This is a genomic window from Paludisphaera mucosa (assembly GCF_029589435.1).
In the GTDB taxonomy this organism is placed as follows: Bacteria; Planctomycetota; Planctomycetia; order Isosphaerales; family Isosphaeraceae; genus Paludisphaera; species Paludisphaera mucosa.
The window spans coordinates 1,665,031-1,722,701 of record NZ_JARRAG010000001.1 but is presented as its reverse complement, the minus strand read 5'-3'; the positions used below and the strand labels follow the sequence as shown (position 1 = coordinate 1,722,701).

The window sequence follows — 57,671 nt, the reverse complement described above, 5'->3', positions numbered from 1 at the left end:
GATTTTTCGCACCACGGCTGTAAAGCCCCCGCCGCTCGCTGGTTGTATTGGTTCCCGTCCTGGGCGCCCCGCCCCGCCGATCGGGCGCAGGCGAAACGACGAACGCTCCGGAGAGATCGAGAGATCCGCCGGATTCCATTTGGCAAAGAGCAGATTCAACGTTCGCGGGTGAAGACTGGACGAGTCGAAACGTCACGGCCGGACGATGAGGTGGGTTGAGAAAGCGGCTCGCAACCGTCGAGGCTTCGGGGCGCCGATCCCTGGGAAGAGCTTCTCAACAGCAAATTGTAGACCGCGGCCCCCATCCCGTTCAAGACGTGCCGCCGGTTGCGCGATTCGACCCCCCACGCGTGTGGCTTCAAGACATCACGCTGCCTAGATTTAGGGCTCCCGCTGCGTACTCCGCGAGCGATGTGGCCACTTCGCCGAGACCGCTCCGACCCGTTCGATGGGTCGGAGCGGGCGGGTGCTGGACGCTCAGTGGCCGCCGCGTTTGACGTCGCCCCTCGCGAAGATGCTGGCGACGTAGTTGAGGACGTCGGTCGCCGAATCGTCGTCGTAGCCGTAGCTCCGGATGAGTCGCGCCTTGACGATGTCGATCTTCTCCTGCGTGTCCTTGTCGACGACGCTGGAGATCATCGTCGTCAGCTTGATCGTGTCCTTCTGATCCTGGAACAGCTTCAATTCCAGGGCCTTCTGGAGCCGCTCGTTCGTCCGGTAGTCGAACTTCCGGCCGTCGAGGGCGAGGGCCCCGATGTAGTTCATGATCTCGCGCCGGAAGTCGTCCTTGCGGCTCTCCGGAATGTCAATCTTCTCCTCGATCGACCGCATCAGTCGCTCGTCGGGCTCCTCGGTCTGGCCGGTGTACTTGTTCTTGACCTTCTCGCGCTGGGTGTACGCCTTGACGTTGTCGATGTAGTTGCCGCACAGCCGGGTCAGGGCGTCCTCGTCGGCGGCGATGGCTCGCTGGACCTCGTTCTTGACGATGTCCTCATACTCTTCTTTGACCAACGAGAGTAGGTGACGATAGTGCTTTCGCGTCTCGTCGCTGTTGATCAACGAATGGTGTTTGAGGCCGGACTCCAGCTCGTTCAGAACCATGAACGGGTTGATGGACCGCTCGGTGGGGTGGGCGACCAGGGCGTTCGAGATCTTGTCCTGGACGTAGCGCGGGCTGATGCCCAGCATGCCCTCGCGCTCGGACTCTTCCCGAAGCTCCTTGATGTTATCCTCGGTGAAGCCGGGCAGGGTCTTGCCGTTGTAGAGCTTCATCTTCTGCATGAGGGTCAGGCCTGCGTTTTTGGGCTCCTCGAGCCTCGTCAGGACGGCCCACATCGCGGCGACTTCGAGCGTGTGCGGCGCCAGCCTTTTGCCGCGCACCTTGCGCTCGTTGTAGTCCTTCTCGTAAATGTGGATCTCGTCGGTGAGCCGCGTGACGTAAGGGACGTCGATCTTGACCGTACGGTCCCGAAGCGCCTCCATAAACTCGTTGGACTGCAGCTTCTTGTATTCGGGCTCATTGGTATGCCCGATGATCACCTCGTCGATGTCGGTCTGGGCGAATTTCTTGGGCTTGATCTTGTGCTCCTGGCTCGCGCCCAGGAGGTCGTACAGGAAGGCGACGTCGAGCTTGAGGACCTCGATGAATTCGATGATGCCGCGGTTGGATATGTTGAACTCGCCGTCGAAATTGAACGCCCGGGGGTCGCTCTCGGTGCCGTACTCGGCGATCTTGCGATAGTTGATGTCGCCGGTCAGCTCGGTGGCGTCCTGATTCTTCTCGTCCTTGGGCTGGAATGTGCCAATGCCCACCCGATCCTGCTCGGAGAGGATCAGGCGGCGCACCCGGACGTCCTGGACGACCTTGGCCCAGTCGCCGGCGTAACGCTCCATGCGGTCGTTGAACATCTGGCGGCAGAACGGGCACAGGTCGCCGACGACGTTGAGGTCGTATACGTGGCTGCGTCCGTCGGCGAGCTGAGAGAGCAACTCGGCGCGGTCGTTCTGGGGGATGAGGTGGAGCGGCTCCTCGTGCATCGGGCACTCGTGGAGCGTCTCCTCGCCTTCGGGGCCGACGTCCTTCCAACCGAAGCTGAAGAGTCGGCCGTCCTCGGTGTGGGAGTAGCGTTCGAGGCCCTTCTTCAGCAAACGCGCCAACGTGCTCTTGGAACTTCCGACGGGACCGTGGAGCAAGAGCACGCGACGTTCGGTGCCGTAGCCGTGCGCGGCGCTCTTGAGGACGTTCACGAGGCTGATCATCGTCCGTTCGAGGCCGAATATGGCGTCCTGGCCGCCGTCGTCGGGGTCGTCGAAGAATTTGTAGCGGACCAGCTTCTCCTTGTTGACGGCGATCTCCTCGGTCCCCTTGCTGATGATCATGTCATAAAGCCGCTGGTAGGCGGTTCGGGTGACGTTGGGATCCTGGCGGACGAGGTCGAGATATTCCGCGAAGCTGCCGGTCCAGTGCTTCTGCTTGTATTCGTCGGGGTTCTGGCGCCGGGCGATCAGCGAGATGAGTTCCGATCCTGCGGACATGACTGGGTTCCTCCTGAAGGTCGATGATTCAGGCTGTATGGCAACCGAGAGGGAGTCAGTTCTGCGAATCGGCCGCCCGCGAGCGGCCGGTCGCCCGGGCTCGGGGGCGCAGAGAGGCGCGACGACCCGCTCCGGCTCAAGGCGCGACCGTATTGCCAACGCGGGCGAGACGACGGGGGCGGGCTCGACCTGTCGGGAACTCCCTCGGAGGTCGACGTGCGAGCGAGAGGTCCGGAAGGCGGACGAAAGGGTCTCCCAGGGAAAGCCGCTCGGGACGAGTTCCTGCGCGCCTTCGGCGGTCGAGAGTCGTCGATCGTCATTACAACGCCGGCCTCGCGAATCTGTCAAGCGAACCAGCCGCCGGCCCGGTCCCGGTCATCGCTTCGGGAAGGCCGACCGTGATCAGCTTCGTCGCGCCACTCGGAAGTACGTCCGGTGGGCCTGTCGAGGACGGGGAATTTCTGGGTTCTCGACGACTAAATCGATTCGAGTAAACGGGCCGGCCGCCACCGATAGAGCGGTTTGCGATCGCGGTGGTTCACCGCGATCAGTCCAGCTTCGGGCTCGACGAGCCCTCGACTACGCTCGCGAAGTCACCATCGACGGCGGATGGCTCGACGTCCATCCGGTCGGGGGAGACGTCCCGACGTCTCGCCGTCGGCAAGGTCCTTTCGGCCAGGTGGATGAATGCCGAGAGCGTCCAGAGGCCTACGGGAAACGTCGCGTAATGCGCGTAGGCGTCGGCGGCGGGCAGCACCCAGCCCGCCGGCGGGAGCAATAGGAGCAAGCTGTACGCTCCCGCCGATAGGACGCCGCACCCGACCCCGGCCAGGACCGACACGACGGCGATCCGCCCCCCTTCTCGCTCGACGAGCCGACGATAGCCGAGCCATGCTTCGTCGATCGAGCCGCGGCTCCAGGCGATCGCTCCGGCGATTCCCATGGTCGCAAGGGATAGGGCCTGGAGCACTAGCAGGCCGGGCCCCAGGCTCCAACGGACGAGCCCGCCGAACCACGTCGCCATGACGGCGGCGGGGACGTGCTGAGACGCGAGCAGGACCGCTGTGGCCGCGTAGCGCGCCGGCAACGCGGCGAGACAGCCGAGGGCCGCCGCAGGCAGTAGTCGGAGCGCGCGAGACGGGTCGATCCGGCCGACCTGATCATCGCCGGGTTCGCCGTCGCGTAGCTCGGCGAGGATCCAGGCCATCAGGAATCCATCGCAGACGAGCATCAAGCCGGGGACGATCGCCACTTCCAGGACCAGGCAGTTTCCCACCGGCAGGGCCCCTCCGCCCGCGACGCGGGAGAAGAGGCGATAGAGGAGGTACAGGACCAGGCAAATCCCGACGACGCTGCGCCAAGACGATTCCCTATCGAACGAACCGGAGGCGGGCCGGAGATTGTGAGTCCTGACCAGCCCGGTGCCGGCCGGTCGCAACGATCCCACGGACAGCACGACTGCGACCGCCGCCGCCAGAAGCGGGAGGTTGTCGGCCAGGCCCGCGAGGTCGCGGAGCGGGGTCGCCGTGGACGTCGCGGCGTGCTCGAGGAGGAGTTCGATGGGACCCCGGCCCCGCTTGAGGACGAGCAGGTCGGTACGCCCTCGTTCGGCATCCTCGAAGAAGAACGCGAGGCACTGGCTGCCGGTCCACGACAGGACCGTAAACCCCAGCAAGGCCGTTACCAGCCTCCCTGCGCGCCAGACCCGCGCCGTCGCCTCGCGAAGAAGCCGAAGATGACCTGAGACGTCGAGGATCTGCTTCAGCGTCGAGGCTGGTCCCTGACCGATCATCGCGAGGAACACCAGCAAGGCCGGTGCGGCGGCCAGGACGCCCAGGACGCCCCAATCGGGTACGGGCCTCGACGGGGCCAGCGTCAGACCTCCGCACCAGCGTCGCAGCGCCGCATAAGCGGCCGCGGCCGGACTGCCGACCCCTGCCGCCTGCGCCCAGATCCATGTGGAATCCGTCCAGCCCATCGCACCTCCGCATAGCTTCGCATCGCGGCCGAAAAGGGGCTGGAGACGCCCGACCCGACCAAGTTCGCGGCCGTCGCCGTCCAGCCGGGGACAAGTGTAATCGGAGGTGACGTGCGGACGCCAGACGCCATCCAGTCAGGCTCTTAATTCGGCCGACTGCGACCGTGCAAGGATCGACTCGGCATCGAAATCGCTGGGCTTGAAACCCATGGGGATATGTGCTCAAAAAGATATTGAGTCCTTTTGGTCGCGACCGATCTAGGCGTCCGTCCGACGGCTGCGGGTTCTGCGTCTCGGGAGGAACGACCGTGCATCCGATCGAGGTCAATCCGGCGGCCCTGCCGGCCGTCCCGGGCTACGACCTCCTACGCCTTATCGGCGAGGGGGGCATGGGTCGCGTGTACCTCGCCCGCCAACGCACTCTGGGTCGCACGGTTTGCGTCAAACTCCTCGCCATGCCGCAAGGCGAAGGCTGCTCAGGGCGTCGCGAACGCTTCGAGCGCGAGGCCAAGATCCTGGCGATGGTCGCCCACCCCCACGTCTTGACGATACTCGACTTCGGGACGCTGCCCGACGACGGCCCCCCCTATCTCGTCACCGAATACATCGAAAACGGCGACCTCCGGAAGCTGCTGCAGAAGGATCGATCGATCACTCCTGCCAGGAGGCGGTCGATCCTCTCGCAGATCGGCCAGGCTTTGTCGTACCTCCACGAGAAGAAGATCCTGCATCGCGACCTAAAGCCCGAGAACATCCTGACCCCCACCGACTCCCTGGTTAAGGTCGCCGACTTCGGACTGGCTGTCCTGCAGGAGGATCGCGGCCGCCTTACCGAGACCCATCAGGGGATTGGAACCCTAGTCTATGCGTCTCCCGAACAGCAAAACGGGGGGCAGGTCGACGCGCGGTCCGACCAGTATTCACTGGCCGCGGTGTCCTATGAACTGCTGACGGGAAAGCGGCCCGTGGGCTCGTTCAAGAGCCCCTCCGAGATCGACTCGACCCTCGATCGACGCGTGGACGGCGTCGTCATGAAGGCGCTCTCGCGAGAACCCCAGGACCGCTACGCCGATCTCGACACATTCCTTGCAGAGCTCGACGGTGCGCTCGCCCCCCGGGCCTCGACTCTGGGTCGAGCATTGTTCGCCGGAGCCCTCCTCGCCATCGCGGCGGCGGCCACGGCCGCTTATCGTGGGGCCTGGTTTCAGAGACCGGATCCGCCGCCGCAGATCCTTCGCCTCCAGCCCAACCCGCCACCGGTCGATCCTTTCATGCCTGGGGCCGAGCCGGACCCGGACTTCGAATCGTCCGTTGAATTCCGCGAACTGACCACGATCCGCGCGCGCGAGATTTGGGTGTCCCAGGGGTCTCCGCGAGGCGAGGCCGGCCAGGCCGTCAGTCTCGCAAACTGGGTCAACGCGGAGCGACAGATCCGCGAAGAACTCAAGGCCCGGGCCTTCGACATCTGGAAGGCGCAGGGGGAACCGGCCGGCGCGGCGGGCGACGCCGTCAGGGGACGAAATATGCGTCAGGCGCTGTCCGAGCTCCTCAAGGCGGCTCGCGCCCTTCATCCCGAACTTCCCTGAGACGTACCCTCACTCGTGTTAGACCTGACGGATCGCCCTTCACGGTTCCGCAGCGTCGCGCCCCTGCCGTCGACCCCCGCCTCATTCCGATCGGACGAATCGTCTCCAGTCGTACCGATGCATCTCGGCGGCCCGGATTGAGTCCAGAGCGTTCCTGGGACTCGTCTCGGACCTATCGTGTTCCAATAAAAGCGATATTCGATTTAAAAATGCTATTTTATGGATTAGAATTAACATCGTTGAAAAAAATCGGATTTAAATTGAACTAAAACGATGCTTTGCCTAGTATCGTTAGAGAGTCGCATGATATCGCCCAGGCTGTAAGCGTTCACTGCCGCTTTTTCGGCAGCCCGATGGCGAATCTTCGACCACGCTCGTCTGCGGATCTTCACCTCCGGAGGCCCCGGCGGAGTGAGTCCGCGTCATTCACCTGTTCACAACGACCATATTGGAGCGCAAACCGTGAAGAAGCATCAGTTCACCCCCGAAGGCGTCTTGGTCATGGAGGAGAGGACCCTTCTGAGCGGGTTCAAGTTCCCTGCGTTCGTGGGCGGCTCCAACACCCTCGGTCTCAAGGGGGCGTTCGTCCTCACCAGCCGCACCTACGAAGGCGTCCAGCGGGATGTAAATACGGCGATCGTGAATTTCACGCGGAATACGCTGACCTTCTTCGACCGCCAGGGCGGATTCACCGACGCCTTCTACGCCAAGGTCGGCGTGGGGACCTATGGCGATGGCGGCCAGTCGTATCTGTACGCCCGGGGGACGGCGCTCGCGAACGTCGACGCTCGGATGAGCGCCGTGGAGGGCAAGCTTCCGTACGGCCGCGGCATGGGTGCGAATAATCCTACGGGCGGCGTAGGCCTATCCAACCGCACCGCGCTGACCAGCCTCAATCCGGGGCTGAGCGGGTCCGTCGGCAACCTGTCGGTCGCCGAGTTGCTCGAAAATGCGGTCGGCGTTTCTTCGACGCGACAGGAGCTGCAGAGCAATCTAGCCGTCGTCCGCACCCAGGTCCTGGGATGGGGCCAGAACGGCGAACTCGGAGTCCTGCCCTCCTACATCGCCGCGTTCGGACCCAACGGCGGGGTCTTCGGCACGCGCAACAGCTGATGCCGACCCTCCGGCGCGTTCCCGTCGTCGGGGCCGAAAAGGCCCCGGACGGGGGCGGTCGGGGTCGAACTGGATCTCGGTTCAGAATCCCTTGGGACGCATCTGTCCTCCGGGGGATCGGCGTCGTAAGATGTCGTCGATCAGGGCCGGCCGAGGCCCTGGTCGAGTCGACGACGTCGCGGTAACGGAGTTGGGCCAAGGGATGTCTTCACAATTACATGTTGCGCGCCCGGAGTTGCTGGCGACGCGCGAGGGGACCGCGGCCGAGCGGCTGAAGGCGGTCGTCGTGGGAGGCTCGGGGCAGATCGGGGGCTGGCTGCTCCGCCACCTGGCAGCTCGAGGGCATGAGTCCGTCGGGACGTATTCAACCCGCGCCTATCCCGGCCTGATCCCGCTCGACGCGGCCGACGGCGATGCCGCGGATCGTCTCATCCGCGAGAAGAAGCCGGACGTCGTCTTCTATCCGGCCGGATTCACCTGGGTCGACGGCTGCGAGCGCGACCGAGCCAAGGCGTACAGGGCGAACCTTGAGCAACCCATGGCGGTCGCGCGATCGGCCGCCGCCGGCGGCGCCCGATTCGTGTACTTCTCAACCGACTACGTCTTCGACGGCGTGAGCGGTCCATATGGCGAAGATGCCGCGACCAATCCGCTGTCCGTCTACGCCCAGGCCAAATTCGACGCCGAAGGCGCGCTCGCGGAGGCCCTCGGCGGACGACTGCTGACGGTCCGGACGTGTTGGGTCTTCGGGCCCGAACGGCAGGGCAAGAACTACGCTTATCAACTCATCCGCAATCTCAGTCACGGCAAGACGATGACCTGTCCGAGCGACCAGATCTCCAGTCCCAGCTACGGCCCGGACGTGGCGAAAGCCGTCCTGGCGTTGGTGGAGGCAGGCGCCTCGGGCCTGGTCAACGTGGTCGGCCCCGAGGTTATGAACCGGGTGGCCTTCTCGCGTTCGATCGCCTCGGCTTTCGGCCTCGACGAAGACTTGATCCTCGGCAAGCCGACCGCCGAGATCGGCCAGGGCGCGCCTCGGCCGTTGAATTCGGGGCTCTTGATCGACCGTCTGGAGTCGAAACTCCCGGGGATCATGCGTCCGCTCGACGAGACGCTGGCCGACTTCCGGGCGAAGCTCGACGATCCGGCGCTGCAGACCTGGGTCGAGCCCGCCATTGTCTGGCCCTGAGCCGGCCCGGTTGAAGCGCTTTTCGACGACGAGGAGCGAAATACTTGAACGCGACCCCTGCCGGACCGACCGACCCTCTCGCTGAACGGGTCGACGTTGCCGCAGACGCGCCGGCCGATGCGGCGGGACTACCGGAAGACGCTACCACCGCCGCGGGGCTGCTGGAGCGGGCTTCCGAGATGAGCGGAGTCCGTTCGCTCGCCTTCATCCTGATCATCGTGGCCACGAGTCTGTACCTCCTCGAACGACTGGAGCCGGTCCTCCGGCCGTTGCTGATCGCGGTGCTCCTATGCTACCTATTCCTGCCGTTCTACAACCGGCTGCGTCGCCGGGTCCGCCCGGTGGTCGCCTTCCTGATCATCAGCCTCGGGTTTACTACGGGGATCCTCGCCCTGGGCCGAATGGTCTATCACGACGTCGTCAGCATCGATCAGAAACGCCCCTATTATCAGGAGCGTGAAGCCCAACTCGAGCGGAAGTTCCGCAAGGCAGTCGAATCGTTGACTCCGGCGTTCGCACGCCATCGCGGTGCCGGCGAGGACGCCACGGTCGGCGACTCGCTGACCGACGAACTATCCCAGAGGCTTGTGCGGGGGACGGCCTCGGCTTTCGTATCGATTAGCCTGGAGTCAGTGGTGATCGCCTTTTACATGATCTTCCTGCTGCAGTCGGCGTCCGGGCTACCTGGGCGGATTCGCTCCAGCTTCTCCTCGCAACGCGCCGGGCGGATCATGGCGATCGTGGAATCGATCAACCGGGCGATATCGGAATATCTGCTGGTGAAGGTCAAGGCGAGCCTGCTGGTGGCCGTGCCGGTGTGGGCGCTGTGCATGGCGTTCGGCGTCACCGGCGCGGCGACTTGGGCCGTGCTCGCGTTCTTCGGCAACTTCCTACCTTACATCGGACCCCTGATCGCGATCGTCCCGCCGCTGGCCATCGCTCTGCTCGAATTCCCGACCTTATGGCCGCCGCTCGCCTTCGCAGTGATCTTGCTGACGATCAACGGGGTGACGTCGAACCTGATCGAGCCCGCGATGACGGGCAGGGCGTTAGGAGTGAATCCCCTGGTCGTGCTCATCGGTCTGGCCTTCTGGAGCCTACTCTGGGGGTTCGTCGGGATGGTTCTCGCGGTCCCCTTGACGGTCATCTTCAAGATCATCCTGGAGCATACTCCGGCAGCACGTCCCATCGCTCGCTTGATCTCGGACCAGGATTTGCAGTAATTTCAGATCGTCCCGCAGAAGCCGGAGTTACCGTCCGGATTTCCGCCGAATCCGCATTCCTCGCAGCCGCGCCGATCGTCGGCGGGGTGGGTTGGCGTGGTCGGGACGCTCTCAATCCGGGAAGCGAACGGCCGATGCCTGGGAACAAACGAGTCGTCGTCGTCGGGGCGGGGCCGGGAGGGTTGGCCGCCGCCATGCTGCTCTCGGCGGCCGGCTGCTCCGTCAAGGTCCTCGAGCGTCTGCCGCATGTCGGCGGCCGGACGTCCTCATTCGAGGCCGACGGCTTCCGCTTCGACCTCGGCCCGACGTTCTTTCTCTATCCCCGAGTGTTGGAGTCGATTTTCGCCGCGGTCGGCCGCGATCTTCACCGCGAGACGAAGATGGTCCGGCTCGATCCGCAATATCACCTGGTATTCGGCGCGGGCGGGGAAGTCCGTGCGACGCCCGATCTCGAGCGGATGGAGCGCGAGATCGGCCGCCTATCGCCGCATGACGCCAGCCAGCTGCGTCGCTTCCTTGCGGACAACCGCGTGAAGATGGACCAGTTCCGAGCGGTGCTGGAGTCGCCCTTCCTCCGCTTCCGCGACATGATGTCGCCGAAACTCGCCAGGATGCTCCCCCTGCTGCGGCCCTGGCTCTCGCTGGACGGGGAGCTGAAACGCTACTTCCGCGACCCCCGCATCCGGCTTGCGATGACATTCCAGTCGAAGTACTTGGGGATGTCCCCTTTCAATTGCCCGAGCCTCTTCTCGATCCTCTCGTTCCTCGAATACGAATACGGCGTCTTCCACCCCATCGGCGGCTGCGGGGCGGTTTCCGAAGCCATGGCGAGGGTCGCAGAGGATCAGGGGACGTCGATCTCTCTGGACGACGAGGTCGAGGAGATCCTCTTCGAGGGCAAGAAGGCGGTAGCCGTGCGTTCGCGGTCTGGCGTCCATGCCTGCGACGCGCTGGTCATCAACGCCGACTTCGCCCGAGCCATGACCAGGCTGGTGCCCGACGCCCTGCGGCCACGCTGGTCCGACCGCAAGATCGCCCGCAAGAAGTTCTCCTGCTCGACCTACATGCTCTACCTGGGGATCGAGGGCCGTTACGACGACCTGTCCCACCATACGATCTACCTGGCGAAGGACTATCTGGAGAACCTCTCCGACATAGAATCCCGCCACGTCCTCTCGCGCGACCCCTCGTTCTACGTCCAGAACGCCTGCATCACCGACCCGTCGCTGGCGCCCGAGGGCAAGAGCACACTGTACGTGCTGCTGCCTGTCACACACCAGCACGCCAATGTGGACTGGGAGAGCGAGTCCCCCCGATTTCGCGAGCTGGCGATCCACCAGCTCAGGAAGATCGGGCTCGAAGACGTCGAGTCGCGGATCGTTTTCGAGCGCCAGGTCACGCCTGCGAACTGGGACCAGGATTACGAGATCCACCTCGGCGCTACGTTCAACCTGGCCCACAGCCTGTCGCAGATGCTTTATCTGCGGCCCCGGAATCGCTTCGAAAACCTGAAATCAGTCTATCTGGTTGGCGGCGGCACGCACCCGGGGAGCGGACTGCCGGTGATCTTCGAGTCGGCGAAGATCACGGCTAAGCTCGTCGGCCAGGACTTGGGCGTCCCGGTCTCTCTCGGGAGCGACGACGGGCTGCTCTCCTCTTCGGTGAACCTGTTTCCCGCCCCTCACGCCGGCGTCGGAATTCCGGAGGAAGTGGATCGATGAGTAAAACGGAACGTGTCGGCATCGTCGGAGGTGGGCTGGCCGGGCTCGCCTCGGCGTGCGTCCTGGGCGCGCGGGGCTATGACGTCGTGCTCTTCGACAAGAATCCCTGGCTCGGTGGCAAGGCCGCCGTCCTGTCTGAGGCCGGATATCGGTTCGACATGGGACCGACGATCCTCCTGATGCCGTCCGTCCTCGCGAGGATCTTCGCCGAGGCGGGCCGCGACGTGAAGGACGGACTCGACCTCATCCCGCTCGACCCCCAATGGCGGTCTTTTTTCGACGACGGCTCCGTCCTCGACCTCCACGCCGACCGCCCGCGAATGGCCGAGGCGCTCGATGCTTTCTCAACCGGCGGGGCGGCTTCCGGGGAATATGGTCGATTCCTCGACTATTCGAAGCGGCTCGACGACATCTCGCGACGTTTCTACTTCTGGAAGTCGATCGGCTCGGTCCGGGACATGTTCGATCCGTCGTCGAGCTTCAGCGTGGCCCTTCTCGGCGACCTCATGAGCATGCGACCCTGGAGCACGGTAGGGAAGACGGTCCGGAGTTTCGTGAAGGATGCACGGGTCGCGCAGATGCTCGACCACTTCACCCAGTACGTCGGCTCTTCGCCCGACATGTCGCCGGCGATCCTATGCGGGATCGCCCACATGCAGACCGGTGAAGGCGTCTGGTATCCCCGCGGCGGAACTCGCGCAGTCGCCGAGGCCCTCGTCAAACTCGCCGGCGAATTGGGAGTCGAGTTGGTCGCAGACGCATCGGTGGAAGCGATCCACACCGACGATCAGGGCAAGGTCTCGGGCGTGATTCTGGGCGACGGGCGGACGGTCCCACTCTCGGCGGTCGTCTCAAACTCCGACGCCGTCCGCACCCATCGCGAGTTGCTGGCGGGTCGTCCCGCCGCCAAGCGATTCGAAGCTCGGCGGAAGTATGAACCCGCCTGCTCCGGCGTGGTCATGTACCTGGGCCTGGATCGCCGCTACGATCAGCTCAGGCACCATGACTTCGTCTTCTCTCGCGACCCGCACGAGGAGTTCGACTACATTTATAACAAGGGCGAGCCCGCGCCGGACCCGACGTGTTACTTGTGCGCGACGGCCGGCACCGAACCCGAGACCGCTCCACCGGGAGGCGAGGCGCTGTACGTCCTCGTCCATACGCCCTACCTGCGGCCGCACCACGACTGGAAGACGCTCTACCCGAAGTACCGTCGGACGATCCTCGAAAAGCTCGTGCGGACGGCCGGATTGACCGACCTGGAACGCCATATAAAGCTCGAACGCTGGTTGACGCCGCAGGATATCCACGACCGGTACCGCGTGCTGGACGGGGCGATTTACGGACTGGCAAGCCATGGCCGGCTCAACGGGGCCTTCAAGCCGTCGAATCGGAGCCCGGACGTCCCGGGGCTCTATCTCGCCGGCGGCGCGGCGCACCCCGGTCCAGGAATGCCGATGGTCTTGATGTCCGGCTGGATCGCCGCCGACGCCCTTGATTCCGACGGGCTCGTCGCGCCGGTCCGCGAAGCCCAGTCTAGGTCGGCCCCCTCCGCTCCTCCGGTAGGCGTCTCCTGATGGCCCGCCCCGCGCGAGTCGAACTGAAGGCGAACGCCCAGGAGGCACGCCCCCCCGGCTCCCTGCCCCGCCGCTCGGCCTGGTTCTTCCGGGGCTTTCGGAAATACGCCCGCCGGTATGTGGCCAAAAACTTCCACGCGCTCCGCGTCGATCGCGACGGCTTGCCGACCGACCCTCCGCCCGGTCCCGCGATCGTCGTAATGAGTCATGCCTCGTGGTGGGATCCGATGATCGGATTGATCCTGTCCGAGTCGTTCGGCCCCTCGCGAGCCCACTACGCCCCGATGGACGAGGAGGGCTTGAAGCAGTATCCGATCCTTGAGCGGGTCGGCATCTTCGGCGTCGAGTTGGAGACCGCTCGCGGCGGGATCGCCTTCCTGCGCCGCTCTTCGGCGGTCCTGACCCGTCCCGAGTCCATGCTCTGGGTCACGCCCCAGGGCCGCTTCGTCGACGTCCGCGAGCGCCCGATCCGATTCAAGCAAGGGATCGGCAGGCTCCTTCACCGAACTTCGCACGCCTCCGTCGTCCCGCTCGCCGTCGAATATCCGTTCTGGAACGATCGCCGGCCCGAAGTGCTCGCGCGTTTCGGCGCCTGGATCTCAATCGAGGAGAGAGTCTCCCTCTCGGCGAAAGCCTGGACGAAGCGGCTTGAGACCTCGCTGGGCGAGACCCAGGATCGTCTGGCGGAGTCGAGCCTGGGGCGCGATCCTGGACGCTTCCAGACAGTGGTGAGAGGCTCGTCGGGAGTCGGCGGTGTCTACGACCTGGGTCGGCGGCTGCGGTCGGCCTTCCGGGGCGAATCGTTCACGTCCGAACATCTCGTCGAACAACCCTCCCACGGTCCTCGAACATGACGTCGCTGCTCATCGCCTGCCTGGCCTTTGCACTCCCGCCGGCGATCCTCGTCGCGCTCAATCTGCGTATTTATTGCCCTCTACCGAGGGTAGGCGACGAGACCGCCTCGCCGGCCGTCTCGGTACTGATCCCCGCACGTAACGAGGAGCGCGCCATCGGCGCGGCGGTCGAGGCGGCGCTGGCGAATCGCGGTCCTCTCGAGGTGATCGTGCTCGACGACAATTCCGAAGACGCGACGGCCGACGTCGTTAAGGCGATCGCGGCTCGGGACGACCGAGTGCGGCTGGTCACCGCCGGCGAACTGCCTGCCGGCTGGTGCGGTAAGCAACGAGCCTGCTGGCTGATGGCGAAGGAGGCGAGCTACGACCTCTTCGTCTTCCTGGACGCCGACGTCCGCCTGGCACCTGACGCGGTCGGTCGCATCGCCCGTTTCATGGACGAGACTGGTGTCGACCTGGCCAGCGGCATCCCGCATCAGGAGACGGTGGGTCTGATGGAGCGGCTTCTGATCCCGTTGATCCACTTCGTCCTGCTCGGCTTCATGCCGATCGCCAGCATGCGTCGGACGCAGATCCCGTCGCTATCCGCGGGCTGCGGCCAGTTGTTCGTCGCACGTCGCGAGGGCTACTTCCAGGCGGGCGGCCATTCGGCGATCCGCTCGACGCTTCACGACGGCATCAAGCTCCCCCGCAGCTTCCGCGCGGCCGGCCTGCGTAACGACCTGTTCGACGCGACCGACGCGGCCGAATGTCGGATGTACCGCACGGCAGGCGGGGTCTGGTCGGGCCTGGCCAAGAACGCCGGCGAGGCGCTGGCGGCCCCGTCGCTGATCGGCCCCATGACGGTTATCCTCCTCGGCGGACAGGTCGCGCCATTTTTCCTGTCCGCGGGTGCCATCGCGGCTTGGCCCCGGCCCTGGTCTCGCGTCGAAATCGGGCTCGTCGCGGTCGCGGTGGCCGCCGCCTGGACGCCCCGATTCGTCGCGGCCTCGCGATTCCGACAGTCGTGGCTGGGCGCGACTTTCCATCCCGTGGGCGTCGCCCTCCTGGTCGCGGTCCAGTGGTACGCCTTCGCCCGCAACGCGCTGGGGAAGCCTAGCCTATGGAAGGGCCGCGGATACTCGAAGCCTCAACCCGAATCGTTGGTCGAGCACCCCTGAGGCCATCCAGGTCCGATCGTTCAGCCCTGGTGGCGAAAGATTGCGTAGAGTAGGCCCGCGACGACCGTGGAGAGAACCCACGACTTGATCTGGGTTTTCACCGCGGGCGGCAGGGCGGAAACCCCCGCGTCGGTGCGAATTCGATGGACGACCGCGGCGCAGGCGTGCCGCCTGGACCTGAGCGCAAAGTCGGTGTGGCCGCAATCCAGGCAGTGATACTGGATGAGCAACGGGCAGACGAGAGCGGCGAAAAGGGTCGCCAGGAAGAGGCCGAGGTTTCGAACCTCCAGCGCAAAGCGGAACAAGGCCCACACGCCCAGCAGGGCGACGGTCGTGAGCAACGGGTTGACGATCAACCGCTGATGGTCCGCGACGTCGAGGATCGGGTTCGTGGTCGGGTACGTCGCCGTATCCAGGTCGGGATCAAACACCGCCATCATACACCTTCAGCTTCCGTCCATCGACCTGGCTGGTTCAAGACCGCTTGACACTCGTGCGAACCCCCAAGGATAATTCGATCCCAATGCACTTGGCTCCTCGTCCGTCCCCGCCCCAGGGCTCGCCCTTCTGGAATCCCACCGACGTCGCCCGCGGGTTCCGAAGCTCCGCCGCCCTTCTTCGACTGGATCCATCATCGTGAACAAGGACATCCCCGCCGCGTCGTCACGCCTCGAGGAATTGCTTGCGGAACGGATCCTGGTCCTGGACGGGGCCATGGGCTCGGTCATCTACTCCTACCAGCCCACGGAGGAGGATTATCGCGGCAAGCGGTTCGCCAACCACCACATCCAGCTGAAGAACTGCACCGAGATCCTGGTCCTCTCGCAGCCGAAGATGATCGAGGAGATCCACCGCGCGTACCTCGAGGCCGGCGCTGATATTATCGAGACCGACACGTTCAACAACAACCCCCTCTCACTGGAGGAATTCGGGCTCCAGGAGCACGTCCGCGAGCTGAACGTCCGCGCCGTGGAGATCGCCCGCAAGGCGGCCGACGACTACACCCGTCGTGACCCGAGTCGGCCCAGGTTCGTCGCCGGGAGCATCGGACCGACGAAGAAGCAGCTCTCGATGGGCATCCACGTCGAGGACCCCGGCCGTCGCGACGTGACCTTCGACGAGATGGTCGCGAACTACAAGGTCCAGATCGCCGCCCTGGTCGAGGCCGGCGTCGACCTGCTCCTGCCCGAGACGTCGTTCGACACCCTCGTCATGAAGTCGTGCCTCTTCGCCATCGACTCGTACTTCGAAGAAACGGGCCGACGGCTGCCGGTCATGATCTCGGGGACGATTTTCGACAACCATCGGACTCTCTCGGCCCAACCGGTCGATTCCTTTTACTACTCCGTCTCGCACTATCCTGCGCTGAGCGTAGGGCTGAACTGCGCGGTTGGCGTCGACCAGATGCGCGACTCGATCGAGACGCTCTCGTCCATCTGCAAGACGCGCGTCAGCTGCTACCCCAACGCCGGAATGCCAGACGGCTTCGGCGGGTTCCAGGGGGACAAGGAGCACACCGCGAAGGTTCTCGGCGAGTTCGCGCGCAACGGCTGGCTCAACCTCGTGGGGGGGTGCTGCGGCACGACTCCCGAGTGGATCGCGGCCATCGCCAAGCAGGTCGAGGACGTCGCCCCGCGCAAAACCCCCGAGCTTCCGGGCTATTCGTGCTACAGCGGAATGGATCCGTTGGTGGTCCGCCCCGAGACCAACTTCATCATGGTCGGCGAGCGGACGAATATCACCGGTTCCAAGAAGTTCGCCCGGCTCATCAAGTCCGGCGACTACGAGGCTGCGCTGGCCGTGGCGCGCGACCAGGTGGAATCGGGCGCGAACATCGTCGACGTGAACATGGACGAGGGCCTGATCGACGGCGAGAAGGCCATGACCCGGTTCCTCAACCTGATCTCGGCCGACCCCGCGATCGCCAAGGTCCCGATCATGATCGACAGCTCCAAGTGGAGCGTCATCGAGGCGGGCCTCAAGTGCGTCCAGGGTAAGTCGGTGGTGAACTCGATCAGCCTCAAGGAAGGCGAAGAGAAGTTCCTGGAGCAGGCCCGGCTCGTCCGTCGCTATGGTGCGGCCACGGTCGTGATGGCGTTCGACGAGGTGGGCCAGGCCGTCGAGGCCGATAACAAGGTCGCGATCTGCAAGCGGGCCTACAAACTCCTGACCGAGGAGGCCGGCTTCCCGCCCGAGGACATCATCTTCGACGTCAACATCCTGACGGTCGGGACGGGCCTGGAGGAGCACAACAACTACGCCATCGAATTCATCGAGGCCGTCCGCGAGCTGAAGCGGCTGTTCCCCAAGTCCAAGACCTCCGGCGGCGTGAGCAACGTTTCTTTCTCCTACCGCGGTAACGACGTGGTGCGCGAGGCGATGAACGCCGCGTTCCTGTACCATGCGATCAAAGCCGGCCTCGACATGGGCATCGTCAACGCCGGTCAGCTCGAGGTTTACGAGGAGATTCCCAAGGATCTGCTGGAGAAAGTCGAGGACGTCCTCCTGAATCGCCGGCCCGACGCGGCCGACCGGCTCATCGAGTTCGCCGAGACGGTGAAGGCCGGCGGCAAGAAGGACAAAGGCAAGGACCTCGCCTGGCGCGATCAGTCGGTGGCCGAGCGGCTCAAACATGCCCTTGTAACCGGGACCGTGGATTACGTCGAGCAGGACGTCGACGACGCCCTGCGGGAGTATCCCAAGCCGCTCTCGATCATCGAGGGGCCGCTCATGGACGGGATGAACGTCGTCGGCGACCTCTTCGGCGCCGGCAAGATGTTCCTCCCGCAGGTGGTTAAGAGCGCTCGCGTGATGAAGAAGGCGGTCGCCCACCTGACCCCCATGATGGAGGCCGAGAAGGCGCGGGCCGCCGCCGCGGGCGAGGCCGCCTCCGAGCACAAGGCTCGGGGCAAGATCCTGATGGCGACCGTGAAGGGCGACGTCCACGATATCGGCAAGAACATCGTCGGGGTGGTCCTGGCCTGCAACGACTACGAGGTCATCGACCTGGGCGTCATGATCCCCTGCGAGGACATCCTCAGGAAAGCTAAGGAGCACGAGGTCGACGTCATCGGCCTCTCGGGGCTCATCACGCCGTCGCTCGACGAAATGGTCCACGTCGCCCGCGAGATGCAGCGCGAGGGCTTCGACACGCCGCTGCTGATCGGCGGCGCCACCACCAGCGTCAAGCACACGGCCGTCAAGATCGCCCCCCAGTACAGCGGGCCCGTACTCCACGTAAAGGACGCTTCCCGGAGCGTCGGCGTGGTCGACCGCCTCAATCGCGCCGAGTCGCGCGGGGAGATGGACGAGCAGAACCGTGCGTTGCAGGAGCGCGAGCGACTCTCCTTCGCCGGGCGCCGCGAGCGAAGCCTCGTCCCGCTGGACGTCGCCCGCAACCGAGGTTCGCGGATCGATTGGGAAGCCTCGCCCATCGCCAAGCCGACCTTCATCGGCCCTCGCCGGCTCGCCCACTATCCTCTGGAGAGGCTGGTCCCTTTCATCGACTGGTCTCCGTTCTTCTCCACATGGGAGCTGAAGGGGAAGTACCCGGCGATCCTCAATGACCCCGAGGTCGGCGAGGTCGCCCGCGAGCTGTTCGAGAAGGCGACCGCGCTGCTGGGCCAGGTCGTCCGCGACGGCCTGCTCTCGGCGCAGGGCGTCTACGGCTTCTTCCCCGCAAACTCGGTCGGCGACGACGTGGTCGTCTTCACGGACGAGACGCGGACCGAGGAACGAATGCGGTTCCACTTCCTCCGTCAGCAGTGGGAACGCCAGGGCCAGACGGAATTCCGGTCCCTCTCCGATTTTGTGGCCCCCCTCGATTCCGGCCGGGCCGACTACCTGGGCGCCTTCGCGGTCACGGCCGGAACCGGCTCGGACGTGCTGGTCAAGAAGTTCAAGGACGATCTTGACGACTACAACGCCATCATGGCCGAAGCCCTGGCCGACCGCCTCGCCGAGGCGTTCGCCGAGTCCCTACACCAGCAGGCCCGGCGTGATTGGGGCTACGGCGGCGACGAACAACTCTCCCCCGCCGACCTGATCGCCGAGAAATACCGGGGCATCCGGCCGGCGGCCGGCTATCCCGCCTGCCCCGACCACACCGAGAAGGCGGGCCTCTGGGACCTCCTCGACGTGGAAGCCGCGACCGGCATCCGCCTCACCGAGTCGTACGCCATGCACCCCGGGGCGTCCGTCAGCGGGCTCTACTTCGCCCATCCCCAGGCCCGCTACTTCGCCATCGACTTCATTCAGCGCGACCAGGCCGTCGACTACGCGGCCCGCAAGAAATTACCACTCTCGGTCGTGGAGCGTTGGTTGGCCCCGAATCTGTCCTACGACCCCGATTGATCCCGGGACGCCGCCAGAACCGAGGCGACCAATCTTCTCGGTGGATTGAGAATCTGCAAAATTCCGAACCGGACGGTGCGGCCGTCTCCTAGAATTCAGGAGAGTCGCGCGTCGCTGGCGTAAGCCCCGAGCTGCATTCACACAAGGAAAACGCCTTCCATGAGGTTATCACGCCTGCGCCTCGCCGGGCTGTCGTTCGCAGTCTTCACGACCTGCGCGGCGTTCTCGGAAGTGGTCCAATCCCGGGACGGGGCGCCGCCGACGCAGGCGGCCACCGCCGATGCGGGGAGCCCGACTGATCGGGGGTATCCCTCTCACATCCGGCCTCAGGCGCACTACCCCCAGCAGCGTCGGAGCATCGTGCAGCACTACCAGTACCCGTATCCGGAATACTACCACGGAGAGGAAACGGCCGGCTTCCGGAACCCCGGGGGCAGGGGAAGGTACGCCGAATACTATCCGCCCGGCGAGCACTTCCAGAACGCGCAGGATCCCGTCCGCGCCGCGAAGTTCGCGCAGGGGGGTGGCGCGCCCGATCGAAACGAGCAGATCGCCGCCTACAATGCCGGGACTCAACGTTACAACTCGATCCAGCAGAGCATCGACAACTACGCGCGACCGGCCTGGGGTGGCGGGTTCGGCGTGGGCGGCTTCGGCGGCTTTTATTGAGCGAACGCGTCGCGGCCCTGACGGAGTCAGGGCCGCCGTCCGTCAGGGCATCGTCTTCGGCTCACCGACGTCGTTCGAGAAGGCGTCGTCGTCGCTGCGACCTTTGCGGGCGGGAGGAGACGGCTTCCTCTCGGCGGCCGTTGAAGAGCCGGCCGAAGCAGCCTTCTTGACGTACTTGTCGGGCGACTCCAGGAACTCGTCGCGGCATCCCGAGCAGCAGATGGGGAAGTCGCGTCCCTGAAACGAGACGGTCTGTGTGGCCGCACCGCCCGTCACCACGCACTTGGGACGTTCGATCGCGGTCGAGCCCGCCGCGAACGTCTCGCCCTCCTTCGTCAGGCCGATCTCGGTCGAGCGGACGTACGCCCCCGTCTTGGAAGCCCGGCGCTCGACGAACATCGTGTAACGAACAAGATTGCCGTTGGGCCGGAGCGTGAGCCGTTCGGCGGGTCGGTCGGCCGAAACGTCGGTCCGATCCAGCGTCAAGAGCTTGCCCTTGCCGTCGATGGTCCCTTCATAGATGACCGGCTTTGACCGCTTCGACGTGGCGCCCGATGACTCGGACGCGACGGGTTCGGTCCTGAGCACATACTTCTTGCGACCGGCCTCGTAGGTCAGTGAACCTGACTTCAAGAGTTTCGAGCCGTCCATCTTGAAGGACATGCCAGTCGGCTTGCCTTCCAGGAAGGTCCATGCCCAGGAGTGGGTCTCAGTCCACCCCCGGATCCGTTGCGCCGGGTCCCCCAGGGGCATCGCCTGCCCCTTCCAGGATCCCACTAGATATTCGAGGGGGGCGAAAGGCGGCGGTATTTCGCGATCATCGGCCAGGGTCGCTGACGCCCCTGGTCCGACGAGCGTTGCAGACAGGCACGTGATCGCGAAAAGGCGGAGAGGTGGTCGCATCGTCGCACGGCTCCTCAGGGCAAGGGAGGTTTCTCCGCCGCCTTCTTCTGGGTCCCGCCGAAGCCCAGGAGCGACTGGACCGCCCGCAGGCCGGTCCGATTCCGGTTTCGCAGGGCCTGACGGTCGATGGGCTCGCCGACCGGGACGTCGACGTCGATGTATCCGATCATCATCTCTTCAAACGTCTGGTCGCCCCAGCGTACGGTTTTGGTCGGGTCGGGGTTCGCGGGGTTGGCGGCCGAATTATCGTAGTGGGCCAGGCAGTCGATCCTGGTTCCCTTGGGAAGCGTGAGCGGCTCCCTGAGGGTGTAGTAGCTTTGCCAGCCGAAATCGTAGGCCGGGACCGATAGGATCACTTCCGGAGGCCCGCCCGGCCTGGTGATCGTGTACTGGAAATCTTTGCCCCGCACGTGCATGTGGGGCATGAAGCTGAGCAGCCTCACCTCCTGGGGCAAGGTCATCGAGGCGGCGACCGGCACCTTGGGCTCGTTGGGAGGGATGATGAAGCCGCCCTCGGCGATCGGCAGCGTGAACGCCTCGCGCGTCACCGGCTTCGTGGCGAACACCAGGCCGAGCTTGGAACGATCCTCGAGAACGCGGCCGTTCGGGGTGTAGTGGATCTCGAACATCAGGTCGGATCCGGCGGGGATCTTCTTGGCCGTGCCGTCGGCGAATCTTGAAGGCATGTCCCCCGGCGCGTAGCCGCAAAAGTGCGAGCCGCCCAGACCGAGCCGACGCCCCTTCGTATGGTCGTCGACGTAGATGATGATGTGGTGGACGACGGAACGGTCGCCGGGCGTGGCCTCGGCGGCCTGGATCCACTTGTCCTCGGTAAATTTCGTCGGGACGCGCACCCGGACGTATTCGAGCACGCCCTGGGCCGGGACGACGTTGGCTTCGGGGATTTCGAAGATCACGTCCGGGCGACCGATGGACCAGCCTTCGGAGAAAGTCCGCGGAGCCGGGACGTGCTTGGGGTCGCCGAGCGGAGTTCCCTGATCGATCCACGCCAGGAGCTTGGCGCGATCCTCGCCAGTCAGGCTGCGATCGTTGGCGAACGAACCGTGGCGCGGATCGGCGTGCCAGGGGGGCATGCGGCGGTCGTCGACGACCTCGCGGATCATCGCCGAGTGCTTGCGGGCTTCGTCATAGGTCAGGAGCGGGAACGGGGCGACCTGGCCCGGGCGGTGGCACGTCTGACACTTCTCCTGGAGAATCGCCGCGGCCGCCGAGGCGTAAGTGACCGCGCCGACGTCCGCGGGTTTCGGCGCGAGCGCATCAAATGCCGCCCGAATGTCTGCCGAGGGTGCCCGGACGCGGACGACGTCGGTTTTCGGCGCGGCGACGGGCTCGGCCTTCTCGATCAGGCAGCCGGCGACGGCCGTGGCGTCGACCTCGACGGGACGCCGGGCCAGGACGGCGTCGAGGGCTTCGCGGAGGTGGTTGCGATCGGGCGCCGGTTTCCGTGAGCCGACGGCGTACTGGTCGTCGATCGCGCCTCGGTAACGAATCCTCGCGGCGCCGTCGAGCACCAGGACTTCGGGCGTACGCTCGGCCAGGACGCCGTCGGCGACGACGTTCCCGCGATCCTTGAGGATCGGGAAATCCACCTGAAAACTCTTCGCGTGTGCGGCAATCTCCTCTTCGCTGTCTCCCACGTTGGCGTTGATTCCGACGAACGCGATCCCCTTGGGACCATAGTCGCGGTTCAGCTCCACAAGGCGGGGCAGGTATAGGTCGCCGACCGGGCATTCGGTGCCCAGAAAGACGATCACCGCACCCGGCTTGCCTGCGAGGCCGTAAAGTCGGAAATCGCGGTTCGACAGGACATCCTTGAGGGTGAAATCGGCCATCCTCCGACCCACGAGGCGATCGACGGCCGGGGTCTTGGAGGCTCCCGGGGCGTCGAATACGCATGCCGGGGCCGTCGAGAGGGCGGTCGTGAACGCGAGGAAGGCCCCCGCTTGAATCCATGCAGATCGAAGCATCAAAGTCCCCCAAGAGACGTCAACACGGGGCCCCGGCAGGGGATACGTTCCAGGATAGCCGGAAACGCCCTTGTGCGAAATCGGAAATCCCCTATACCTGCATCGCGATCCACCGTTTCCGGAAGGAGCCCGGGAACACAGGCCTCGGACGAAACGAGCCGAACCGGATGGAACCGGAAACCACTTCTCAAACGCGCCGATCAGGGGAGCCGGCGTCCGTCGCCCCGTCCCGGTCGCGCCCGCGCCGGCGCATCATCGCGAGCCGAGGCGAGTCGACGTCGACTCAGGTGACGTTCGGCCCCGCCGACCCTCGGCTTCTGAACCGGGGCGTGTGGGCCTTCATCGCCCTGGGCGTCGTCGTCCGGATGCTGCGCTACGCCCAAAATCTACCCTTCTGGTCCGACGAATGTTTCCTGGCTGTGAATTTCATCAGACGCGGCTTCCTGGAACTCGCGGGGCCGCTGGACAATGGCCAGGTCTGTCCCTTGGCGTTCCTCTGGATCGAGCGAGCAGCCGTGCTGGCGATGGGTTTTTCGGAGTGGTCGCTGCGGTTGTTCCCGCTCCTGTGCGGAATGACGTCGGTGGTCCTTTTCGAGCGCGTCGCCCGTCGCTGCCTGAGCGGCTTATCCCTTCAGGCCGCCGTGGCGATCTTGGCGGTCAGTGTCCATCCGATTCGACATGCAGCCGAGGCCAAGCCTTACGCCTCCGATTTGCTCGTCGGGCTCGTGCTGCTGGCCCCGGCGGCGGCCTGGCTGGACCACCGAGAGGGCCCGCGACGGCTCTGGATTTTGTTCTGTCTGCTCCCGCCCGCCGTGGCGGTTTCGAACCCGGCGGTTTTCGTCGCCGGCGGAATCTTGGTCGCCCTGTTCTGGCCGGTCTGGCGGTCGGGACGCTGGAAGGATCGAGGTGCATTGACTTGCTGCGGATTGTTGTTGCTGGGCCTCTTCGCGATCTTCCACGTTGGATTCGGTGGAGTCCAGAGCGCTGCGGCTCTAGACGGCCTTCGACGGTATTGGGGGCCGGGCTTTCCACCCCTCGAGGACCCGTTGAACCTCCCGGACTGGATGCTCTCGGCCCTGACGGGCAGCGTATTCGCTTATCCCGGAGGTGGGGCCCGCGGGGCCAGTGCGGCGACCTTCATCGCCTGTATCGCGGGCTCGGTCACCCTGATCCGGCGAGGGCGGGGGGCGATGGTCGTGGCTCTGACGGCCCCTCTCGGACTGAACCTGATCGCGGCGGCGGTGCAGCGTTATCCCTTCGGACCCGAGGCGCGATTGGCGCAATACGCAGCCCCCGGGATCGTCTTGCTGGCTGGAGCCGGGGTCGGTTCTTTGTTGGAGACCGTCCGCCGATCGAGACTTCGCGAGGCCTTGATCTATGCCGGGGTGGTCGGCCTCGTCGCCTGCGCCCTGGCTCCCCAGATCATGAGTTGGCGAAGGCCATACCGAATGCTCCACGACCGGGAGGCTCGCGATTTCGCCCGGAGTTTCTGGCCCGAGGTGAGCCGAGGCTCCGTGGTCGCCTGCGCCCATCTGGACTTCGGCCTGGGTCGCCCGGGCGCCTGGGAGGGCCGGCGGGCCTGGTATCTCTGCAATCAAGCCGTAGCCTCGCCGCGACGTAGGGCCTCAGGAGGGCCTCGGCTCGATGAGGTCTCCAGCGATCGGCCGCTCCGTTGCGTGGTGTTCGACGAGGAACCCTCGGATCCAGAAGTGATCGCCTGGCTCGCCCGGATGCGACGGGATTTTCAACTGCGCTCGACCCGGTCGGTGCCGGTGCGATCGACCTACGGCGACGATTTGAGATCCATCGTCGAGACCTGGCGGATCTACGAATTCACGCCCGCTTCCCTCCGGGTCGCCGACCCGGTCGCGATTCAAGGAGATCTCGAACGATGAGCATGGACGCTCGAAGTCCGTCGATCGCCGCGCCTCTCTTGCCCTTAAGGATTGGCGAGGGCGGGGCCGCGGATGACCTCTGGTTCGAACGCGTGAGCTGGATGTTGGTCGCGCTCGGGATCGTCGTCAGACTCGTCCGTTATCTGGTCGACTACCCCATTTGGCACGACGAGGCCTTCCTCGCGGCCAGTCTCTGGGACCGGGGCTTCGGTGATCTGGCCGCCAGGCCGCTCGAGTACGGCCAGGTCGCCCCCTGGCTCTTCATGGCGATCGAACGGCTCTTCGTCCAGGCCCTGGGTTACTCCGAGCTAACCCTGCGGCTCTTCCCGACGATCTGCAGCGTGGCCAGCGTCGTCGTTTTTCGCCACCTGATCTCGCGGGTGGTCCGTGGCTGGGGACTCGTGCTGGCGACGGGCGTCCTGGCCTGCGCCTTCTACCCGATCCGCCATGGGAACGAGATCAAGCCGTATGCATCCGACTTGCTCGCGGCGATCCTGATCCTGACCTTCGCCGTGGAATATCTCCGGCGGCCGGATTCCCCTCGATGGTGGTGGATCGGCGCCGCGGCGCTGCCGGTACTCCTGGGCGTCTCATACCCGGCCGTATTCGTCTCCGGCGGCGTATGCGCCGCGACGGCCCCCGGAATCTTGCTACGGGGAAGTACTCGCGTCCGTGCGGCGTTCGTCGCGTATGGTTTGGTGATGGTCGCGTCGTTTCTCTCTATCTATCTGGCGGCGACCGTCGTCCAGCAGCGCGAGATGGGCTCGCACTACCGCTTCGGCTACTGGAAGGACTCCTTCCCGCCGCTCGACAGCCCCGCCTGGATTCCCGTCTGGCTGCTCGATCAGCACGCCGGCAACTTGATGGGGTATCCGGTGGGAGAGCGCCGCGGCGGCAGCACGGCCACCCTCATCTGCGCGATCGCGGGAATCACGGCCCTCTGGCGAGCAGGGCGCCGAACGCTGGCGGCGACCCTCACGGCCCCGTTCGCCCTGGGACTGACGGCCGCTTTTCTGGGTCGCTATCCCTACGGCGGCGAGGCGCGAATCGTCCAGTATCTCGCCCCGACGGCCTGCCTGGCGGCCGGGCTGGGAATGGCCGTGCTGGCGTCAAGGATCCGGCGTCCGCGGCTGGCGATCCGAATTCCGAGGATCCTGCTCTCGGCGCTCGTCCTTCTCGGACTCGGCCTGATCGTCAAGGATGTGGTCAGGCCGTACCGGGTCGCCAAAGACGTCCGCAGCCGGGATTTCGCGCGCCGTTTCTGGACGGAGCAGGCGCGCGACGCCGATCTCGCCTGCGCGAAGGCTGACTTCGGGCTGGAGATCGATCCCCACACTTGGGAGGCGGGAATGTCGGCCGTCTACCTTTTCCATCAGCGACTCTATTCACCGCGTCATCGCGCGAAAGCCCCATTCGCGCCGAACCCCTTGCACATCTTCGAGAAACGGCCCTTGCGGCTCGTCCTCTTCCGCGACTACGAGGCGGACCATCCGGCCGTCCAGGCCTGGCTGGCGGAGATGGGTCGCGATTACACCCTGATCTCGACGAAGTCTTTCGTGGTCGATCCGGCCTCGTCACGGGAATCGTGGCTCCGGGACGCCTACGGGGTCTTCGACTTCGTGTCCCGCGAGGGTTCGACGACGGCGCGAGGGGCCGATTCGCCGGCCAGCCCTCGACGATTCTGATTGCGGCCGGATCGCTCTGGCGAAGGATCATCCGCAAAGATAAGCTAGGTGGTGAAGTGAGCGTGAAGCCGCCTCAGAAGGGCGATTTTGCGACTCGAGGCCGACGATAAAACAATTCGACGTGACGGGGTTCACCATGCGTTTGGCGGCAGTAATCCTGCCCGACCTGGGAACCAATCCCGACATGCCGATCATCGTCAGCCACTGGTACGCCGGGCGAGGAGACGACGTCTGGGAGGGCGATCGGCTGGTCGAGATTTCGGCCGGCCCGCTGACCTTCGACGTCTCCGCGCCCGCGACCGGGCGCCTCGTGGAGATTCGCGGCCGAGAGGACGACCTGGTGCAGCCGGGTACGATTCTCGGCTACGTCGCTCCGTGTGAGGGGCAGGACGGTGGCGACGAAGAATCGGGCCGTAACGGGGGGACCGGCGGTCACGGCGATGTCACGCGCTAGTCAGGTCGCCGCCGGTCATGACCACGTTTCACGAACGATCCGCTGGCGTCATCCCCTTCCATCGCGGCGAAGGCCGGGCGTATACGTACCTGGTCCTCCACTCCGCGACGGTGCGGAACCCGCGCGCCAAGTGGGAATTTCCAAAGGGGGGGGTCGAGGCCGGCGAGACGCCGCGCCAGGCCGCCGGTCGCGAGTTTCAGGAGGAGACCGGGCTGCCCGATTGGGGCTTTCGCGACGGATTCGAACGCAGCCTCTCGTACACCTACATCCGCCGGGGGCGTAAGGTCGTCAAGACGGTGACGTATTACCTCGTCGCGGTCCAGCAGCCGATCCTCCCTGTCCGATCCGATGAGCACATGGAAGATCCTCACGGCCACTGGTTCCACTGGGGCACATTCGAAGAGATCAACCGGCTCTTGTATCACACGAAGATTCGCCAGGTGTTCGCCGAGGCGGTCGCCTGGATTCAGGCCGCCGATGAGTCCGGGACGTCCGAACCTCCCCTTCCGCCCGTCTGAGGCGGGTTCTCCCCACCTCGCCTCGCCGCCGATCGGCGGAGTCTCGCCACCGGCCCGCCGGCCCGTTACGATTCGGTCAGGAGGACACCGACGTGACGCCCCAAGAATTCTCGAACGCGACGTCCCCGCCTCGACCTCATCCCGGCTTTTTCCTCGTCTTCGAAGGGCCCGACGGCGGCGGCAAGTCGACTCAGGCGGCCCATGTGACGGCCTGGCTCCGAGAACAAGGGTTCGACGTCGTGGCCTGTCGCGACCCGGGCGGCACCTCGCTCGGAGAACGCCTGAGGTCGGTCGTCCTCGCCGACGAGAGCGTTCACCCCACCATGCGCGCCGAAATGCTCCTCTACATGGCCAGCCGCGCGCAGCTGGTCGACGAAGTCGTCCAACCTTCGCTCAAGGCGGGTCGCATCGTCATATGCGACCGATTTCTGCTGTCGAACATCGTTTATCAGGGAGTCGCGGGAGGCTTGTCCGTCGATGAGGTTGCGAAGGTGGGAATCGTCGCGACCGGGGGCCTGCTGCCCGACTTGACCCTCGTCCTCGATGTCCCCTCAGATGTAGCACGGGAGCGTACAGGCCCGGGTCGCGATCGGATCGAGAAGCGTCCGCCGGAATATCAAGCGCGCGTCCGCGAGGGCTTCCTCGCCGCCGCCCGCGCGAGACCGGAGAGCCTCAGGGCCTACGTCGGACGGATCGTGTTGATCGACGGGCGGGAGGGGGCAGAGGCGGTGTTCGACCGGATCCGGAAGGAGGTGGAGGATGCCCTGGCGCTCGGTCCGAGGCCATGACCGCGTCGTCGATACGTTGCGGTCGGGGGTCCGGTCGGGACGCTTTCCGCACGCCTTCCTGTTCGTGGGGCCCGAGGGGGTCGGCAAGCGGACCTTTGCGTTGACGCTCGCCCAGGCCTTGCTCTGCGAGACACGACCCGAAGCCGACCTCGAACCCTGCGGCGTCTGTCCCGGTTGCATTCAGGTCGAGGGGGGCACGCACCCGGATCTGATCGTCGCGGGCCGCCCGGAGGACAAGCAGGAATTGCCGATCAAGATCATCCGCGACCTGTGCGACGAATTCGGGCTCAAGCCGGCCCGGGGTCCGCGGAAAGTCGCCGTCGTCGACGACGTCGATTCGATGAACGACGAGGCGGCCAACGCCTTCCTGAAGACCCTTGAGGAGCCCCCGCCGGGTGCCGTCTTGATCCTGATCGGCACGTCCCCGGAGCAACAGTTGGAGACGGTCGTCTCGCGTTGCCAGGTCGTCCGCTTCGAACCTCTCGCCGCCGAGGAGCTGGCGTCGCTCCTGCTGGAGAAGGGCGTGGCCTCGGAACCCGCAGAGGCGCTCAAGCTGGCGATGCTGGCCGACGGAAGCGTCGGCCGCGCGGTCGGGCTGGCCGATCCGGACCTGGGGCGCTACCGCCGCGACCTCATCGACGGTCTGGCCGGCGAGCGCGGCTTCGACCCGGCCGAGCACGTCCGGCTCCTCGATGCCTTCGCCAAGCAGGCCGGCAAGGAGTCCGGCGCGCAGCGGCGGCGGGTGCGCCTGATGGTCTGGGAGATGGCTCGCCTCTTCCGCGGCGTCCTCTGGCAGACCGCCGGGCTCGAACCGCCGTCGCCCGACCCTGAGGACCGCCGCGCCATCGCCCGACTCGCCGAGCGGCTGGAACCGGAAGACGTCTTCGTCCTGGCCGACCGCGCCATGGAGGCCGACTTCCACCTCCAGCGCAATCTGTACATGTCTCTCGTGCTCGAATCGCTGTTCCACGACCTTGCAAAGGTCATCAACCCCAAGGCCCGGTCCTGACTCCCGGATCTTCGAGCCGCGCCGATCACCCGCCACGATGCCTGCGTACCAAGATCGAAAGTCCCTGGTCGGCCGCGAGTCCATCTTCCCGACATACACGCCTTCGGCAAGGAGACCTGCCATGGCAGAGACCATCCTCCCGACGCTCACCGTCGGGCGATACCTCATCGACCGGATCGCGGAGCTGGGCGTGAAGCACGTCTTCGGCATCCCCGGAGACTACGTCCTCGGTCTCTACAAGATGCTGGAAGAGAGCCCGATGACACTCGTCGGGACGACCCGCGAGGACAATGCCGGGTTCGCGGCCGACGCCTATGCTCGGATCAACGGGCTGGGCTGCGTTTGCCTGACCTATTGCGTCGGCGGGTTGTCGGCCGCCAACAGCATCGCCGGGGCCTTCGCCGAGAAGTCGCCGGTCATCGTGCTGAGCGGATCTCCGGGGGTCGGCGAGCGGGCCCACAACCCTCTTTTGCATCACAAGGTCAAGACCTTCGAGACCCAATTCGACGTCTTCCAGCACCTCACGGTCGCCTCCGCCGTGCTCGACCGCCCCGACACGGCCTTCGCCGAGATCGACCGTGTGCTCGACGCCGCGCTCCGCTACAAGCGGCCGGTCTACCTGGAACTTCCCCGCGACCAGCTGCACTCTGCGCCCGACGCTCCCCACCATCGCCGCACGAGTGTGCAGGCGAGCGATCAGGACGCGCTTCGCGAGGCCCTCGACGAGGCCGAGGCGCTGCTGACCTCGGCCAAGCGGCCAGTGATCCTGGCCGACGTCGAGATCCATCGGTTCCACCTGCAGGACGAGCTTATCGAGCTGGCCGAGTCGGCGGGAATGCCGATCGCGACGACCATCCTGGGGAAGAGCGTCGTCGCCGAGGCCCACCCGCTCTTCGCCGGCGTCTACGAGGGGGGCATGGGCCGGCCCGAGGTCACGACTCTGGTGGAGTCCTCGGACTGCCTCTTGATGCTGGGTTGCTTCCTCACCGACATCAATCTTGGCGTCTTCACCGCCAAGCTCGACCCGTCGCGATGCATCGACGCGACGAGCGAGGACCTGCGAATCCGCCGCCACCACTATCGCGACGTCCGGCTCGACGACTTCATCCGGGGACTCATCGATCGCCGGCTGACGGTCAATCGGACGCCGATCCCGAAGCGGACGAGCCCGTTCGCCGAGGTCGAGATCGGCCCCGGAGACTCGCCGGCGACTTCATCGAAGGTGTTCGCGCGGCTCAACCGGCTGCTCAACGAGGCCAAGGGCGCCACGGTCATCGCCGACGTCGGCGACTCGCTCTTCGGCGCCACCGATCTCGAGATGGAGCGACGCACGGAGTTCCTCAGCCCGGCGTATTACACGTCGATGGGCTTCGGCGTGCCCGCAGCCCTCGGGGCCAACATGGCCAACCCCGCCTCGCGGGTCCTGGTGATCGTCGGCGACGGGGCCTTCCAGATGACCGGCATGGAACTGTCGACGATCGCGCGGCACGGCTTCAACCCGATCATCGTCATCCTCAACAACCACGGCTACACGACCGAGCGGTTCATGCTCGAAGGGTCGTTCAACGACGTCTTCAACTGGGAGTATCATCGCATCACGGACATGTTGGGGACCGGGCTCGGCGTCGAGGTTCGCACCGTGGCCGAACTCGACGAGGGGCTGGCTCGAGCGTGGGCCAATACCGACAGCTTCAGCCTGCTGAACATCCACCTGGATCCCTACGACCACAGCCCCGCCCTAGAACGGCTCGCCGCCCGCATGGGCGAGCTGGTGCGTAAGAGAGGCTGAGGCCTTTCGAGGCCGTCGTCGCGACCGTTCGAATGACGAACGGCCGGCCCCCCTCGCGAAGAGGGAGGCCGGCCCGTTTCATCACCGTCTGGCGGCACCCGAGGGTGGCGCTCAGCCGGGGAGGTGGTTGTTGCGTCGCGTGAACTTCTGGACCTTGTTCTGGACCGGCACGACGTTCCCGGAGTGCGTCCATTTGTAGGTCTGGCCGTTGTGGAAGCGGCCGCGGCTGAAGACGCTGCTGCCGAGCGTCCACGGCCCCAGACCCGAGGTCGAGTCGGAGCCGGCGGTCCGCTTCCGACCCTGAACGGTCATCCCGTGATAAGCCTGGATTCGCTGCCGGAAACCCGCGGGGGGCAGGTACTGGCTGAGGGCCACGCTGACCGGGATCGGCGCGTAGTTGAACTGGGAAAGCGCGGAGATCGTCGGCACGAACGAACTGCCGAACGGCGAGACGAACGTCGACGGGACGAAGAGGCCAGGGGGGACCGGCGCGGCGACGCCGCCCGTCCCGGTCCCGCCACCGTTGTTGCCGCCTCCGGTGTTGACGGTCGTCGTGCCGATCCACGGCTGGTTCGGGTCCGACGCCGTCGCGTTGGTCAGGCCCGAGACCACGAGGGTCGACGTGCCCGAAGGCAGGTTAAGCGACGACCGCGGCGAGATCGTGATGATCGCCTGGGTCGCGTTCGTCGGGTCGGCGGCCACGGTCGCGTTGGCGAACAGGACGCCGTTGACCGTCACGGTCGTCGGGTCGATGTCCGTCGCCGGGTTGAAGGTCCCACCCGTGGGCGTGGTGGAGCTCGTGACGACGATCTGCATCGCGTTGGGCGTCGTCGCGCTGATCGAGAACGGCACCGTCGTCGAGTTGTCGATCTGGACGATCGTGGTCGTGATGACGTTCGACGCCGGCGGGATGCCGACGACGATCCGGGCCCCCTCGACGATGAAGCCGGCCCCGGCCAGGTTGCCGGAGTTGATGACAGTGAAGCCAGGTGCCCCGATGACGAAGTCGCCCAGCAGGTCGTTGTCGCCGGTGCGGCTCTGGCCCGAGGCGATCAGGCGGCCCGACACGGAGGTGCCGAATCGAGGCGCGTTGGTCGACACCGCGAAGCCCGGCGTCGTGGCGGTCAGCAGTAGGCCGGCCAGGGTCGAGGTGTTCTCGGCTTCGGACAGCGAGAACGTCCCCGTATAGAGGCCGCCATGGCCCGGCAGGTAATACGCGGCGCCGCGGCTCGAGAGGTAGCCCGGCGAGCCGATCAGGATGCCGTTGGGCTGGCCGCTGTTCACGGCGGCCGCCAGCGACAGCGAGTACCCCGCCTGGTCGCCGGTCGCGGTGCCGATCAGGGACAGCGAGCTGACGCCGCTGGGGATCGTGTCGGCGGTGAAGCTCCCGCTGACGACGTTGTTGGCACCGCCGTAGATCAGCGTCGCCCGGCCCGTGAGGCTCGCGAATCCCGGCCCGCCCAGGAGGATGTCGCCGAAGCCGTCGTTGTTGAAGTCGCCGGCGCCGGCGACCGCGAACCCGAGCTGCTCGCCGGTGGATCCGGCGACCACGGCGCCGGCCACCGAAGCCGGCGTCGAGCCGCTCGCCGTCCCGACCCGGGCCAGGGAGAGGAACCGGACGCTATTGGTGACGGTCGTCTGGCTGATCAGGTTGCCGCCGTAGACGAGGTAAGCCGAGCCGGACGTGCCGCCGGTCCCGGGGGCACCGACGAGCAGGTCCGCCACCCCGTCGCCGTTGACGTCGCCGCCCGAGCCGCCCACCGAGAAGCCCGCCTGGCTGCCGCCGGAGGGGCCCGAGATCACCAGGCCGGTGACGCCGCCCTGGCCGATCTGGGTGACGTCGATGGTCGCGGCCGACGCGGGCAGGTTGTTGCTGCTCATGACGTAGACGGCGCCCGACGTCGCCGTGCCGCCGATCGAGGCGGAGGGGGCGCCGAGCGCGATCGAGTTCGAACCGTCGTTGAGGAAGTTGCCGATCCCGGCCACCGAGGACCCCAGCTGGGCCCCGAGGGCCGAGCTGACGAACGTCACCACGTTGATGCCCGCGGCCGCCGCCGAGGCCGGGTCGTCCAGGTCGATCGTCTTGTTCGCCAGGGTGCTCAGGTTGCTCGACCCGTACACCAGGTAGGCGCGCCCGGTGCCGGTGCCGCTGGTCGTCGAGCCGGCCTGGGTGCCGTTGGGGGCGCCGATGAGGAACGCCTGGGTCCCCCGGATGATCCCCGCGTTGGCCACCGAGGCCCCGAGCTGGGAATTGGGCTGTTGGCTGGCGATGAACGTCACGCCGTTGAAGGCGTAGGCGTTCGTCGTGGTCCCGGTGATGGGATTGGGCTGGACGTTGCTCCCGAGCGCCGCGACGTCGCCGACTCGGCCGTTCGGCGCGTTGAGGAGCCAGTCCGAGGTGACGGGACCGGTGGTCGAGGCCACTTGCGAGCCGAACACCAGGTAGGCGGCCGATGCGGTATTCGAACCGGTGGTGTCGATCGCCGGGGCGCCGATGAGATAGCTGTCGAAGCCGGAGCCGTTGACGCTGCCCAGGTTGGCGACGCTGTAGCCGGCACCTTGGAGGGGCGTGCTGGTCCCCACCATCGCGATGCCTACGTTGGCGCTGGCGATGTTGGGAAGCGCCGGCGGAGCCGACCCTCCCAGGTCGATCGACAGCAGCACCTTCGCTTCCAGGACTTCCCCTCGCGGGAGGCACTTCGTCGGTTTATGCACCGACGCGCCGGGCCGAGGACCGCGCTTGCCAATCAACATTTGGAGACTCCCTTCTCCCAGGCTTCAATCCGCGTTCCGCCACGAGTCATCTCGCCACGGCACCTCGCGGCGGGCGTCCCTCGTGAGACTCGCCCGGATCGAACGACTCCAGTCGTCGACTCGAGCGGCTTCGGCGCTGTTCCGCCGTCAAGGGCCCCTGTACACCCCTGGAATTTCGGCCCGGAAGCGACCTCGTCTGCATCCTATTCCTCCAGGTCGCGACCGGCTGAGGGATGACGCCATCCCCTTTCGATTCAACTCGGACAATCCGCAGACCCGATACAACCCGTGACATAGCTGCCAAGGCCGCCTCGATCGTTGCGCCGACCGCCCTTGACCCGTTCGCGGGCCTCGTGCCGTCGTCCCCGACGTCGAGCCGCGAACGACGCGGCGCGGTGCGCCCCCGGTGGGCGGCAGTCCGACAGAGTTGCCAGTCGTCGAGGCAAGAAGCATGGCCGATAAAACGTTCAGGACACCCAGAACGCCCCTGATGCGGTACGGCGCCCTGCCGGCCGTGCTCGCGGCGGCCCTGGGCACCCAACCGGGCTGCACCCGCGAGTTCTTCCGGGAATGGGCCAATCAGGACGTCTCGGAGGCGGTTTTCGAGAAGAGCCGCGATCCACGATGGCGGCTGGACACGTTCTCGATCGAGCCGCCCTCCTTGTCGCGGTTCGCAGACCCCTACGACCAGGACTTCCCACCGGCGCCGCCCGATGATCCGGCCGCCGAGGCCCTGTCGCCCGTCCCTCAGGCTCCGGACAATCGACTCCTGATCCCGGCCGAGGGCACCGGCTACCTCGAGTTGCTGGAGAAATGGAGCCAGGAGCGCGAGGCCTTGCCGAAACGGCCCAAGCCTGCGACCCCGGCGGCACGCGGCGACCAGGGACCCGGGACGCCGACGACGCCCCCCGGGCCTACCGACGCCCCCTCGCCCTTCTCGGCCCCGGCTCCAGCGACGCCCCCGGACGGCCCGACGACCCTCAGGCTCGACCGGCCCCGGCGCGAGGGCGAAGCGGCTCCGGTCCTGCTGGCCGACGCACGGAAGGCCCCGTCCAACAAGGAGATCCCGCCGCCCCGGACCGCCGAGAGCTTCCGGAGGGCGAAACTCGCCTCGGCCGCGGCGGCGTCCGATCCCGGCGTTCGCCGCTCGTCATACCAGGATTCGACGCAGGACCGACCCCTTTCGCCGGCCCCGGCCATCCCCCTGGATCCCAATCCCCAGGAAAAGGACATGGCCGACCCGAACCTGCCCAGGCCGAACCAAATGGTCCCGGGTCGGGGCGATGGGGCTTTCACCGAGGCCCAAGCCGCCGAGTTGTCGGGGATCCTCGTCCCGTCGATCCCCGAACTCGACGAGGCGATCGCGGCCGGGCTGCCGAGCGGGTACAAGCACTACAAGGTGAACATGCAGCAGGCGTTCACCCTGGCCCTCATCAACAGCCGGTTCTACCAGACCCAACTGGAAACCCTGTACACCTCGGCCCTCTCGGTGACGCTCCAGCGGTTCTCGTTCCAGCCGCAATTCTACGCGGGCCTCTCGCCGACGACCTCGCCGCTAGGGGCGGGCTTCCCGGCCCTTAATCCGGCGAACGTTTTCAACTATCAGACCCGCTACTCGCCGGGCGGCCAGGTCTCGACCTGGCAGATCAGCGAGGTCGCTGGCGTTGGAAAGCTCCTTAGTTCGGGCGGACGCGTCTTGATGGGCTTTGCCAACCAGATCGTCTTCAACTTCGTGGGCAGCAAGCCTTTCCAGCCGAACGTATCGTCGTCGCTGCCGCTCACCTTCTTCCAGCCGCTGCTGCGGGGCGGTGGCCGGGCCGTAACCCTCGAGAACCTCACCCTGGCGGAGCGTTCGCTGCTTTACCAGGTCCGCGCGTTCGCCAAGTTCCGCCAGGAATTCATCGTCTCGCTCCTGATCGGCGGCACGGTGCAGCAGCTCGGAGCCGGTTTCAACCTGGCCGGCTTCTCGACGGCGGGCAACTCCGACTCGACCATCGGCTTCATCCCCGTCGTGCTCGACGCGGCCCAGCTCGAGATCGACAAGCGGAACGTCGCCTACTTCGAGCAGCTGGTCAACCTGTACACGCAGCTGATCGACGGCGAGGCGTCGGGGCTCACCCAGCTGCAGGTCGACCAGGCTCGGTCGCAGCTGGTCGGCGCCCGGTCCCGGCTGGTCTCGGACCTGTTGAACTATCGAAACGGCCTCGACAACTTCAAGACCCAGCTCGGCATGCCGACCGACACGCCGATGACGGTCGACCTCGGCCTCTACCAGCCCTTCCGCGACGTCTTCAACCGGATCGACGACTGGCAGCGCAACCCCAAGCGGGACCTGAAGGACCTGCCCTCGATCGTCGGCAAGGTCCCCGAGCTGGAAGACGTGGTCATCGACGGTCGGTCCGTGCTGAACATCTACAAGGGAAGCCAGACCTACTCCGAGGAGGAAGGGCTGGAGGACATCCTCCAGGCCGGGGTCCGGACTGCGATGGAATACCGGCTCGACCTGATGAACAATCGGGCCCAGCTTTACGACGCCTGGCGACAAATTCGATTCCAGGCGAATTCCCTCAAGGGTATACTCAATGTCGGCGTCACGAATCAGTTGCTCACCCCGCCTACGACGACCAACCCGTTCGGCTTCGACTCTCAGTCCAGCCAACTCAGTCTGGTGCTGAATGCGGAGCTGCCCCTGATTCGGCTCTCCGAGCGTAACAACTTCCGCCAGGCCATCATCAACTACCAGAGACAGCGGCGGGCCCTCCAGAACGCCGAAGACTCTTTGAAATTGTTTCTTCGACAAGACATCCGCGGGATGCAAGTCGCCTATATCAACTATGCGATCGCCAAGCAGCAGCTGGAGCTGAACATACGGCTGAAAGACCAGGCGTTCGAGCAGATCGTGGCGCCGCCCCAGGCGACGACGGGCAACAGCCTCGCCCAGTCGGCCAACGCGGCGACCCAGACCTCGAACCTCATCGGCTTCCAGAACGGCCTGATCAACAGCGAGACCGCGCTGCTGACCACCTGGCAGAACTTCCAGCTCGCCCGGTTGACCCTGTACCGCGACATCGGCACCTTGCCTTACGACGAATGGGAGGCGTTCAGTGAACTTTTCCCTGCAGAATACCGAGGCCCCAGCCTCGGCCCCGGCACAAGCGACACGCGACCTGCCGCCGCTGCAGCGGCCGAGACGCCGTAAGGCCTCGATCGGCAAGGTGTTGGCCCTGGGTCTCGTCTCCCTCCTCGCGGTGGGGGGCGTGGCCCTGGTCAGCGTCCCGGGCATGAGCAAGCCCATCCGCGGATTCTTCGCCCCGACCACCCTCGACATCATCCCTTTCGAAATCAAGCGCGGCCCGCTGCCGATCACCGTCACCGAAAAGGGCTCGCTCGAAAGCGCCAAGAACGAAGACGTCTACTGCCAGGTTGAAGGCCAGACGACCATCATCTCGATCCTCCCCGAGGGGACCGCGGTGAAGAAAGGCCAGCTCGTCTGCGAGCTCGACTCGGCGACCCTCCGCGAGTCCCTGATCAACCAGAAGATCTCCACCCAGGGGGCTGAGGCCTCTTACCAGCAGGCCAAGCTCACCCGCGAGGTCGCCGAGATCGCCGTTAAGGAATACGAGGAAGGGATCTACGCGCAGGATAAGGCGACGATCAACGGCGAGATCAAGCTGGCCGAGTCCGACCTCGCCCGCGCCGCCGACCGCGTCGACTGGGCCAACCGGATGTTCGACAAGGGCTACGTGTCGCGAGCCCAGAAGGTGTCCGAGGAGCTGAACAACCAGAAGGCCCGGTTCGCCCTGGAACAGGCCCAGAGCAAGCTCGCCGTCCTGGAACGATTCACCAAGGCCAAGACGATCAAGGAGTTGCGGAGCGACGTCGAAAAGGCGTTCTCCGACGAGAAGGCCAAGGAGCAGACCTATCGGCTGGAGCAGGAGAAGGAAGCGAAGTACGAGAAGCAGATCGCCAACTGCAAGCTCTTCGCCCCCGGCGACGGACTCGTGGTCTATGCCAACGACCCGGGTCGCAACTTCGGTAGCAACACCCCCCAGATTGAAGAAGGGGCGACGGTCCGCGAGCGTCAGAAGATCTTCAGCCTGCCAGACATCGGCAACATGCAGGTCAACGCCAAGATCCATGAGTCGCAGATCGACAAGATCCTGGGCAAGATGAAGGCGAGGATTCGGGTCGACGCCTTCGCCGACATGGAGCTGGAGGGGAGCGTCGTCGACGTCGCCCCCCTGCCCGACCCGTCGAGCTTCTTCAGCTCGGACATCAAGGTCTATACGTCGCACATCCGCATCGAGAATCCCCTTCCCGGCCTCCGCCCAGGCATGAACGCCGAGGTCGTCATCCTCGTCGATCGCAAGGAAGACGTCCTCACGGTCCCCGTCCAGGCGATACTCGAGTTCAAGGGCAAGGACCACGTCGCCGTCCGCGGCGCAGAGGGCTACGAGCGCAAGGAAGTCGCGCTCGGGGCGACCAACGACAAGTACGTCGAGATCACCCAAGGCGTCAGCCAGGGCCAGGTCGTCGCGCTCAACCCGATCACCTTGCTCAGCGACGATGAGAAGCGCGAGCTGTTCGCGGTCGGACGCGGCGGGGCCGCCAAGAAGGACTGGGCCAAGGCCGATGGCAAAGGCGAGGCCGTCCCCGGCGCGCCGGCCGGTCCCGGCGGTCCTGCTGGAGCAGGCGGCCCGCCCGACGCCGCGAAGGCCAAGGGTAAGGCCGGACGCCGCGGCGGAGGCGGCGCCATGGGGGGGGCCTTCATGGAAAAGATGAAGAACATCCCCGCCGAGGATCGGGCCAAGCTGAAAGGGGCCTCGGATGAAGAAAGGGCCGAGATCCTGAAGAAGGCCGGCTTCAGCGACGCCGAGCTCGAGCAGATGAAGCAGATGCGGGCGGGCGGCGGCGGGCCCGGAGGCGGCGGTCCCGGCGGGACGGGCGGCGGTTTCGGCGGCGGTGGTCCTCGCGGGCCAGGCGGCGGACCCGGCGGACCCGGGGGAGGTAATTGACCGTGGATTTCCGACCCGACGCACCCCCGGCGGCCGACAAGCCCCTCGTGTCGATCGTGGACGTGCGAAAGACGTACGTGATGGGGCACGCCCCCTCCGGCGGCGGGATCTTCCGCCGCGGAGGGCCCAGTCAGACGGTGACTGTGCACGCCCTTCGGGGCGTCACGGTCGATTTCTATCCCGGCGAATACGTCGCGATCATGGGCGCTTCGGGATCGGGCAAGAGCACCATGCTCAACCTGCTCGGCTGCCTCGACCGGCCCTCCAGCGGCCAGTACTTCCTGGGCGACCGCGACGTCTCGCGGCTGGACGACGACGAGCTGTCCGAGGTCCGCAGCCGCTACCTCGGCTTCATCTTCCAGTCGTACAACCTCATCCAGCAATACACGGTTCTGGAGAACATCCAGCTTCCGCTGACATACCAGGGGGGCGGCGAGCTCAGCCCCGAGGCCGTCGAACGTTCGATCGAACTGGCCCGCATGGTGGGCCTGGCCGACCGCCTCGACCACCGCCCGACCCAACTCTCCGGCGGTCAGCAGCAGCGCGTGGCCATCGCCCGCTCGCTGATCAACGACCCTTACATCATCCTCGCCGACGAAGCGACCGGCAACCTCGACACCAAGACCAGCCATGAGATCATGGAAATGCTCCAGCGCCTCAACGAGGCGGGCAAGACCATCATCATGGTGACCCACGAAGACGACATCGCCGAGCACGCGAAGCGGATCATCCGCATGCGGGACGGCGTCATCATCGAGGACGGCCCCAGCCCGCGGATGATCGCCGCCCAGCAGGCCGCCGAACGGGCCTCGCTCGCCGCCGGCGTCGAGGCCTGACCGCCGCCGCTCTCGACTCGCCTCTCGCCCCCCTACTCCTCCGCCCGAACCCCGTCGGTCAAGGAATCGAGCCCATGCGACGCATCTGGCGCGGCTTGAAACTCGGCATGAAGAGCCTGCTGCTGCATAAGCTGCGGTCGGGCCTGACCGTGCTCGGCATCGTCTTCGGCGTCGCCGCGGTCATCTCGATGCTGGCCATCGCAGAAGGGTCGAGTCGCGACGCCCAGGAACGCATCCGGGCCCTGGGGGCGACGAACATCATCGTCCGATCGGTGAAACCCAGCGACGAGGCCCAGGCCACCGGCGGCCGGCCCTCGCGCATCCTGAACTACGGCATCAAGTACGACGACTACGACCGCATCATGGCGACCGTCCCCACGATTCGCAAAGCCTTGCCCATTCGCGAGATCCGCAAGCAGATCCGCCGCCTCCAGTATTACCTCGACGGCCGCGTGGTGGGGACGACCCAGGACTACGCCGAATTCAACATGCTTCTCATGGAGCGTGGTCGTTTCCTCACCGCCGCCGATAATGAAAAATACCAGAACTATGCCGTCCTAGCGTCCACCACGGCGAAGACCCTCTTCCCCTATGAGGATCCGATCGGTCAGTCGGTGAAGCTGGGCTCCGACTACTACACCGTGGTCGGCGTGACCCGCGAGCGTGAAAGCTCGGCGGGCGTCGGCGGCAGCCTCGCGGCCCAGGACTTCAACAAAGACGTCTACATCCCGCTGAACACCTGTCGCGTCCGGTTCGGCGAGAAGATCGTCAACAACCGGTCGGGCTCGATGGAGGCCGAGGAGACGCAGCTCTCGCAGATCACCCTGCAGGTGTCCAGCATCGATCAGGTCCAGCCCACGGTACCGGTCATCAAGGCCGCCTATGAGCGTTACCACGGCAAGAAGGACGTCGAGATGACGGTCCCCTACGACCTGCTGCTGGAAGCCCAACGGGCCGCTCGCCAGTTCAGCATCATCCTGGGGACGATCGCGGCGATCTCGCTGCTGGTCGGCGGCATCGGCATCATGAACATCATGCTGGCCACCGTCACCGAACGGACCCGCGAGATCGGCATTCGCCGCGCCCTTGGGGCGAAGCGGAAGGACATCACCCAGCAGTTCCTCATCGAGACCGTCGTGCTATCCGGCGTCGGAGGCCTGCTGGGGGTCTCCGTGGGGATCGCGATCCCGCGGATCATCGTCTACTTCATCCCCGACCAGAAGGCGTTCGTCACCGGCATGTCGGTGCTGCTGGCGTTCGGCATCTCGGTGGCCGTCGGCATCCTCTTCGGCCTCTACCCCGCGCGTCGAGCCGCCATGATGGATCCCATCGAAGCCCTTCGCCACGAGTAATGCCCATCCATCCGGCCGCCTCGCACGCGAAAGCAGCGGCCGGTTCCGCGGAAATGCGACGCCCCAGATCGCAGGGGTTGGGCTTGCATCGCTGTACAGGGATTACTAGGCTTGATTGCTGATGGACGTACCCGGATGCGATCTACGCGTCTCGGCCGTCTCATTTTTTTTGCCCCGGGCGCATACCCGGGCGTAACTCGGAGACATGGGACCCGATCTCGTCGTTCCCGACCACGTCGCCCTGACGACGACGACGCTCAGCTCGAACGGCCGACGGCGAGAGCCGCCTCGGCGAAGCGCCCCGACCCGCTCGCGTCGCCGCGATCCGGCGGCGCGAATCGCGCATTCTGCAACAGTGATGAAGATGGGAGCAGTTCGGCATGTCCACCGACCGTATTCCGATGTCGAAGGAAGGCTACGAGAAGCTCAAGGCCCAGCTCGACAAGATGAAAAATGAGGACATGTCCCGGATCGCCGAGCAGATCGCCCTGGCCCGGGGCTTCGGAGACCTCTCCGAGAACGCCGAATTCGATGCCGCCGTCGAAGCTCAGGGGATGCTTCAGGCCCGGATCAACGACCTGCAAGACAAGCTCAGCCGCGCCTATCTCGTCGACAAGACGAACATGCCCAAAGACCGCGTGGTCTTCGGCTCCAAGGTCCGGGTCCTCGACCTCGACATGGAAGAAGAGGAAGACTTCATCCTCGTCGGCCCCGGCGAAGAGGATTACGACCAGAACCGGATCCTCCTCACCAGCCCCATCGGCCAGGGCCTCGTCGGCAAGAAGGTCGGCGACCAGGTCGAGGTCCCCATCCCCATGGGCACGCTCAAGCTGAAAATCGTCGAGATCGGCTGCGAGTGACCTGAGCCCAGGGGATGGCGGTCCGCGGCAACAGCGCTCGGTCCGCGACAGCCGGCGCTTCAGGCCGAGGCCGTCCCCGCGTCGATTCCTTGAACCGACCATGAAGTCGGGAGCGGCGCGACCAGGATCAAGGGTGCCGACGTCGTCGGATGCCGCACCTGCAACGATCGGGCGTGCAGGGCGATGCCGGGGCTGAACGCCTCGCGAGAGCCGTAAATTGCGTCGCCGATGATCGGGGTGCCTCGGCTGGCAGCCTGGACGCGCAACTGATGTGTCCGCCCTGTCTCGGGCCAGAGTCGCAGCCAACAGCGATCCGTTGGTAGCCGGGTCGCCACATCGACCGAGACCCGCGTCTTCGCCATTCGAGCTCCGGGCGTCCCTTCCGAAACGACGTGCACCACGCCCGACTCGTCGGCGGTGGTCAGCCAGTCGACCCACGTCTCGCCGACCGGAAGAAGCGGCGACGCTCGAGCATCGCATGCCGGAGAATCGGGCGTCTCGACGATCGCCCAATACTCCTTCACGGCCTGCCGGGCCTCGAACTGGCCGGCCAGGCGACGGGCCGCTTTGGGGGTCTTGGCCCAGAGCAAGACTCCCGAGACAGGGCGATCGAGGCGGTGGACGATTCCGAGGTAAGCCGCTTCCGGCGCGGCCGGGTCGAGATGGCGTCGCACGTCCTGTTCGAGCGTCGTGTCGCCGGGAGGGGCCCAGGTCCCCTGCGTCATCTGTCCGGCGGGTTTGAAGACGCCCAGGCAATGCTCGTCTTCGAACAGGACGCGCAATCTTGAGTTCATTGTTCGACCGTCGGGGGACGCGCCTTCAGGTCTTGCGTGAGCGACTTGGCCGCGGAATTGCCAGTGTCCAGCAGATCGTCGGCGATTGCACCAGGACTGGGGCCGGCGGTCGGATCGAGGCCCGAGGTTCCTGGCGGCCCGTAGATGTTTGCGGTCGGTCGCGCGACGTTCTCGCCCGCCGTGGGGGTCCCGTAAACCGGTGCTTTGTTCCGGGCCCGCGCGAGCTGATCGTCGGCCGACGCTCCGGGTCCCAGGTTGTAGGCGGTCGAGGGCGTGTTGGCGGGAGCTGGGTGTGGCGCCGAGCTGAACCCGACTGACGACGGCTGATCGCCCGTGCGTGCGTACGGCTTGCCGGCCGGGACCTCGCTCTTCGTGCTCCGGCAGCCGATCGAGGCGAGCAGGGCCGCGACCAAGATCCCGCCGAACACCGCACGCGAACAGGAAACTTTGGGTCGATCCATCGACGAAACCTCCATCCCTCCGGGAAATCGCGACCGGACGCAGCGGGCGCAAGCGCCCGCGCGTCCCGATCATAGCGTTCGCGAGAGGCCGGTCAAGGAGACTCGACATGGCCCCGACCGGTCATTTCCCGCTCTTCGCGGCGTCGAAGCGACGGCCGACCTCGTCCCAGTTGATCACGTTCCAGAAGGCCGCGATGTATTCGGGGCGGCGATTCTGATACTTGAGGTAGTAGGCATGCTCCCAGACGTCGAGGCCAAGGATCGGCGTCGCACCCTCGGAGAGCGGGCTGTCCTGGTTGGCCGTCGACGTCACGGCGAGCTTGCCGTCCTTGCCGACCGTCAGCCACGCCCAGCCCGACCCGAATCGCGTGGTCGCGGCCTTGTTGAAAGCCTCCTTGAACGCCGCGAAACCGCCCAGCTCGGATGCGACGGCCTCGGCCAGCGCGCCCTTGGGCTCGCCGCCGCCCCCGGGGCCGATGATCTGCCAGAAGAACGAGTGATTCGCGTGCCCGCCGCCGTTGTTTCGCACGGCCGTTCGGATCGCTTCGGGGATCGCATTGAGGTCGGCGATCAGCTCCTCGATCGGCTTGCCCTGCAACTCGGGATGGTCCTTGAGCGCCGTGTTGAGGTTGTTGACGTAGGCGGCGTGGTGCTTGTCGTGATGGATCTCCATCGTCTTGGCGTCGATGTTCGGTTCCAGGGCCCCGAAATCGTACGGCAACGGGGGTACGGTGTATTCAGCCATTCCTGTCGCTCCTTGTTCCCTGATTCTGTGGGGGCGCGGCCGAAACGAACGCCCCGGGCCAAAATCGGCCAGGGGCGATGTCGCGCCGACCCGGGTGCGCGGCGGTTCCACGTCCCGGACAGGCTACCACAGGCCGGACATTCACTCAAAGGAGGGCAGGCAACTCCCGCGCCGCGACCGTCCGGGGAAGTTCGAGCCTCAGACGATCGCCGCACGCATCGCCGCGGCCCACGCGGGGGCCGCACGGACCTGGAAGGCCTCCGGCTTTGCGATGGTTTCCTGATGAGCGAGGCTCTTTCCCAGCACGAGCCGGCGCTTCCCGGACGCCACCGGGTTGATGGCCAAAGTGTAGTCGGCGATGCCCGTCGATCCCGGGGCCTGGGTTCGGATGACGAATGAGGCGTTCCGGGTCGCCGAGACGTTGACGGCACCGGTACCCTGGGCGAGAACCCGTCCTCGTGAATTGAGGACCTGGATATACGAGCGGCCGGCGGAGACCTGGTAGACTCCGGCGGCGCCGGCCTGGAATGAGAAGAAATCCACGTCGGCCGTCGGCAGCGTGAGGCCCGTCAAGAGGCCCTGGGCCAGACGTCCCAGCTTGGTCGCGGAGGCCGACGAATTGTTCAGCTCGAAGCGATCCGCGGCGATCGTGACCGATGTGGAGTGCACCGGAGAGGCCGGCGTACTGGGCGGGGTCGGGACCGGGGTTGGTGTAGGCGTGGGCGTGGGCGTGGCGACCGGAGGCGTCGGGATCGAGGGGCTCTGCGACATCGAGACCGTGAAGCTGTAGGACCCGACCGCAAAAACGTCGCTCGTGGCGCCGGTCACCGCCGCGTAATAACGTTGGCCGGGGACGATCGAGGACATCGAGGCCGTGGCGTCCGTGCTCCACTTGGTCGCATCGGCGGCCTGGCCCATGAGGTTGCCGCCGGCGTCGTAGACCATCACCTTGGGGCTGAGCATGCTGGTGTTCGAGGCCGAAGCCGTCACCTGCCACGAGCCGCTTGCGTAGCTCGGCGCGACGAAGCTGAACCACTCCACGTCGCCTATCTTGGTGAGCGACGCCGAGGAAGCCGTCGAGGTCCGGGCGCTCGTCAGGACGCTCGTGAGGTCGATCGGCTTGCTCGAACTCAGGCCGTACCCCTGGCTTTCGTACATGTCCGCCTGGCGGGCCCCGTAGATCGACTGGATGCCGGCGATGTCGCCGTCAGTCAGGCCGTTGACGACCCCCCCGTAGACGGCCCGCATCACGACCTGACTACTCGACGGGTGGTCCAGGCCCAAGGAATGGCCGGTCTCGTGGAGGATGACGCTGTAGAGGTCGTAATTGGCCCCGATCGCATAGGCCATGCCCAGGTTGACATCGACGTCGCCGCCCGCCGAGGTGCCTTGCGGGGGCGGGAAATACGTCTGGGCGAGGGTGCTCAGGTTGCCCACGTACGTCGAGCCGCCGATCCGGATGTCTCCGAAACGCGGATCGCCCTGCGAGGATCCCAGCGAGTTTTCCCGGTAGTTGCCGTCGGCGACGGGGACGAGGTTGATGTTCGCCACCGATTCCCACGTGGCCAGGGCGCGGGCGATCTCGCGCTCCCATACGCCAGCCCCGAGCTTGGAATCGAAGGCGGCGTTGATCCCGTTTATGCCGCTGATCCACTGGACGCCGTCGGGCGCGATGCTGTAAGTGATTCGCGCGGGATCGGCCCAGCGATACCCCGCCTTCACGAGATAGTCGTAACCCGCAGTCGCCATGAGGGTGCGATCTTCCAGCGCCTCCATCAGCGCCGGCCGCCGCCGTCGCGATCCCCGACCCGCCCCCCAACGATTTCGCAGCCCGAGACGCCGTCCGACTTCCCTGCACCCCGTCCAGGACCGCTCTCCGAGCACGCCCTTGGGAAGGCCAAACATGATGCGCTCCGCTCGTCGTGGGGCTCGGCGAGAGTCCATCGGCGCGGGGAATCCTCCGGACCGCGCGACCGGTGGGGCGAGCCGCGGACGCAGGCGTCCGGCATGCTCGACCATTCGATCCGACAGTCAGTCGTCTCCGCCTGATTCGCCGTTCGCTGGCTCTCGCCTCTTCCGACTTCGTCCATCCCTCCCTGATCCAAAACCCCGCTTCCGTGGCGAAGTCCGCAGTCGTCGCCGACGTCGGCCCTTCAGACCGGCGCGACACTTCCCCCGGGGGATTCCAGTGATCGTCGAGGAGAGTCGACGAGCGCCAAGCCTTCCGATCGTGGCGACATGCACCGGGATGATGCTTGTGGCGAACGCGCCGAAAGTCTTGGAGATTCCCCCGATACCTGAAACGTAGGCCACGTTTCCAGAGATTTCCTCAAGATTCGGAGCCGTCCGACCGCACAAGTCGGACGACCGATTCCGTCAGCGAGGGTTGGGGGGATTTCGCGGGTCGCGCAAGCGGGAACGTACACAAGGCCTCATCCTTTCACGGAATCACGCCATCCATCAAAATCAGGGCCCGTCGGCGGCTTGCGGGGCCCCCTGGCGACCGCTAGCCTGGGACCACGGGTCGCGAAGCCGGGGCGAGCCCTGAGCCGGGAGGAGATCGGATGCGGGCGACATACGAGGACGATCCGCGGGCCGCCTTTGGAGCTTTCATTCGACGGGGCGTCGCCGTCGGCTCGGCAGCCCCGACGAGCCCGGACGCCTGGGAAGCGCGACTGCGGTCCGTCGAGCGGGGACTTCGAGCTTCCTTCGGGCTCGACTCCGTTCCGCCTTGCGATCTGGATCCCGAGGTCCTCGGGGTCGTCGAGCGCGAGGATTACCTGATCGAGCGATTGACCTTCCAGAGCCGGCCTGGCGTCCGCGTGACGGCCAACCTCTTCCGCCCGCGAAAACTGGAAGGTCGGGCGCCCGGCGTGCTCGGCGTGCACGGCCATTGGCCCTGGGCCCGCATCGACCCGGTGGTCCAGGCCCGGTGCATCGGCCTGGCCCGCCTTGGCTACGTGTGCCTCAGCGTGGACGCCTTCGGCTCGGGCGAGCGGGCCGTCGTGCCCGGTCCCGGGACGTACCACGGCGGCCTCATGGGGGCGGCCTTATGGGCGTCGGGAGTGCCGTTGATCGGACTCCAGGTGCACGACAACCGTCGTGCCGTGGACTATCTCGCCTCCCGGTCCGAAGTCGATCCGACGAAGCTGGCGATCACCGGAGCTTCGGGCGGGGGGAACCAGGCGCTTTACGCCGGCGCGCTCGATGACAGACTCAAAGCCGTCGTCCCCGTCTGCGGGGTCGGAACTTATGAGGCCTACCTGGAGACGGCCTGCTGCATCTGCGAAGTTATTCCCGGCGGCCTGCGATACGCTCGAACAGGCGACCTTCTGGCGATGATCGCGCCCCGAGCCCTGCTCGTCGTGAGCGCCAGTCGCGACGCCCCGCAGTTCAGCGTCGGTGAGGCGACCAAGAGCCTGGCCCAGGCGAGGCCGAGATTCGAGGCGCTCGGATCCGGCGAGCGAGTGCGTCACGTCACGATCGACTCCGGCCACGACTACAATCGGCCGATGCGCGAGGCGATGTACGGTTGGCTGGATCGGTGGCTGCGGGGAAGGGGCGACGGTTCACCGGTGCCGGAGCCAGAGGTCCGTCACGAGGACCCCGCCCTGCTCCGCTGCTATCCCGACGCGCCGTCCCGCCCCGCCACGATCGTCACGATCCCGACTTTCGCCCATCGAGAAGCCGCCGCGCGGATCGCCGCCGTCCCCCGGGCCCCCGATCACGTCCAGGCCTGGGAGGCCGAGGCCGTCGCGATCAGGGCCGCGCTAGCTGACGAGGTCCTCGGCGGGCTACCCCAGGCGGCCCCGCCGCGTGCGAAAGTCGCCTTCGATGCGAATCGACGACTCTGGACGATCGAAATGAGCCCCGAGCCCGGGCTCTCTCTCCGAGGTTTCCTGCGAGAGGCCTCCTTAAGAGAAGGGGAGGTCGCGCCCCAGGGTCTCGTGATTCTCTCCGGCGAGGAGGACGTGACCCCGGAGTCGGCCCTTGCCATGGGCCAGGCGTGGGTTCGCGCCGGTTATGCGACCTTCGTGGTTGAACTTCGCGCATTGGGCCGGTTGAAGCCCGACACGTCGGAGGTCGCCGGTGCCGTCGATCACAATGAGGCGGAATGGGGGATCTGGATAGGTCGGCCTCTGATTGGCCAGTGGGTCTTCGATCTGCTCCAATGGATCGAAGTCATTGGCGAAGTCCAGGCCCGCGTTTCCATCGGCGCGAACGCGATCCTCGCGCACTTGCCGCTCAGCCTGCATGGACGCGGAGCGACGGGTACGGCGGCGATCCTCGCATCGGCGTTTGCGCCGAAGGTCACGACGACCGTGGCCGAAGGAAGCCTCGTGCGATTCGTCGGGCCGGTGCCTCTTCCATGGAGCAGCATACGCATGGGGCTGATCGCGCCAGGGATCCTCAAGTTGGGGGACGTCGGACGACTCGCCAGCCTGACGGCCCCGCGCCGGCTAGTCGTCGTCGGGGGTGTGGGGACGGACGGCGAGGTGCTCCCTAAAGACCAGTTGGAAGCCGCCTTCGTCCATGCCAGGACCGTCTATGGAAATTATTCCGCCGACGCCGCCCTGGTCCTGAAAACCTCGCTCGAGGAGGCGGGGCTCCCACCGGAACGCTAGCCGACGGGGGCAACAAGACTTTCCGACGGCGTGACGGTCCGGAGGCGTGGGTTTTGACGCCGATTTAGAGCAGGATTGCGTCTCGACGTGCGTTGACCCGGGTCGTGGACTTCCGATAATCAAGATGTCGGGATGCGACGACTTACGCCATCGGCCCCTTGTCGACAGCCGGTGGCTCGGTCACGCCTGGATCTCGGGCCCACGCCGGGACGCGTTCGCACCCTGCTCGGCCGCGACATCCCCCTCGGACGTCCCATGCAAGACCAACCGATTCCCGCCCCGCAGATCCAACTGGAACGCCCCAGCTCTCGTTCGTCGCTCGGCTTGCGACTCGGCATCCTCCTGGCTGTCCTTGGGACGTTCGGGGCCGGTGCCTGGGCTTGGGGCCGGGGGTACAGGCCGTCGTGGCTGGATTCGCAGGAAGCTCCCGTCTATGAGCTGATCGCAGTCGATCGGGGTGACATCTCCCAGTACGTGGTGGAATTCGGGACCATCGAGAGCGCCTCCGACGCCGTGGTGCGCTGCCAGGTCGAGGCGATCACCGGCCTGGTCGGCGGGGCGAACGCGACCGGCACGGGCGGCGCCCGAACGGGGACGTCGACGCCCGGCGGCGGACAGACCTCCTCGGCCGCGGCCCAGACGGCATCGGCACCCGTCGCTGCCGCCACGAAGAAGACCTCGAGCTCGGCGACGGCGAAGACCACCACCTCCGGATCGAGCGGCTCGGCTTCGGGGAGCTCCGGTTCCTCCAGCTCCAGCTCGTCTTCGACCAGTGCGTCCGCCAGCAGTGGTTCCGCCTCCGGCGCGGCCACCGTCAGCGGCAAGCCGACGATCCGCAGCTTCTCCTATATGGTCACCAAGTACACCCCCTTGAAACGGACGACCGCCAACTCGTCGGCGGCCTCCAAGACGGGAGTTGCGGGCGGCCAGGGTGGTGGTGGGGGTCGCGGTGGACGTGGAGGTGGCGGGGGTGGTGGAGGGATGGAGGAGAAGCCGGGATCGACCCGGATCATCTCGATCCTCCCGGAGGGGACGCCGGTCAAGAAGGGTGACCTGGTCTGCGAGCTCGACTCGGCGTCGTTCCGCGACGAGTTAAAGGCTCAGCAGATTCGCTGGCTCCAGGCCAAGTCCTACGTCGAGCAGGCCGCCTCGATGCTCGCGGTCAATGAGATCACCCTCCGCGAGTATCGCGAAGGCATCTTCCCCCAGGACGTCCAGCTCGTCCGCCAGTACGTACAGACCTGCGAGATCGACCAGGATCGGGCTCGACGCAACGTCGAATGGTCGCGCGGCGTGAAGGAGAAGGGTCTGCGCACCAGCTCCCAGCTCCGCGCCGACGAACTCAACCTCCAGCAGGCCGAGTTCGTCTTGAGCGAGGCGAAGGGGATGCTCGTACGCCTGGAGAAATACACGGGACCGAAGATCCTCAAGTCGCTTGAGGCGAAGCTTGCCTCGATCCGGGCCGACAAGCTCGCCCAGGACGCCAGCTTCGCCCTTGAGGTGGAGCGGCTGCAACGTTTGGAGAAGAATATCGCGGCCTGCACGCTCAAGGCCCCGAGCGACGGCGTCGTGGTGTACGTCAGTCAGTCGAACGGTTGGGGACGCGTCGAGATGTCGATCCAGGAAGGCGTGACGGTCCGCCAGGACCAGCCCATCTTCCAGCTCCCCGACCCCAAGCGGATGCGTATCAAGGCGCGAATCAATGAGACGAAGGTCGCCCTGCTCCGCAACGGCCAGGAGTGCTCGGTGAAGATGGACGCCTACCCGGACAAGCCCCTCCGCGGTCGGGTGACCGACATCACCGCCATCTCCACCCCCGTGAACGGGCCCTTCTCCGACGTGCGCGTCTACTTCGCCCTGATCTCCGTCGAGGATGCCTTCGAGGGGCTGCGTCCCGGCCTCAGCGCCGAGGTGACCTTCCTGCACGATCGCCGCACGCAGGTGGACCGCGTGCCGATCGCCGCGGTCCGCCAAGTCGGCGGCGAGTCTTTTGTGGCCGTCTTCGACCGCACGCCGGCCGCCAAGGATAAAGCCGCCTTCCACTGGCAGAAAGTCGACCTGGGTCTGAGCGATTCCGACTACGTCGAAGTCGTCTCGGGCGTCCGCGAGGGCGACCGGCTGGTCGCCAATCCCCTGCACCTGGATCCGCCTGCACCTGCGTCGACGCCTACCCCGACCTCGCGGATCGCCTCCGCCGCGCCCTGAGATCGACCTTTCAGATAGACTGCGCCGCGGCGACGAGTTGGCTGATCGTCCGCTCTAACAGCTCGGTGCCGCCGAAAGTCATCCCAAGCCCCTGGATGCGGTCGGTCGCAATCTGATTCTTGGGACGGGTCTCCTCTCCGGCGATGAGTCCGTCGGTGCCCGAGATTCGCCGGGCGATCTGAGCGACCTCGTACTCGGATATGTAGCGGTCGCAGCAGTTGAACATCTTACCCGACACGGCCTCGCCATCGGCAGTCAGCAGGATCTCGACGCCTCGGGCGACGTCGTCCGCGTGGACCTCCTTGCCGCCGCGTCGGCACTCGACCGGACGACCGGCGGCGACCTCCCGGATCAGCTCGAACCACCTACTCTCCTGCGGACGACGGGCCAGACCGTAGACTCCGCAAGGCCTGAGGGCGCAAATGGGCAGTTTGCCGCCCAGCCCGTAACTCGCGACGAACGCCTCGATCGCCGCCTTGTGGGCCCCGTACTGGTTACTGCTCCACGTCGGATGCGTCTCGTCGAGCGGCCGATCGGGCAGGATGAGGTCGTGGACGGCGCATGACGAGATGAACACGAACCGGGACACGCGCGCCTCCCGCGCCCTCTCGATGAGCCGGAGCGTCCCCATGACGTTTCGCTCCACGAACTCCAGGACGTCCCCTTCCGCGCCGCGGAAGCCGGTGCCGGGTCGGTCGAGGGCCGCGTGGACGACGGCGTCGACCCCGTCCACCAGGTCTCGGGCCGCAAGGTCGTCGCCAAGGCCTCCCTGGATCCATGTCAAGGATCCGGCCGGCGGCGACTTGGGGAAGCCGCCGACGTCGCTCGCGGGGCGTCGCCAGCAGACGAGTCGGTGTCCCGCTCCGATCAGTTGTGAGACGATGGAACGGCCGACGAATCCCGTCGCACCGGTCACGGCGATTCTCATGGATCAAGCCTCCCCCAGCAGTGACTCGCGCCCCGAACGCCGCGCGTCCGCGCGGCGGCCGAGCCGGGGCACGACGTCGGAGACGATGATATGGATCACGCGCCTCCCCCCGCCTCCGCCAGCCCCTCGCGCCGCGTGCGTCGATTCAAGCGGTTCATCATACTCCTGACGCTCGCGCTCGTCGCCGGCACGATCGCCTCGTTCCGCGTAGGGCGGTTCTACGCCGTTCAGGGCGCGAACGCCGCCCGGACGGCCGTCGTCCGCTGGGTGACGGGTCTGGGGCCGGATCGAAGCGAGATCGAGGCCGACTGGGCGCGGAAGAGACGGCGGGCCGTCGAGGGCACGACCGAGGTGTTGACGAAATTCTACGACGGCACGGACGAGAAGATGCGGGCGCTATTCCGGACCGCCGGAATGGATCCCGAGCATGGGCTCGTCCGCTACGGCCGGGCCGACCAAACATTCCTGCTGTCGTCGCAGGTCTTCGAGCCCGACGACCAGGGCCGTTCCTACCGGCTTCGGCCCAACACCCGTTCCGTCTGGCTGCGACAGGTCACGCTCCACAACGGACCCTTCGGCCTCTTCCAGGTGATCGACGCGCCCGCCCAGCGCCAGGCCGCGGGCGAGGCCGGCGCGATCGTCGACGAGCCGTCGATCACGACGACCAACTCGTGGGGATTACGCGGTCCCGAGCCCGATCCCACGGCCCCGTTGCGTGGCGTGGTCCTCGGCGACTCATTCATGCAGGGCATGTTCAACGGCGACGACCAGACCCCGCCGGTCTATTTGACCGCGCAGCTCTGGAAGCTGGAAGGCGTGCGGGTTTCGGTCGCCAACACCGGACACATCGGCTACTCGCCCGAGCAGTATTACTACGCGTTACGCGAGTACGGCGAGCGGATGAAGCCCCATTTCGTCGTGGTCAGCGTCTGCCCCAACGACTTCGGCGAGGGCTTCGACATCCTCAAGGGACGCGCCGACTGGCTCGACGAGGCGGCCTACTGGATCGACCTCATCTTCGGCTGGTGCCGATCCCATGACGCGATCTGCGTCCTGGTCCCGGTGCCGACCTATCCTCAGGTCGAAAGCAGCCGCAAGGACGGCTTCTACCCGGGCCTCGTCAACAACATCTTCCCAGGGCCGCCCGCGAACTATTGCGACCCGCTGGAGAGGTTCCTCGACGAGAACCTGCAATTCCGGAAGCAGGCCAAGGAGACCGGCGCGAGCATGGCGCGCAGCCCGCTCTACAACCGCCACATCGACGACGACCACTTCTCGCCCAAGGGGGCCGACGTCTGGGCCGAGTACGTCGCCCGCCGGGTGTCGCTTCTGATGGCCACGTCGGGGAGGTCGGCCAGCCCCTCCCCGCCGGGCCCGAAGGTCACTTCCCGGCCATCTTCGACCGAGCCCCGTCGATGAGCAGGTCCCACTGGAAGGCAGGGCCGGGGTCCGTCTTGTTGGTCTGAACGTGGTAGTGGCCGAGCAGGCCCTGATAGGCGTCGAATTCCGGTCGCGCGAGCGTATCGAGACGCAAGGACCCCGAGGCGTCGCGGGGGTAGTCGCACTTGATCTTGGGGAAGACCGAGCAGAGGGTGGCGGTGAGCCTCATGAGGGATTCGTACTGGGCCTTGGTCAGGTCGTACTGGGCCAGCTCCTCGCCTCGGATCTTGCCCTTGATCAGTTCGTCGCGGGCCGGGGCGAGCAAGGCGCCCGGGTTGTGCAGACCGTTTTCCTCCGGGCTGCCCGGGAGCTTGATCTTCACCCGGCCGTCGGCGTCCTTCTCGTACCACTTGTCGAGCGACGCGGTCCGTCCGGGCGAGTAGGCGCCCATGTTGGCGATCTCGATCCCGATCGAGCGGCCGTTGGCGATGGTGGCGTGCCAGGCGGCTTCTTTCAGGTCGAGCGTCTGGTAGATCGTGCCGTCGACGTCGAGCATGAAATGGACGCTCAGGCCGCGCTCGTCGTGGAGGACGCGAAAGCAGCGCTGGCTGGTGCCGCAGACGTCGTAGTGGATCACGAACTGGTCGACCACGCGCTGCAGCAGCGGCAGGTCCCAGCCGCCGGCCTGGACGCGGGCCAGCTCAGCTTCCGAAAGGCCGTTCTTGCGGACGCCGAAGCGAGTCGGCGGCAACGTGGACTTGGCCTTGTCCGGGGCGCTGAAGTGCGGCGCGACGCGATAGGCGTCGTAACCGCCCGGATCGGTCCAGAGCACGACGGGGGTCGTCGTATGGTAGAGCTGGCCGCAGACGACGATCTCATCACCCTGGCGATCAAGTCGCGCGCCCGGCTTGGGCGCGTCGGCCGCCGTGGCGACGAGACAGGTGGAGGCTAGGCCGAGAATTCCGAAAGCGGTGAGGCCGCGCATCGAGGCGCGGAGCGAAGGCGAATGCAAATCGATCTCCTTACATCAGCATCCAGGCGGGAACGGACGAGGAGAGGGCTAGGACTGGACTCGCGGCGCAGGGCGAATCACAATTGAATTTTGGGCCCGCCGCAACGACGACACAAGCGGAATCCTCCATCATGCCCGATTCGATACGTGAGCAGATCGTCACGCGGCCTCGCTGTTCCGGCCGCCGGGCCGTCCTCATGCTCGTCGCGGCCGCGACCCTGGCGCTCGGCGCGAGCGCCGACGCCGCGCAGGAGCCGACGCCGCCGACCGCCGCCGCTCCGCCGTCGCTCGCGGAGCGGATCGAGAAGCTAACGAAGGCGCACAAAGGGAAGGCTTCGGTCGCCCTGAAGAACCTCAAGACGGGCGAGTCGTACAGCCTGGCCGCCGACGAGCCGATGCCGACCGCCAGCCTGATCAAGTTCCCGGTGATGATCGAGGCTTACCGTCAGGCCGCCGAGGGCAAGATCGACCTGAACGCGCCCGTGACGCTGCGGAAGCAGGACAAGGTCCCCGGATCGGGCATCCTGACCGACCATTTTTCCGACGGCGCGATCTTTCCGTTAGTCGACGCCGTTCACGCCATGATCGCCTTCTCCGACAACACGGCGACGAACATCGTCCTCGACGCGATCGGGATCGGCTCCACCGCCGCCACGATGGAGAAGCTGGGCTGCCCCAACACCAAGATCCACTCCAAGGTCTTCCGTCGCGACACCTCGGTGTTCCCCGAACGAAGCAAGCTTTACGGACTCGGCAGCACGACGGCCGCCGAGATGGTCAGGCTCTTCGAGGAGCTGAACGCCCGCAAGCTCGTCGACGAGAAGGCGAGCGAGGCCATGTGGAAGCACCTGCTGAGCTGCGACGACAAGGCGAAGTTCCCCCGCTTCCTGCCGCCGGGCACGAAGGTCGCATTCAAGACCGGCAGCGTCGACGAGAGCCGCACCTGCGCGGGGGTCATCGAGACCAAGGGGGGGGCCGTCGCGCTCTGCGTGATGACCACCGACAATGAGGACCAGAGCTGGACCGACGACAACGCCGGCAACCTCCTCTGCGCCAAGGTGGCACGCGAGGTCTACGACTACTTCACGGCCAAGGCCCAGCCCCCGAAGCCCGAGCCGGCCTCGGTCAAGCCCGCCGAGGCCGCGTCGCCGGCGTCCAGGTGAGGGTCGGGTTCCGCTCCATCATCGGTCGGCAGGTCGGAAGGGGCCGGCCGACCTCTTCACGAGGAAAGGCATGATCATGGGTTTCCTCAGCGCCCTCCGAGGGTTCCTCGGCGACAAGTCCCGCCTCGACGCCTCGGAGGAGTCCCTTGAGCGTTTCCGCGACGCCTGGGGACTCGATGCCGATCCGGAGGAGGCCTCCGAAACTCCGGGGGAGTCGACGCCTGGGCCCGACGCTGCCGCCGCATCCGAGTTCGACAAGACCCAGTGGCGGCGCAAGCTGCACCACATCTTCGAGAAGTACCCGGCATCGAGCGGCGAATGGCCTCTTCTGATGCGTGAAGCGAGAGCCCTGAAGCTCGACGACGCCATGGTCGCGTCCGGGACGAAGGGCGAGTTCATCATGATGATCAGGGCTCTCATCGCGGATCGCAGGCTGAGTGAAGAGGACCAAGTCCGGGTCGAGGAGGTCCGCAAGCTGATCGGAATGAGCGAGGAACAGGCGGCGGCCGTCGTCCGCTCGGTCGTAGTCGACGCCGAGCGGTTCTTCGGGGGCGACGTCGTCATCGAGGACTGACTTCCGTCCCGTCGTCTTTCAGCGAAGCATCTCCGGTAACGCCTGCGGCTTGCCCGCGCGGTCAACGCAGGCGAGCGTCGTGCGACCTTCCGCCAGCAGAAGTCCGTCGCGCAGGAGCTTGTATTCGTGGACGATCTTGACGTGCGTGACACGCGCGACCGACGTTCTCAGGGTCAGCAGATCGTCATAACGGGCCGGCTGGCGGAACTTGCACTCGAGGTCGACGATCACGAGGAAGAAGCCGGCGTCCTCGACGTCCCGATAGGTCTCGCCGCGAGCGCGCAGCAGCTCGGTCCGGCCGATCTCGAAATAGACCGCGTAGTTGGCATGATGCAGGAGACCCATGCGGTCGGTCTCGGCGTACCGGACGCGGATCGGCGTATCGCAGGTCACGACCTCGTTCATCGCCTCATCCCTCATGGCTTGGGCGCCGCAGCGACCATTGCGGCCGATCAACGCCGCGTGGGTCCGACTTCTCCCGCCGTCTGGGGGGTCGGCGGGGGCGTGATCAAGATCAGGGGATAAGGGTCATAAGGCCAATCCTCGCGGCTCGGTTTTCCCGGCCGGTAGCCGGACTCGGCCCAGCGCCGGAACACCTCGGGCCGATGCTCGTCGCCCTCTGATTTCAACCACGCCTCATACTGATCGATGGCTTCCGACATGATCCGGCCGTCGCCGACGGGGAGGTAGAGATAACGTAACGCGAGCTGGGCGCGAGCGTCGTCGAGCGTTGAGCCCTCGCGCAGCAGCTCGGCGATGGCTGAGACCAGGCCCGTCCGCTCCGATCCCCATGCGCAGTGGATCAGGATCGGATAACGCATCTCGTCTAAGGCGCGGATCAGTGTGCGGAGCTGGATTCGGGACATCCAGACGCAAGACGAGAGCGAGACGTCGACCTGGGTCGCCCCGGCGGCGAGGCTTGCGGCGCGTTCGTCACGGTACCACGACTGATTCGGGTTCGGCCCGCGGAGGTTCAGGACCGTGCGGACGCCGTGGTCACGAAGGGCCTTGGCCAGATGCGTCGGCGACATCTGCGCCGATCGGAAGATCCGGGCCGGCTGCACGATCCCGAAGTTGTCGTGCGCCTGGTTCCAGCCGATCCAGGCCGTCGGGCCCAGGAGCAGCAAGGCGAGCATCGCCAGGGTCTTGCGAACGAGCCGTCTGCGCGTGCTTGCCACTCCCGACCTCCCAGTAGCCGCTGCCGGGTTCCGGGGCCAGCGTCTCCTGGACCCGCGCGAATTCTTCTATCAGGAATTGATCGTTGCGATCGACGAGCGCGTCAGGCCGGGCCCAGGAGTAGGCCGAGATGGTTTCCCATGCCTGTCTCGCAGAATACCCCTCGTGCCGGATCAGGTAAGCCGCATGGGCCAGGCTCGTGCGATGATGTCCGGCGACGCAGTGGAAAAAGACGGGCTGACGTGTAGGGTCGGCCAGCAAGTCGGCCGCGATCGCCATCTGCTCGACCGTCGCTCGCGAGCCGCGCATCGGCACGATCACCCAGTCGAGGCCCTGATCGCGGACGACCTGGCTCTGGCTCACGAACTTCTGGTCCGTGGAATTGATGGCGGTCAGGGTGACGATCGTCTTGATCCCCTCGCGGGCGACGATCCGCCTCAGGGGCATCGGCTGCTGCCAGGCCCCACGAACGAGACGACCGGGGTAGACCACCTGGACGCGCTTCTCCATCCATCGATCTCGGGCGACCGCCAGGCTCGCCGCCAGACCCACGATCAGCAGGCCGGAGACGCCGAGTATCCACAGGACCGGGCGACGACGGACCACGCAGGCTCCTTCCGGCGGGGACGTATCGGGATCGGGCGCGAGTCAGAGCTGCGCCGCTCGTCATTCCGTGAGCGTCGGCATTCTAGCCAGAACGTCCTAACGGGCAAGGTCAACAACGACCTGCGAAGCCGACGCCAATCTTCGCGGCACCATCGCCGCGCGCAAAACGAAACGAAGCCTGCATCCCTAAGAGATGAG

The 57,671-nt window shown here is 66.1% G+C and carries 44 protein-coding genes and 1 pseudogene (1 of these 45 running past the window's edge); 28 read left to right on the top strand and 17 right to left on the bottom strand.

Annotation, left to right across the window (positions count from 1 at the left end; all coding sequences use genetic code 11):
- The 3 genes from PZE19_RS07045 to PZE19_RS07035 all read right to left on the bottom strand — a co-directional run.
- Window positions 1–15, bottom strand: the start of a protein-coding gene (locus PZE19_RS07045; protein WP_277859867.1) for a DUF444 family protein. It extends 1,089 nt beyond the left edge of the window; 15 of the gene's 1,104 nt are visible here — the first part of the coding sequence; its start codon is at window positions 13–15; its stop codon lies beyond the left edge, outside the window.
- A gap of 462 nt (window positions 16–477) precedes the next feature.
- Window positions 478–2,535: a PrkA family serine protein kinase gene (locus PZE19_RS07040; protein WP_277859866.1), complete on the bottom strand. Its 2,058-nt coding sequence runs from the start codon at window positions 2,533–2,535 to the stop codon at window positions 478–480.
- A 547-nt stretch (window positions 2,536–3,082) separates the two neighbouring features.
- Window positions 3,083–4,513 (bottom strand): hypothetical protein, encoded by a 1,431-nt coding sequence (locus PZE19_RS07035; protein ID WP_277859865.1) that lies wholly within the window; start codon window positions 4,511–4,513, stop codon window positions 3,083–3,085.
- 308 nt (window positions 4,514–4,821) lie between these two features.
- Here PZE19_RS07035 and PZE19_RS07030 point away from each other — a divergent pair, with 308 nt between their 5' ends.
- The 8 genes from PZE19_RS07030 (at window position 4,822) to PZE19_RS06995 (ending at window position 14,936) form a co-directional block, all read left to right on the top strand.
- Entirely contained in the window at window positions 4,822–6,099 is a 1,278-nt protein-coding gene (locus tag PZE19_RS07030) for a serine/threonine-protein kinase (protein WP_277859864.1), read from the top strand.
- 462 nt (window positions 6,100–6,561) lie between these two features.
- Complete coding sequence (locus PZE19_RS07025) at window positions 6,562–7,212, top strand: hypothetical protein (RefSeq protein WP_277859863.1); 651 nt, start codon at window positions 6,562–6,564, stop codon at window positions 7,210–7,212.
- A gap of 202 nt (window positions 7,213–7,414) precedes the next feature.
- Window positions 7,415–8,401, top strand: a complete 987-nt coding sequence (locus PZE19_RS07020; protein ID WP_277859862.1) for an SDR family oxidoreductase — start codon at window positions 7,415–7,417, stop codon at window positions 8,399–8,401.
- 44 nt (window positions 8,402–8,445) lie between these two features.
- The gene (locus PZE19_RS07015) at window positions 8,446–9,624 is read left to right on the top strand and encodes an AI-2E family transporter (protein ID WP_277859861.1); all 1,179 of its coding nucleotides are present in this window, start codon (window positions 8,446–8,448) and stop codon (window positions 9,622–9,624) included.
- Window positions 9,625–9,758: 134 nt separating this feature from the next.
- Window positions 9,759–11,345, top strand: a complete 1,587-nt coding sequence (gene crtI / locus PZE19_RS07010; protein WP_277859860.1) for a phytoene desaturase family protein — start codon at window positions 9,759–9,761, stop codon at window positions 11,343–11,345.
- Window positions 11,342–12,922, top strand: coding sequence for a phytoene desaturase family protein (locus tag PZE19_RS07005; RefSeq protein ID WP_277859859.1), 1,581 nt, complete (start codon window positions 11,342–11,344; stop codon window positions 12,920–12,922). The genes crtI and PZE19_RS07005 overlap by 4 nt, the downstream gene beginning before the upstream one ends.
- Window positions 12,922–13,776 carry a lysophospholipid acyltransferase family protein gene (locus PZE19_RS07000; RefSeq protein WP_277859858.1) on the top strand — a complete coding sequence of 285 codons (855 nt, stop codon included), beginning with the start codon at window positions 12,922–12,924 and terminating at the stop codon, window positions 13,774–13,776. The genes PZE19_RS07005 and PZE19_RS07000 overlap by 1 nt, the downstream gene beginning before the upstream one ends.
- The gene (locus PZE19_RS06995; RefSeq protein WP_277859857.1) at window positions 13,773–14,936 is read left to right on the top strand and encodes a glycosyltransferase family 2 protein; all 1,164 of its coding nucleotides are present in this window, start codon (window positions 13,773–13,775) and stop codon (window positions 14,934–14,936) included. The genes PZE19_RS07000 and PZE19_RS06995 overlap by 4 nt, the downstream gene beginning before the upstream one ends.
- A 20-nt stretch (window positions 14,937–14,956) precedes the next feature.
- Here PZE19_RS06995 and PZE19_RS06990 read toward each other — a convergent pair whose 3' ends face one another.
- Window positions 14,957–15,376, bottom strand: coding sequence for a hypothetical protein (locus PZE19_RS06990; protein ID WP_277859856.1), 420 nt, complete (start codon window positions 15,374–15,376; stop codon window positions 14,957–14,959).
- 196 nt (window positions 15,377–15,572) lie between these two features.
- Here PZE19_RS06990 and metH point away from each other — a divergent pair, with 196 nt between their 5' ends.
- Together metH and PZE19_RS06980 are read left to right on the top strand one after the other, a co-directional pair.
- Window positions 15,573–19,289 (top strand): methionine synthase, encoded by a 3,717-nt coding sequence (metH, locus tag PZE19_RS06985; RefSeq protein ID WP_277859855.1) that lies wholly within the window; start codon window positions 15,573–15,575, stop codon window positions 19,287–19,289.
- Window positions 19,290–19,448: 159 nt separating this feature from the next.
- Window positions 19,449–19,958 carry a hypothetical protein gene (locus PZE19_RS06980; RefSeq protein WP_277859854.1) on the top strand — a complete coding sequence of 170 codons (510 nt, stop codon included), beginning with the start codon at window positions 19,449–19,451 and terminating at the stop codon, window positions 19,956–19,958.
- Window positions 19,959–20,000: 42 nt separating this feature from the next.
- On the opposite strand, the gene PZE19_RS06975 is transcribed toward PZE19_RS06980, so the two are convergent.
- Complete coding sequence (locus PZE19_RS06975; protein WP_277859853.1) at window positions 20,001–20,711, bottom strand: hypothetical protein; 711 nt, start codon at window positions 20,709–20,711, stop codon at window positions 20,001–20,003.
- 164 nt (window positions 20,712–20,875) lie between these two features.
- Window positions 20,876–22,849, bottom strand: a complete 1,974-nt coding sequence (locus PZE19_RS06970) for a redoxin domain-containing protein (RefSeq protein ID WP_277859852.1) — start codon at window positions 22,847–22,849, stop codon at window positions 20,876–20,878.
- A 167-nt stretch (window positions 22,850–23,016) separates the two neighbouring features.
- Between PZE19_RS06970 and PZE19_RS06965 the strand changes: the two genes are divergently transcribed.
- From PZE19_RS06965 to PZE19_RS06935, 7 genes are all read left to right on the top strand, one after another.
- Window positions 23,017–24,744 carry a glycosyltransferase family 39 protein gene (locus tag PZE19_RS06965; protein ID WP_277859851.1) on the top strand — a complete coding sequence of 576 codons (1,728 nt, stop codon included), beginning with the start codon at window positions 23,017–23,019 and terminating at the stop codon, window positions 24,742–24,744.
- Window positions 24,745–24,836: 92 nt separating this feature from the next.
- Window positions 24,837–26,429, top strand: a complete 1,593-nt coding sequence (locus PZE19_RS06960; RefSeq protein WP_277859850.1) for a hypothetical protein — start codon at window positions 24,837–24,839, stop codon at window positions 26,427–26,429.
- 136 nt (window positions 26,430–26,565) lie between these two features.
- Window positions 26,566–26,883, top strand: coding sequence for a biotin/lipoyl-containing protein (locus tag PZE19_RS06955; protein ID WP_277859849.1), 318 nt, complete (start codon window positions 26,566–26,568; stop codon window positions 26,881–26,883).
- A 17-nt stretch (window positions 26,884–26,900) separates the two neighbouring features.
- Complete coding sequence (locus PZE19_RS06950; protein ID WP_277859848.1) at window positions 26,901–27,401, top strand: NUDIX domain-containing protein; 501 nt, start codon at window positions 26,901–26,903, stop codon at window positions 27,399–27,401.
- 92 nt (window positions 27,402–27,493) lie between these two features.
- Window positions 27,494–28,189 carry a dTMP kinase gene (gene tmk, locus PZE19_RS06945; protein ID WP_277859847.1) on the top strand — a complete coding sequence of 232 codons (696 nt, stop codon included), beginning with the start codon at window positions 27,494–27,496 and terminating at the stop codon, window positions 28,187–28,189.
- A complete protein-coding gene (holB, locus tag PZE19_RS06940; protein ID WP_277859846.1) occupies window positions 28,161–29,198 on the top strand; it encodes a DNA polymerase III subunit delta' in 1,038 nt (345 codons plus the stop codon). The genes tmk and holB overlap by 29 nt, the downstream gene beginning before the upstream one ends.
- Before the next feature lie 121 nt (window positions 29,199–29,319).
- On the top strand, window positions 29,320–30,987 hold the full coding sequence (locus PZE19_RS06935) for an alpha-keto acid decarboxylase family protein (RefSeq protein WP_277859845.1): 1,668 nt from the start codon (window positions 29,320–29,322) through the stop codon (window positions 30,985–30,987).
- A gap of 111 nt (window positions 30,988–31,098) precedes the next feature.
- On the opposite strand, the gene PZE19_RS06930 is transcribed toward PZE19_RS06935, so the two are convergent.
- Window positions 31,099–33,741, bottom strand: coding sequence for a beta strand repeat-containing protein (locus PZE19_RS06930; RefSeq protein ID WP_277859844.1), 2,643 nt, complete (start codon window positions 33,739–33,741; stop codon window positions 31,099–31,101).
- Window positions 33,742–34,192: 451 nt separating this feature from the next.
- Between PZE19_RS06930 and PZE19_RS06925 the strand changes: the two genes are divergently transcribed.
- The 5 genes from PZE19_RS06925 (at window position 34,193) to greA (ending at window position 41,804) form a co-directional block, all read left to right on the top strand.
- Window positions 34,193–36,940, top strand: coding sequence for a TolC family protein (locus PZE19_RS06925; RefSeq protein ID WP_277859843.1), 2,748 nt, complete (start codon window positions 34,193–34,195; stop codon window positions 36,938–36,940).
- A gap of 16 nt (window positions 36,941–36,956) precedes the next feature.
- Window positions 36,957–38,756, top strand: coding sequence for an efflux RND transporter periplasmic adaptor subunit (locus tag PZE19_RS06920; protein ID WP_277859842.1), 1,800 nt, complete (start codon window positions 36,957–36,959; stop codon window positions 38,754–38,756).
- Between the two features lie 80 nt (window positions 38,757–38,836).
- Window positions 38,837–39,592 (top strand): ABC transporter ATP-binding protein, encoded by a 756-nt coding sequence (locus PZE19_RS06915; protein WP_303652527.1) that lies wholly within the window; start codon window positions 38,837–38,839, stop codon window positions 39,590–39,592.
- 74 nt (window positions 39,593–39,666) lie between these two features.
- Window positions 39,667–40,944 (top strand): ABC transporter permease, encoded by a 1,278-nt coding sequence (locus tag PZE19_RS06910; protein ID WP_277859840.1) that lies wholly within the window; start codon window positions 39,667–39,669, stop codon window positions 40,942–40,944.
- A gap of 380 nt (window positions 40,945–41,324) precedes the next feature.
- A complete protein-coding gene (gene greA / locus PZE19_RS06905; protein ID WP_277859839.1) occupies window positions 41,325–41,804 on the top strand; it encodes a transcription elongation factor GreA in 480 nt (159 codons plus the stop codon).
- Between the two features lie 59 nt (window positions 41,805–41,863).
- Here the strand turns inward: greA and PZE19_RS06900 are convergent, their stop codons facing one another.
- The 4 genes from PZE19_RS06900 to PZE19_RS06885 all read right to left on the bottom strand — a co-directional run bounded on the left by PZE19_RS06900 (window position 41,864) and on the right by PZE19_RS06885 (window position 45,553).
- Window positions 41,864–42,598, bottom strand: a complete 735-nt coding sequence (locus tag PZE19_RS06900; RefSeq protein WP_277859838.1) for an RluA family pseudouridine synthase — start codon at window positions 42,596–42,598, stop codon at window positions 41,864–41,866.
- Window positions 42,595–43,059 (bottom strand): hypothetical protein, encoded by a 465-nt coding sequence (locus PZE19_RS06895; protein WP_277859837.1) that lies wholly within the window; start codon window positions 43,057–43,059, stop codon window positions 42,595–42,597. Before PZE19_RS06895 ends, PZE19_RS06900 begins: the two co-directional genes overlap by 4 nt.
- Window positions 43,060–43,180: 121 nt before the next feature.
- Window positions 43,181–43,804, bottom strand: a complete 624-nt coding sequence (locus PZE19_RS06890; RefSeq protein WP_277859836.1) for a superoxide dismutase — start codon at window positions 43,802–43,804, stop codon at window positions 43,181–43,183.
- Window positions 43,805–44,002: 198 nt separating this feature from the next.
- Entirely contained in the window at window positions 44,003–45,553 is a 1,551-nt protein-coding gene (locus PZE19_RS06885; protein WP_277859835.1) for a matrixin family metalloprotease, read from the bottom strand.
- 815 nt (window positions 45,554–46,368) lie between these two features.
- On the opposite strand from PZE19_RS06885, the pseudogene PZE19_RS32885 reads away from it, so the two are divergent.
- Window positions 46,369–47,055 (top strand): annotated as a pseudogene (locus tag PZE19_RS32885) (dienelactone hydrolase family protein); the annotation flags it as partial.
- 216 nt (window positions 47,056–47,271) lie between these two features.
- Window positions 47,272–48,429, top strand: a complete 1,158-nt coding sequence (locus PZE19_RS06880) for a hypothetical protein (protein WP_277859834.1) — start codon at window positions 47,272–47,274, stop codon at window positions 48,427–48,429.
- Between the two features lie 431 nt (window positions 48,430–48,860).
- On the opposite strand, the gene PZE19_RS06875 is transcribed toward PZE19_RS06880, so the two are convergent.
- A complete protein-coding gene (locus PZE19_RS06875; RefSeq protein WP_277859833.1) occupies window positions 48,861–49,253 on the bottom strand; it encodes a hypothetical protein in 393 nt (130 codons plus the stop codon).
- A gap of 157 nt (window positions 49,254–49,410) precedes the next feature.
- Between PZE19_RS06875 and PZE19_RS06870 the strand changes: the two genes are divergently transcribed.
- Window positions 49,411–50,634 (top strand): efflux RND transporter periplasmic adaptor subunit, encoded by a 1,224-nt coding sequence (locus tag PZE19_RS06870; RefSeq protein ID WP_277859832.1) that lies wholly within the window; start codon window positions 49,411–49,413, stop codon window positions 50,632–50,634.
- 10 nt (window positions 50,635–50,644) lie between these two features.
- On the opposite strand, the gene PZE19_RS06865 is transcribed toward PZE19_RS06870, so the two are convergent.
- Entirely contained in the window at window positions 50,645–51,562 is a 918-nt protein-coding gene (locus PZE19_RS06865) for an NAD-dependent epimerase/dehydratase family protein (protein ID WP_277859831.1), read from the bottom strand.
- A gap of 90 nt (window positions 51,563–51,652) precedes the next feature.
- Here PZE19_RS06865 and PZE19_RS06860 point away from each other — a divergent pair, with 90 nt between their 5' ends.
- Window positions 51,653–52,981 carry an SGNH/GDSL hydrolase family protein gene (locus PZE19_RS06860; protein ID WP_277859830.1) on the top strand — a complete coding sequence of 443 codons (1,329 nt, stop codon included), beginning with the start codon at window positions 51,653–51,655 and terminating at the stop codon, window positions 52,979–52,981.
- Here the strand turns inward: PZE19_RS06860 and PZE19_RS06855 are convergent.
- Window positions 52,944–53,954, bottom strand: a complete 1,011-nt coding sequence (locus PZE19_RS06855; RefSeq protein ID WP_277859829.1) for an N-acetylmuramoyl-L-alanine amidase — start codon at window positions 53,952–53,954, stop codon at window positions 52,944–52,946. The two genes, PZE19_RS06860 and PZE19_RS06855, sit on opposite strands and share 38 nt — an antisense overlap.
- Before the next feature lie 131 nt (window positions 53,955–54,085).
- Here PZE19_RS06855 and PZE19_RS06850 point away from each other — a divergent pair, with 131 nt between their 5' ends.
- Together PZE19_RS06850 and PZE19_RS06845 are read left to right on the top strand one after the other, a co-directional pair.
- Window positions 54,086–55,117 (top strand): serine hydrolase, encoded by a 1,032-nt coding sequence (locus tag PZE19_RS06850; protein ID WP_277859828.1) that lies wholly within the window; start codon window positions 54,086–54,088, stop codon window positions 55,115–55,117.
- Between the two features lie 76 nt (window positions 55,118–55,193).
- The gene (locus tag PZE19_RS06845; protein WP_277859827.1) at window positions 55,194–55,691 is read left to right on the top strand and encodes a hypothetical protein; all 498 of its coding nucleotides are present in this window, start codon (window positions 55,194–55,196) and stop codon (window positions 55,689–55,691) included.
- A gap of 18 nt (window positions 55,692–55,709) precedes the next feature.
- Here PZE19_RS06845 and PZE19_RS06840 read toward each other — a convergent pair whose 3' ends face one another.
- Genes PZE19_RS06840 through PZE19_RS06830 form a run of 3 tightly spaced genes read right to left on the bottom strand, consistent with a single transcriptional unit; the run spans window position 55,710 to window position 57,473 of the window.
- A complete protein-coding gene (locus tag PZE19_RS06840) occupies window positions 55,710–56,096 on the bottom strand; it encodes an acyl-CoA thioesterase (RefSeq protein WP_277859826.1) in 387 nt (128 codons plus the stop codon).
- Between the two features lie 47 nt (window positions 56,097–56,143).
- Window positions 56,144–56,722, bottom strand: a complete 579-nt coding sequence (locus PZE19_RS06835) for a phosphatase domain-containing putative toxin (protein WP_277859825.1) — start codon at window positions 56,720–56,722, stop codon at window positions 56,144–56,146.
- Window positions 56,688–57,473, bottom strand: a complete 786-nt coding sequence (locus tag PZE19_RS06830; RefSeq protein WP_277859824.1) for a protein-tyrosine phosphatase family protein — start codon at window positions 57,471–57,473, stop codon at window positions 56,688–56,690. The genes PZE19_RS06835 and PZE19_RS06830 overlap by 35 nt, the downstream gene beginning before the upstream one ends.
- Between the last annotated feature and the right edge of the window lie 198 nt (window positions 57,474–57,671).

Coding starts and splice junctions, on each gene's coding strand:
- PZE19_RS06865 (WP_277859831.1), bottom strand. CDS start 51,562: ATGAGAATCGCCGTGACCGGTGCGACGGGATTCGTCGGCCGTTCCATC.
- PZE19_RS06930 (WP_277859844.1), bottom strand. CDS start 33,741: ATGTTGATTGGCAAGCGCGGTCCTCGGCCCGGCGCGTCGGTGCATAAA.
- PZE19_RS06840 (WP_277859826.1), bottom strand. CDS start 56,096: ATGAACGAGGTCGTGACCTGCGATACGCCGATCCGCGTCCGGTACGCC.
- PZE19_RS06900 (WP_277859838.1), bottom strand. CDS start 42,598: ATGAACTCAAGATTGCGCGTCCTGTTCGAAGACGAGCATTGCCTGGGC.
- PZE19_RS06835 (WP_277859825.1), bottom strand. CDS start 56,722: ATGTCGCCGACGCATCTGGCCAAGGCCCTTCGTGACCACGGCGTCCGC.
- PZE19_RS06915 (WP_303652527.1), top strand. CDS start 38,837: ATGGGGCACGCCCCCTCCGGCGGCGGGATCTTCCGCCGCGGAGGGCCC.
- PZE19_RS06870 (WP_277859832.1), top strand. CDS start 49,411: ATGGAGGAGAAGCCGGGATCGACCCGGATCATCTCGATCCTCCCGGAG.
- PZE19_RS07040 (WP_277859866.1), bottom strand. CDS start 2,535: ATGTCCGCAGGATCGGAACTCATCTCGCTGATCGCCCGGCGCCAGAAC.
- PZE19_RS07035 (WP_277859865.1), bottom strand. CDS start 4,513: ATGGGCTGGACGGATTCCACATGGATCTGGGCGCAGGCGGCAGGGGTC.
- crtI (WP_277859860.1), top strand. CDS start 9,759: ATGCCTGGGAACAAACGAGTCGTCGTCGTCGGGGCGGGGCCGGGAGGG.
- PZE19_RS07005 (WP_277859859.1), top strand. CDS start 11,342: ATGAGTAAAACGGAACGTGTCGGCATCGTCGGAGGTGGGCTGGCCGGG.
- PZE19_RS06845 (WP_277859827.1), top strand. CDS start 55,194: ATGGGTTTCCTCAGCGCCCTCCGAGGGTTCCTCGGCGACAAGTCCCGC.
- PZE19_RS07000 (WP_277859858.1), top strand. CDS start 12,922: ATGGCCCGCCCCGCGCGAGTCGAACTGAAGGCGAACGCCCAGGAGGCA.
- PZE19_RS06990 (WP_277859856.1), bottom strand. CDS start 15,376: ATGATGGCGGTGTTTGATCCCGACCTGGATACGGCGACGTACCCGACC.
- PZE19_RS06970 (WP_277859852.1), bottom strand. CDS start 22,849: ATGCTTCGATCTGCATGGATTCAAGCGGGGGCCTTCCTCGCGTTCACG.
- greA (WP_277859839.1), top strand. CDS start 41,325: ATGTCCACCGACCGTATTCCGATGTCGAAGGAAGGCTACGAGAAGCTC.
- PZE19_RS06950 (WP_277859848.1), top strand. CDS start 26,901: ATGACCACGTTTCACGAACGATCCGCTGGCGTCATCCCCTTCCATCGC.
- PZE19_RS06890 (WP_277859836.1), bottom strand. CDS start 43,804: ATGGCTGAATACACCGTACCCCCGTTGCCGTACGATTTCGGGGCCCTG.
- PZE19_RS06980 (WP_277859854.1), top strand. CDS start 19,449: ATGAGGTTATCACGCCTGCGCCTCGCCGGGCTGTCGTTCGCAGTCTTC.
- PZE19_RS06965 (WP_277859851.1), top strand. CDS start 23,017: ATGGAACCGGAAACCACTTCTCAAACGCGCCGATCAGGGGAGCCGGCG.
- PZE19_RS06955 (WP_277859849.1), top strand. CDS start 26,566: ATGCGTTTGGCGGCAGTAATCCTGCCCGACCTGGGAACCAATCCCGAC.
- PZE19_RS06910 (WP_277859840.1), top strand. CDS start 39,667: ATGCGACGCATCTGGCGCGGCTTGAAACTCGGCATGAAGAGCCTGCTG.
- PZE19_RS06860 (WP_277859830.1), top strand. CDS start 51,653: ATGGATCACGCGCCTCCCCCCGCCTCCGCCAGCCCCTCGCGCCGCGTG.
- PZE19_RS06975 (WP_277859853.1), bottom strand. CDS start 20,711: ATGCCCCTGGGGGACCCGGCGCAACGGATCCGGGGGTGGACTGAGACC.
- PZE19_RS06925 (WP_277859843.1), top strand. CDS start 34,193: ATGGCCGATAAAACGTTCAGGACACCCAGAACGCCCCTGATGCGGTAC.
- PZE19_RS06935 (WP_277859845.1), top strand. CDS start 29,320: ATGGCAGAGACCATCCTCCCGACGCTCACCGTCGGGCGATACCTCATC.
- holB (WP_277859846.1), top strand. CDS start 28,161: ATGCCCTGGCGCTCGGTCCGAGGCCATGACCGCGTCGTCGATACGTTG.
- PZE19_RS06885 (WP_277859835.1), bottom strand. CDS start 45,553: ATGGCGACTGCGGGTTACGACTATCTCGTGAAGGCGGGGTATCGCTGG.
- PZE19_RS07020 (WP_277859862.1), top strand. CDS start 7,415: ATGTCTTCACAATTACATGTTGCGCGCCCGGAGTTGCTGGCGACGCGC.
- PZE19_RS06850 (WP_277859828.1), top strand. CDS start 54,086: ATGCCCGATTCGATACGTGAGCAGATCGTCACGCGGCCTCGCTGTTCC.
- PZE19_RS06895 (WP_277859837.1), bottom strand. CDS start 43,059: ATGGATCGACCCAAAGTTTCCTGTTCGCGTGCGGTGTTCGGCGGGATC.
- PZE19_RS06995 (WP_277859857.1), top strand. CDS start 13,773: ATGACGTCGCTGCTCATCGCCTGCCTGGCCTTTGCACTCCCGCCGGCG.